Source organism: Haloferax sp. Q22, assembly GCF_001482285.1.
Classification (GTDB): Archaea; Halobacteriota; Halobacteria; order Halobacteriales; family Haloferacaceae; genus Haloferax.
The window spans coordinates 38,141-93,002 of the sequence record NZ_LOEP01000032.1 but is presented as its reverse complement, the minus strand read 5'-3'; the positions used below and the strand labels follow the sequence as shown (position 1 = coordinate 93,002).

Below are 54,862 nucleotides of genomic sequence, written 5' to 3'. Positions count from 1 at the left end.
CGCCGACCGCCGAGTGACTACGCGGCGAACGCGAAGTACGGAAGCACGAACAACGCGAGGAACATCGCAGTCAGGATGAGACCGTAGCCGCCGAGCGTCGCGGCCGCGGTCAGCCACGATTCGCGCCGGCCGGGGAGTTCGAGCGCGGACATGCTCGGTGGGTCGCGGTCGTGAATAATAAATCGTCGGTATTCGTGCGACCGAATCGGGAGTGTCAGCGGGAGCCGGGCGTGTTTGCGGGCGCGGAGTCGGTCGGGTCAACGGAACCGGTCTCCGGCGCGGCCCCCATCAGGTAGCCGCCGAACCCGATGAACCACAGGAGCACCGGGTAGGCGACGTAGCGCTCGAGACCACCCGCGCCGAGGAACGAAAGCGGGTGCGGGAGACCGAGGAGGCCAAACGCGAAGATACTCACCAAGAGGGCGAGGACGAACCCGCCCACCGCGACCGAGAGATATCGGAACGGGGTCTCGATGACCCGCGCGGCGACGACCGCGGAGACGCCGCCGGCGAAGAACGTCAGGAGCGCGAACAGCCCGTGCATCGGGGCTTCGCTCCCGTCGAAGATACCCACGCCGAGGATGCCTATGCCGAGCGCGGCGACGGCGGCGGTGACGACGCGGTCGCGGAACGCCCGGTGTGCGAAGTAGCTCGCGCCGAGGACTAACAGCCCCGAAAGTATCATCGTCGCGTTGAAAATCGTCGCCGACGGCTGGAGGATGACGCTGTTGGGTGGCCTCGTCGCACCGAGGTCGCTTATCTCCTGTACACCCGCGTTGTAGCCGGGATAGAACGCCTCGGCAGTGATGATTCCCATGAACGCGAGCAGGCCGAACGCGAACAGCAACGCGCCGGCGACGAACCGCTCGCGCCGGTGGTCGTGTGCCCCCGGCGTCTCGGAGATTCGTTCGGGTCGCGTCTCGGTCGGCGGACTGCCGTCCCGTCGGGACTCGGTGGTTGGTGTCATTGGTCTCACTCTCCGTTCGCCTAGACGACTGACGCGTCGATAACACCGAACGCTGGCTCTTAGACCGCGAGAATCCGGGTGGTCGGGAACCCGCACCCCTCGCCCCAACCCGAACGACTGAAACCGACCGGGTCGCACCCACAGGTATGGGCACGCCACTCGAAAGCCGCGAGGCGCAGGCCGAGGAGGTCCTCGACCGACTGTACGAGGAGTACCCCGACACCACCATCTCGCTTTCCTACTCGAACCGCCTCGAACTGCTCATCGCCGTCATGCTTTCGGCACAGTGTACCGACGAGCGCGTCAACAAGGTCACCGCGGAGCTGTTCGAGAAGTACGACGACGCCGCGGACTACGCCGCCGCCGACCAGGAGGAACTGGCCGACGACATCAGCTCCATCACCTACTACAACAACAAGGCGAAGTACATCCGCTCCGCGTGCGCGGACATCATCGAGAAGCACGACGGCGAGGTTCCGGACACCATGTCGGCGCTGACCGACCTCGCCGGCGTCGGCCGGAAGACCGCGAACGTCGTCCTCCAGCACGGCCACGACATCGTGGAGGGCATCGTCGTCGACACCCACGTCCAGCGGCTCTCGCGCCGACTCGGTCTGACAGAAGAGGAGTACCCCGAGCGAATCGAGGAGGACCTGATGCCGGTGGTCCCTGAACGCGACTGGCAACAGTTCACCCACCTGTTCATCAGCCACGGCCGGGCCGTCTGCGACGCGCGAAACCCGGACTGCGACGCCTGCGTGCTCGAAGACGTCTGCCCCTCGTCGAAGCTCGACCACAACGTCGACCTCGCCAGCGGCGAGGCGTGGTGAGCACTCAGACGAACACGTAGCCGCTCAGGTAGCGGTAGATACCGAGCAGCCACGCGAACACCCAGAAGATAACGTAGCCGAAAACGCCGACGCGGAGGCGGCCGCGCCACGCGCCCATGTTCTCGTGGAGGTCGTCGAGCGACACGTCCTGGTCCGGGTCGCGGTAGAGGTCGGCCTTCCACTTAGCCTGGAAGATGCGGACGATTCCCGTGAGCGCGAAGATGAGCATCGCGTACGCCTGCAGGCCGAGAATCGCGTGGAGGGCGCTGAGGCCGTTGAGTTGCTGAAAGAGCCGCGGGAGCATCCAGGTGACGACCGGGACCGTGTTCAACACGAGCCCGGGGAAGATGATTTTGAGGTGGTAGACGAGCACGTCCCACGACACCGTCTCGGCGTCAATCATTATCCACGCGCCGTAGAGGTAAAACGGGAAGCTGGCCGTGACGGTAATCGCGGCGAGCGTGGCGAGCGTGGTCTCGTCTGCCATCGCACGGCGTTAGAACCCGGTCGGCCTAAAGGGACCGATGCGCTGCGCCCCGTTCGAGCGCTAAACCACGGAGCGGGGGTCGAACGTCGGCCGCAACGACTTGGATTCGAGTTTCGAACCACAGTTTTCGAGCGCCGGACCAACTGGACGCCGGGTTTCAGAGCGTCGCGCGGCGAGTCGCCCGCGACGAACGCGCTCGGGGTCGGAACACGTTTACCGGCGTGGACCCTACTCCGGGGCGATGTCAGACTCGTCTTCCGCCCCGGCCGACGACGGCTCGTCACCGGACGCGGACGCCGACGCCGCGATGTCCGACGCGGAGCTCGCGGCCCTCCGCGAGGAGGTCGAAGCCAAGTACGACTTCGAGAACTTCGGCCCGGCCGACATGGCGAAGATGACCCCCGAAGAGTGGGACGCCGCGTTCGACCCCGATTCGTGGGTCGTCGGCGAGGAGTTGCTCGACCGCGTCGAACAGGAACTCCGCTACCGGGTCGCGATTCGCGAGGTGTTTGCCGTCCTCGAACGCGTGACCGAAAACGGCGAGCCCCGGATTCTCGCGTACTCAGACGAGGGTTACGCCGTCGTCTACCCGGACGGGAGCGTCGAGGGCGAGGGGACCGTCCTCCGCGACGTGAAACCGACCGTCGCGCTCTGTTCGATGGAGGACTTCGAGGTGAACGACGCGCCCGAGACCGTCAGGCTCCCCGAACCCGAAGAGGTCGCACAGGGGACCGGCGACTTCGGGAATCGGATGCTCCAAATCGTCGCGTTCGGCCAGTTGCTTGGCGGCTTCGCGCTCATCGGGGCGTGGCTCATCCTCCCCGACCTCGACTCGATTATCGCGCCGCTCGCCGGACTGGGCTTTCTCGTCATCGGCTTTTTCCTCTTCGTCGTCGTGGCGAACGCCCGGCTCTCGGATCGCTTCCGCGCCGAAGAGTACCGAGACAGGCTCCGCGTCATGGGTCTCGAAGGCGGGTCGCGCCCCGAGTTCGTCCCGACGTTCGACGGGGACGAAACCGCCGCGCCGTTGATCGAGCCCCCCGAGCGAGACGCCCCCAGTTCTGAGGGCTGAGCCCGACGCGAACCCGCCTCGGAAACACCCTCCGTGACGGCATAGTCGGTGGGTTTAAGCGCGTCCCATCCTGACGAACGACCGTATGAAAAGGCGGGAGTTTCTCCGAACGGCTGGCGGTGCGACAGCCGCCGCGACCGCTGCCGCCGGGACCGCTGCTGCGCAGGAAGGCGGCGGTGGAGCGCAGGTTCAACCCGACTTCGGTGGCTACCTCGACGGCATCGACGGAGGCTACGAAGACCTCCGCGGTCAGAGCGAAGTCACCATCGAGGTCGGCGCGTCCGGCAACGGAGGTAACCTTGCGTTCGCACCGGCTGGCATCTGGATCGACCCCGGCACGACCGTAACGTGGGAGTGGACCGGCGAAGGCGGCGGCCACAACGTCGTCGCGAGCGAGGGTGCGTCGCTCGACTCCGGCGCGTCCGTCTCCGAGGCTGGGAGCACCTACGAGTTCACGTTCGAGAACGGTGGCATCACCAAGTACCACTGCGTGCCGCACGAGGCGCTCGGCATGCTCGGCGCGGTCGCCGTCGGCGACGACGTGGCGACTATCAGCACCGGCGGTGGCGGCGAGAAGGAACTGCACGAACTCGGCGTCCCGATTCAGGCACACTGGGTCGGCTCGGCGACGATTCTCGGCATCCTCGTCACCATCATCTACACGTTCTTCATCTTGAAGTACGGCGAGTCCCCAAATACGGGTAACACCGGAGGTGGCGAATAATGTCTTCGACCGGCAGCACATACGGCGATATTCACCGATACGAACCGGCGCGAGAGAGCACCGCAGCGGCCATCGCAATCGTCCTCCTGACGATTATCGAGGTCGTGTTCGTGTTTCTCTTCACCTACGGCTTCGTCTCCGGGTGGGGACTGACGGACACGGGGAACATGTTCCTCGGCGGCGTCCTCGCCGTCATCTTCGTGGACCTCGCGTTCATCCTCGCGCTGTACCGCAAGGAGTTCCTCCCCGACGTGATGATCGTCAAAAAGCGGCGTCGCAAGTGGGAAGACCTCTACGTCCGCGAGGAGGACGTCGACGGTGTCACCTTCAGCAGCGATGACGCGTGGGAACAGGTCAAACGCGCGGTGTACCCCTACTACAAGCGATAAACCATGAGTCTCGAACGCAAAGACGACTACGACCACAAGGCCTGGATGAAAAAGAAGGACCTCACCCCGGTCGAGGCCACCTTCCTCACCACGCTCATCTGGCTGGATAAGCGACTCCGCATCGTCGATTATCTGGAACTTCTGGAGACGCTCTACTACCGAGTCAACCTCCAGATGCCGAAGAGCCACACCGAGCAGTACAACCTCGACAACAAGTTCTGGTACTGGTACCCCCTGTACACGCTCGGCTTGTTCTCGACGCTCGCGTACGTCGTCGCGGCGATCAGTGGTGCCCTTCTCGGGTTCTACTACTCCCCGGCGACGACCGGTGACCCCACGACGGCCTACAGCAGTATCGAATTCATCATGCGCGACCTGCAGTTCGGCTTCATGCTCCGCTCCGTCCACCGCTGGGCGGCGCAGGTCATGGTCGCGGCCGTGTTCTTGCACATGCTCCGTGTCTACTTCACGGGGTCGTACAAGGAACCCCGCGAGCTGAACTGGCTTCTCGGCATCGTCCTGATCAGCCTGACGATGGTGTTCGGGTACACCGGATACCTCCTCCCGTGGGACCAGCTAGCCTACTGGGCGGGGCAGATCGGCGTCGAGATGTCGCTGTCGGTCCCCCTCGCCGGTGAGTGGGTCGCACAGCTCCTGTTCGGCGGCTTCTCGCTGAGCCAGTCGACGCTACAGCGCATGTACATCATCCACGTGTTCCTGCTCCCGTTCGTCGTGACGACGCTCATCGCGATCCACATCGGCATCGTGTGGGTGCAGGGCATCGCGGAGCCGCACTGAGGTGACAATCATGAGCGACAACGAACCCGAAAACGAGGAGATTCGATCCGACGGCGCGGGCATCGTGGCCCCGGACGACGAGACGCCCACGTGGAGCGAGCGCAAGGCTCGCAAGACGGGGCTCTCCCGGCTCACCTACGAGTACTTCGAGCGCGCACGTCGTGAAGACCAGGACCTCCGCACGGAGTCCGACTACGTCGAACGCGACGTGCTGGCGTTCCCCACGTGGCCCCACGAGACCGTCCGTAACCTCTCGATTGCGTCGTTCTTCGTCGGGATGATTCTGTTCCTCTCGGCGACCATGCCGCCGCACATCGGCAACCCCGCGAATCCGTCGAGTACCCCGGCGATTATCCTGCCCGACTGGTATCTCTACTGGTCGTTCGGCCTGCTCAAGCTCAACCCGCTGAACCCCGAACTGGCCATCCTCGGCGGACAGAAGCTGATGGCCGACCGCACCTACGGCGTGCTGGCGAACGGCGTCGTCGTCGGCTTCATCGCTATCGTGCCCTTCCTCAACAAGGGCTCGGCCCGGCGACCCGTCGAGCAGCCGTTCTGGTCCGCAGTCGGCGTCTTCGGCGTGGTGTTCGCGATGACCATCTCGCTTCTGGCCATCAAGAACCTCATGCCGATGAACGTCGACCTGCTGTTCGACCTGACGTTCCTGCTCCCGTTCGTCTTCGGGACCATCACCTACGCGATACTGAAGACGATGCGCGAGGGGTACATGTACAACCTCAACCGCCGCTACTACCGGCTTCGCCCGCCGAAATAGAGCGGAACCACTACCAACCGTCCCTTCTTAGCGTCACTAATGACAGATAGCGACGCAACCGGTCGAACCGGCGACGCCGACGGGGCGCGGCGCGGACGCCGCGGCCGGCGCGACATCGTCGTCCCCATGCGGCTCTACAAGACGATTACCGTCTTCTCGACGCTCATCGCCGTCGTCAGCGTGGTCCTCGGCTTCGTCTTCCTCGACGCCGCGACGCTGCAGGTGAGCGCGCTCCGTGCGGTCATCGCGGGCGCGCTCGGCGCGCTCGGAATCGGCGTCGCCGACGGTCTGCTGAGCACGGCCCTCGCGGTCTTCGGACTCGGCATCATCGCGTTCGGCGCGGTCGTCTACACGCTCGGCACCCGATTTCGCGCCCAAGGAATGGGAAAGTCTCAAGAGGACTCCGGCGAAGACTCGAACAATGGCTGACGAATTCATCAAGGGTCTGGGTATCCTGACCGGGTCCGGACTCGCGTGGCTGGTGCTCGCGTCGTGGTACCGGACGAGCAGTTTCGAGAGCACACAACAGCTCATCGAGCCGCTGTCGTCCGGCGCGACCGAGGGACTGTTCAACATCATCGCCGTCACGCTGATGGACGTGTTCCTCTGGTTCGCGCTTCTCGGCGCGCTCACCTTCTGGGTGCTCATCCCGGCGGGTCACCAGATCATGTCCGCGCTCGAAGAGCGCCGCAACGCGCAGTAAGCTGACGCGGCGCGGGCCGTTCTCCTCTCATCTCGATTCGAATCGCCGAAACGTCCCTCACGATAGCGGGTGCACTCCCCGCCGCGTCCCGCGTCGGATTGGAAAAACTCTAATGAGTCTCGCTCCGACGGTCCTGTATGCACCCACTACAGTTCCTCGTTCCGCTCGACCAGTTGGCGGCGGTCGAACCGGTCGTCCCGCACGTGGCGCTCGTGCTCGTGCTTGCGAACTTCGCGACGCGCTTCCTCGGTCACCGGTCGCACGTCAAGCAGGCCGAGGAAGGCGGTGAGGAGGCCATCTCCCGGTACCTCCCGCACTCGATTAGTTCGGGCGCGCTCGTCCTGACCTCGTTCCTCTACCTGCTCGTCGAGCCGCACGGCGGCATGGTGCTGACCGTGCTGGTCGTCGGGATGTTCGTCACCGACTTCTTCGAGTTCGAAGCGCGCAAAGTCGAAGCCCGCACCGACAAGCCGCTCGAACGCCCGAACGGCTCGCTCGTCGCCGCGACGCTCGTGCTCCTGTACGCGGCGTTCCAGAGCCTCTTCTTCCTCGTCGCGGACTACTGGAACCTCATCGTCTAAGCTCGCGGCGCTTTCTTCTCCGCGTCGCCGCGTTCGCACTGCTCACGAGGAACACGTATTTTCGACGACGCCGAGCGCCACCGCTCGGGGTCCGAAATCACGGCCGAGCGAGGCGCTCACTCGACGAGAAGCGGAACGCTCCCGTCGCGGTCGATGACCACCGACTCCGACGGGTGGACTTCCCGGACGACCTCGTCGTCGGCGACGAGCGACACGGGCGCGTCGTCGCGTTCGACCGATAGCTGGACGGGCGGTTGAAGAACCCACGAGTCCGTCTGCGTCGCGTACGGCGAGACGGGAACGACGGCGAGCCCGGCGGCCGGGCCAACGACCGCGCCGCCCGCGGCGCGCGCGTAGCCGAAACTCCCGAGCGGCGTGGCGACGACGACCCCGTCGGCGCGGAACTCGTCGACCGGCGTCCAGCGCGCCGCCGCGCGCGACTCGTCGGTCGGTTCGGACGAGAAGGGGACCGCGGCCTCCGCGTGGGCGACGCCGTACTCGGAGATATGCGCCGGTTCGCTCGTGACGAGCATCGCGTCGAAGAGCGCGCGACCCGCCGCGTCGCCGTCGACGCGGAGCGAGAGCGTCGGGTGGTCGACGACCCGACCCTCGCCCGCGGCGACCGTGGACAGTCGCGCTTCGAGGTCGCGACGCGGGGTCGACCACGGTGCGCCGCAGTCGACGGGGACGACCGGGCACGACCACTCGGAGCCGAGTGCGACCGTCGAGAGCGCCGACTCGCCGACGGCGACGACGGCGTCCGCGTCGGCCGGCTCCGGTTCGACCGACGCACCGGCCGCTCTGACGGCGGTGGCGACCGAGTCGTCACCGACGATACCGAATCTCATCGTCGTCCACCTGCGGCGAGCCCCCGTAGCATCGTCCCGTGCTACGCCGCCGCGAATAAAAGCCCTCGTGGTTCGGTCCGGCGATGGGCGGCGCGGGCCGGGCGGGCCGGATGGGTACTGTGAGTCGCCGACGCCTCAGAACGGCCAGTCGCCGGTGACCTTCATGCCTTCCGCTTGGTCTTCGGCTTCGAGCGCCGCCGCGATGTCCGCCGGGTCGGCGTGGGGTATCTCGCGGTCTGCGTCGGCGAGTTCGACGGTCAGTTCCGTCAGGAGAATCGCTTGCTCGCGGAGCGTCCGCGACTCCAGTTTCTCGATGGTGTCGGCGTGGGTGTGGCCCCAGCCGCGGCCGCGGCCTTCCTGCTCGCTACCGACCATGTACGCCGGGACGCCGTGAGCGACGAACGGCCAGTGGTCGCTGTGGGGGAGCTGTTCGGGGAGCGTCGAAACGTCGTGGTCGAACCGCTCGGCAACCGTCTCGGCGGCGGTTTCGAGTTCGTCGAAGCCGTGAGTCGTGAGCTTGAGCGTCCGCCCGGCGACGACGCCGTCGTTGTTGACGATGGCTTTCACGTCGTTTCGGGCGTCGCCGAGGCGGTCGGCCTCGTACTCGGAGCCGACGAGGCCGACTTCCTCCGCGCCAAAGCAGACGAAACGGATGCGCGTGTCGAGTTCGTCCTCGCGGGCGGCAAGCGCGCGGGCGACCTCGACCACCATCGCGGTGCCCGCGCCGTTGTCCATCGCGCCCTCGGCGATGTCGTGGGCGTCGAGGTGGCTCGTGACGAGCACCTCCTCGTCGGTGTCGGGGCCGAGTTCGGCGTGGACGTTCCCGCTTTCGGCCGCGGGCGTCTCGCAGGTCACGTCGACGGTCACCTCGTCGCCGTCGAACCGGCGGCGGAGGCGCGCGCCGACCTCCTTGCTCACGCCGACCGCGGGGATGTCCCCGATAGGCGCTTCGGCGGTGCCGACGCTCCCCGTGGGCGGGAGTTGGCCGGGGACGTGGTTGGCGAAGACGAACGCGGCCGCGCCGGCCTCAACGGCGTAGTAGTACTTCTCGCGGCGGTGGATGAAGCGGTCGTAGTGGTCGGGTACCGTCGTGGAGACGACGACGACCTTCCCCGAGAGGTCGCGGTCGAAGTCCTCGGGCAGGCCGTAGCCGAGGTCGACCAGTTCGCCGCTCGCGGTGCCGGCGGGACTGCGCGGGAGCGCGATGCAGTCCTGCGTGGTGTCGGCGGCGTAGACGGCGCTGTCGCCGCGTTCCCAGCCCTGAATCTCGAAGGGGTCGATGCGAGCGTTGCGCGCGCCGACGCGTTCGAGGGCGTCTCGGGTCGCCTCCATCGCCTCGCGCTCGCCCGGCGAACCGGCCATTCGGTTGCCGATGTCGACGAGCGTCTCCAGGTGGTTCCAGCCGACCTCGCTGGTGAACGTGTCGCCTATCCAGTCACTCATAGTGGACCGTCTCGCGGGGCCGTGGTAACCGTTGCGATGAGTCGAAAACTCGGAGGAGATGTGGTGGTGGAATCGACCGACACCGGCGAGACACCCGCGTCGAGGCGTCGCGGCCGCGAGAGCGAGCGAACGGGTGCGAATCGTGGTTCGGTTCACAGACGAACGGCAGGTTCAAGGACCATCTATCACGTACGTTCATTCATGACTGACGTGCGAATCGCCGGGGTCGGACTGACGAAGTTCGGCAGTCACCCCGAGCGAACCGGCCGCGACCTGTTCGCGGAGGCCGCCCTCGCCGCCCGCGAGGACGCCGGCGTCTCCCGCGACGACTACGAGGAAATCTTCTACGGCAACTTCATGGGCGAACTCGCCGAGAAGCAGGGCCATCAGGGGCCGGTCATGGCCGAGGCCGCCGGCCTCGACTGCCCCGCGACCCGCTACGAGCAGGCCTGCGCCTCCGCGGGCGTCGCCTTCCGGCAGGCAGTCGCGACGATTCGGAGCGGCGCGGCCGACGTGGTCCTCGCCGGCGGCATGGAGCGCATGAACAACCTCGGGACCGCCGAGGTGACCCAGTCGCTCGCCATTGCCGCGGACGAACTGTTCGAGGTCCGCGCGGGGGTCACGTTCCCCGGCGCGTACGCGCTCATGGCTCGCGCGTACTTCGACGCCTTCGGCGGCGACAGCGAGGACCTCGCGCACATCGCGGTGAAGAACCACGCCAACGCGATGCAGAACGACTACGCGCAGTTCCACCGCGAAATCACGGTCGAAGACGCGCTCGAAAGCCCCGTCGTCGCCGACCCGCTCACTCTCTACGACGCCTGTCCCATCACCGACGGCGCGAGCGCGGTCGTCCTCGTCAGCGACGACTACGCCGAGCGCCACGGCCTCGACGCCCCCGTCACCGTCACCGGGTCGGGACAGGGCGGCGACAAGGCCGCGCTCCAAGACAGGCCGCACCTCGCGCGGACGCCCGCCGCGACGAAAGCCGCCGATGCCGCCTACGCGGACGCCGGAATCGCCCCCGACGACGTGGACGTGGCCGAGGTCCACGACTGCTTCACCATCGCCGAGGTGCTCGCGCTCGAATCGCTCGGCCTCTACGACCACGGCGAGGGAGTCGGCGCGGCCGCCCGCGGCGAGACGACCCGCGACGGCGACCTCCCGGTGAACCTCTCGGGCGGTCTCAAGGCGAAGGGTCACCCCGTGGGCGCGACGGGGACCGCCCAAATCGTCGAGATGACGAAACTCCTCCGCGGCGACCACGGCAACAGCGACGCCGTCCCCGACGCTCGGGTCGGCGTCACCCACAACGCGGGTGGGACCGTCGCCAGCGCGGTCGTCCACGTCTTGGAGGTGGACCGATGACCGACACCGGCTACGACGAGTGGCTGGCCGCAATCGCGGACGGGGAGGGCTACTACCTCGCGTGTCCCGACGGTCACGGCTCGCTCCCGCCGCGGCGCTCCTGCCCGCACTGCGGCGCGGCCGAGTTGACGGCGAAACCGCTCCCGGAGACGGGCGAGATACTCACGTTCACCGAGGTCCACGTCCCCGCGCCGAACTTCGCCGACGAAGCGCCCTACATGACGGCCATCGCGTCGTTCGGCCCCGTCAAACTCACGGGCGTCGTTCGCGACCTCCCCGCCGACGAGGTCGACCTCGGCACGACCGTCTCGGTCGGCGTGGGCGAGAACGCGACGACCGACGAGCAGTTGCTCGTGTTCCGGCCCGCGAGCGAGTAGCGCCGCGCGGTCAATTACTCGTCGCGCGCCTCGACGGCCTCCAGCGGCGAGCGCCAGCCGAAGACGTACGAACCGAGGAGCCACGCCCAGAATCCGACCGCGAGGAGCGCGATGGCTCCGTACAGGAACAACGAGAACAGCGACAGGGAGTCGAACATCGGTTCAGTTCGGGGGGTTGGGTCGGGTTGTGTCGGTTCGGCTCGTGGTCGCGGCCGCGGCGTAGGCCCCGTTCAGTCGAGGGCGTCGCGGACGGTGTCGACGAAGGCGTTCGGGAACTCGACGTGCGGGAGCAACATCGCGTCGTCGAAGACGACAAGCGTGCAGTCCGCCGCGTCCGCAAGGTCTCGACCCCGCTTCAGTGGTGTGATGTCGCTCTCGCGGCCCCAGACGAGCGTCGTCGGCACGTCGAGGTCTGACAGCGCCGCCGCGAGGTCGATGTCGGTGTTGAGGTAGCCGGAGATGAACGACGCCGGCGCGAAGCGCGCGCCCTCTTGGTGAGCGGTGCGCCACTCGTACTCCTGCCACTCCTCGCCCGCCTTCTCGGGGTCGTAGTAGCCGTGGTCGGCGTTGAAGTAGCGAATCGACGGTCGGGAGGCGATGACGTTGAACAGCGCCTCGCCGACGACCGGCGCGCGGACGAGTTCGCGGAGCCACTCCTTCGGGTCAGGACCGCCGCGCGACGTGGGACAGACGAGGACGAACCGCGAGACGGACACGTCGTCTCGCTCCGCGGCGGCGACGGCGTAGGCCGCGGTGAGCGACGAGGCGACGACCGCCGGGTCGTCGTATTCGGCGAGGAAGTCGCCGACGAAGTCCTCGTAGAGCGCGGGCGAGTAGTATAGCGCCGGCCGGTCCGAAAGCCCGAACCCGGGGAGGTCGGGCGCGACGACGTGGTAGTCCTCGGCGAGGGCCGAGAACACCTCGCGGAACTCGCCGGACGACCCCGCGGCGTTGATACCGTGGAAGAGGACGAGCGTCGGGTCGTCCTCGTCGCCGGCTTCGACGTACGACACGTCCATGCCGCGCCAGCGATACGTCCCGTGGTTTCCGGAGAGCGGCGGTTCGAGAGGGCCCACGCGTTTCGAGAGGGCGGCGTTGGTCGCGGCGGCGAGACCGACGCCCGCTGCGGCCAGTCCGATGGCTCGTCGGAGTTTCATGTCACGTAGATGGTGCGCGGTGGCCTTAATTCGCCCGCCCGTGGCGGGGTGACGGGCGGGACCTCCTCGCCCGCGCCCGGGGCGTCTCAGTCGTCTCGCCCGTCCAAACACTCCCGGAACGGTTCGAGCACGTCTTCGGCGACCGCGTAGGGGTCAGTCTCCTTTTCGACGACGGCCTCGGCGAACTCGTCGACTCCGCCGCGTCGGTCGAGTTCGGCTTCGAGGAGTCGGTTCACGTCGCTTCGGAGGAGCTGTCGAATCTCCTCTCCCGCGCGCTTGCGGGCCTTCTCCGCCAACTCGCCGGAGGCGTCGAGGTAGTCGCGGTGCTCGTCCAGCGTCTCGACCAACTCGTCGATTCCCTCGCCGGTCGTGGCGACGGTTTCGAGGACCTGCGGCGTCCAGACGAGGGGGTCGTCGGGAGCGTCCGACGCCTCGGCGTCTGCCGACTCGTCATCGAACGCGTCGGCCCCGTGGTGGCCCGTGTCGAGGTTCGCCCGCGGGTCGTCGCGGAGGTGAATCATCTCCTGCAGTTCGGCGACGGTGCGCGACGCGCCCTCCATGTCGGCCTTGTTGACGACGAACAGGTCACCGATTTCGAGGATGCCCGCCTTGAGCATCTGTACGTCGTCGCCGCTGCCGGGTTGGACGAGGACGACGACCGTGTCTGCGGTCTTCACCACGTCCACCTCGTTTTGCCCCGCGCCGACCGTCTCGATGATGATGCGGTCTTTCCCGAAGGCGTCGAGCGCCTTCACGGCGTCCGCGGTGGCGGTCGAGAGCCCGCCGAGCTGGCCGCGGGCGCTCATCGACCGGAAGAACACGTCCATGTCGCCGACGTTCGAGGCCATGCGGATGCGGTCGCCGAGGACGGCCCCGCCGGTGTACGGCGAGGAGGGGTCCACGGCGATGACGCCGACCGTCTCGCCCTGGTCGCGGTAGTACTTCGCCAGTTTGTCCACGAGCGTCGATTTGCCGGCCCCCGGGCTACCCGTGATGCCGACGACGGACGCGTCGCCCGTGTGCGCGTGGAGTTCCGAGACGATATCCCGGTAGCCCGGAGACTGCGACTCGATTTTCGTGATGGCGCGTGCGAGCGCCCGGTGCTCGCCGTCGAGGAGCCGCTCGACGAGGTCGGATTCGACCGCCCGGCTCATCGTCACGCTCGCTCGGGCGCGTTTTCCTTCACGAAGTCGATGGTCTCCTGCATCGGCGTGCCGGGGCCGAAGATGGCGTCGACGCCTTGTTCGAGGAGTTTCGGCCGGTCTTCTTCCGGAATGATGCCGCCGACGATGACGAGCGTGTCGTCGAGCGCGCCGTACTCTTCGAGGCCGGCCATCACCTTCGGGACGAGCGTGTTGTGCGCGCCGGAGAGGATGGAAATACCCAGCACGTCCACGTCCTCTTGGACCGTCGCCTGGATAATCTCGTCCGGGGCCCGGTGTAGCCCCGAGTAGATGACTTCGAATCCCGCGTCGCGGAAGGCGCGAGAGATGACGTGTGCACCGCGGTCGTGGCCGTCCAGTCCCACCTTGGCGATGAGACACCGGATCGTTCGCTGTTCGGAGTCCGCGCTCATAGACGGGGATTCGATGTCCCGCGCTTTGACTCTAACGGAAAATAAGGCAGGTCCGAGATCAGTCGTCCGCGGCGGGCGCGCTCCGGACGTACTCGTCGAGGAAGTCGGCTATCTGGGAGTACGCCTCGATTCGGTTCTCCAGTTTGGAAAAGCCGTGGCCCTCGTCGTCGAAGATGAGCTCCCGGACGTGGGCGTGTTCTCTTGCCTCCTCGACGAGCTGGTGGGCCTCGCTGACCGGCACCCGCGGGTCGTTCTCGCCATGAAGGACGAAAAGCGGCGCGCGAATCTTCTCGACGTTGTTGATGGGCGAGATGGATTCGAGGAACTCGCGGTCATCTTCGAGCGACCCGTACTCCGCCTCGCGGAGTTCGCGCCGCCAGTCGCCCGTGTTTTCGAGGAACGTCACGAAGTTCGCGATGCCGACGATGTCGACGCCGGCGGCCCACAGATCGGGGTACTCGGTCATCGCCGCGAGCACCATGAACCCACCGTACGAACCGCCCATGGCGACGATTTTGTCGGGGTCGACCGCCGGATGGTCGTGGAGCCACTCGACGGCGGCCTCGATATCGGCGACGGAGTCCATCCGCTTTTCCACGTCGTCGAGGTGGCCGTAGGCCTTCCCGTAGCCCGCGGAGCCGCGGACGTTCGGCTCGAAGTAGGCGTAACCCCGCGAGAGGAAGTACTGCTTGACCGACGAGAACGACGGCCGGCGCTGGGACTCCGGCCCGCCGTGGATGTCCACGATGACGGGCGTCTCGCCCTCGGGAGACTCCTCGGGAAGCGTGAAGAACGCCGGGATATCCCGGCCGTCGAACGTCGGGTACCGGACGAGTTCGGGCGGCACGAACGTATCGCGGGGGATACCCGCCGTCGCCGCGAGCGTCCACCGCTCGGCGTCGCCCGTGGCCAACTCGACCACGTAGACGTTGGCGGTGTCGGCGCTGGCGGTGACGGTGACCGCGGCGCGCTCGCCGTCCGGGGAGAACGAGACGCCGCCGGCGACGCCGTTCGGCAGGTCGGGTTGGGGGAGCACGTCGATGCGGTCGGGCGCGGTGAGTTCACCAAAGGTGAGTTCCGTGTACCCCTCGACGTTCCGCGAGTAGACGAGTCGCCGCGAGTCGTGGTCGATACTGATGCCCTCCAATTCGTGGTCGCCGCCGGTCTCGACGGTCGTGAACGCTCCGGAGGCGAGTTCGTAGCGGACGAGTTCCAGCGTGTCGCTCCCGCGGTCGGTCACCATGTAGACGTTCTCGCCGTCGGGACCCCACTCGGGGCTCTGGAAGCGGACCGTCCCCTGATGCGGCGTGAGGTGGGTCAACTCGCCTGTGGCGAGGTCGAGGACGGACACGTCCTGGTCGAAGTTCGAGTACGCCTCCTGGACGATAAGCTTCGAGTCGTCAGGTGAGAAGCCGCCGACGGTGAGCCAGCCGTCGCCCTCGTGGACGAGTTCGGCGTCGGTGCCGGTCCCGTTTCGGGCCTGCACGTACACGTCGAACACGGCGTTGTCGCGGCGGTTCGAGGTGAACGCGAATCGCTCGCCGTCGTGGCTCCAGCCGCCCCAGCGGTGCTTGGCGTCCAGGTGTTCGGTCAGGTTCTCGATGACGCCGGTGTCGGGTTCGAGCCGGAACAACTGCGCGCGCTCGTTGCCGCCTTTGTCCATGCCGAAGGCGAGTTCGGGGCGCTCGGGCGACCACGACGCGAAAGTGACGCGCTCCTCGTAGAACGTCCGCTGTTCGGGCCACGCGCCGGGCGAATCGACCGTCCAGACCTGCGGGACGCCCGTCGTGTCCATGAGGAACGACAGGCGCTCGCCGTCGGCCGAGAAGGACGCGCCGTAGGCGCTCCTTATGTTCAGGTAGCGCTCGATGTCGTACGTTCGCATACCTCGAATTGCCCCGGCGACGAGAAATCGGTTTGGGTGTCAGAAGTCCGAAAGCCGGGTGTCCTCGCGGTCGGTCCAGCCGCGCATCTTCGCGTAGGCCTCGGGGTTCGTCGGCACGCCCTCGGTGTTGAGCAGGCGCTCGGGGTACAGTTCGAAGGCGATGCCGATGAGTTGGTACTCCAGTTCTTCGAGGTACGGCCGCGTGTCGGGGTACGGCCCCTCCGTGCCGACCGCCCACGGCTCGACCAAGAAGTACACCGGCTCGCGGAGCCGCGGCGGATCGGTCGAAGCGAACAGCGCGTCCAGCCAGCGGTCGTACTTCCCCGGCCCGTCGTCGCGGAAGGCGGCCGACGAGAGGTCGCCGAAGTGGTAGTAGTTCCCGTAGCCCCAGCGCGCGAGTTTGCCGTCGTTGGTATCGACGTTCTTCAGGTTGCTGTTGAGGTCGGTGCCGGACGCGCCGAACTTCCCGCACTTGCCGAGGTATCGGGGGACGACCTCGTCGCCGTCGAGGGTGTACATCATGTAGACGAGGCCCTCGTAGCGGCCCTCGCGTCGGTCGTAGTCGGCGACGACGCGACACCCGGCCTCGCGGAGCCGACGCTCCATGCGCTCGCCGCGGCGGAGCGTCCGCCGGCCGGAGCGGCCGTACGCGATGGTTTCGACGGTCCCGTCGGCGTCGGTCTCGAAAAGTGAAATCGGGTCCGCGGCGTCGACGAAGCGGTCGACGAAACGGTCCCAGAGCGCGCGTTTCGTCTCGGTCACGCGACGACCGAACTCAGATCATGTCTTCGGCCTTGAGGCCGGCGATGATGTCGTCGACGAGGCTCTCGGGGTCCTCGTACGGGAAGTCCTGGTGCTTGCCGAGTTTGGCGGCCAGCTCCATCGCCGTGATGGTCACGTCGTCGGCCTTGAACTTCGTGCCCGGACCGTTCGGGAGCGCGGGGACGAGAGACATCTGGTTCTTCACGGGGAAGTCGGCGTTCGCGAAGGCGTCCATGAACTGCTCGCGGAGCTGAGATTCGGTGTCGGACATACCGTGTACCTACGTAGAGAGGTGGAAAAGGGTTCCGGAACAATAATGAATATATTTAGAGTTCTTTGCGAGACGGCGCGGCAACCCGTCGAGTGTCGGCACGGTCGCCCGGGACTGATGGACTTATCTACAACGGCAATTCATGCACTCGCATGGACTTCGACTTCGACCGCCTGAAGCAGCTCACGGAGACCAGCGGCGTCCCCGGCTACGAGGACCGAATCCGCGCGCTCGTCCGCGAGGACCTCGAGGAGACGACCGACACCGTCCGGGTCGACGCGATGGGCAACGTCGTCGGCACCATCGAGGGCGAGGGCGACTACGAGGTCGCCGTCGCCGCCCACATGGACGAAATCGGCTTCATGGTCCGCCACGTCAACGACGAGGGCTTCCTGCAGCTCGACGCCCTCGGCGGCTGGGACCCCCGCGTCCTGAAGGCCCAGCGCGTGACCGTCCACGCCGAAGACGAGGACTTCACCGGTGTCATCGGCTCGGTCCCGCCGCACACGCTGACTGAGGAACAGAAGAAGAAAGAGCCGAAGGTCGAGGACGTGTACGTCGACCTCGGCCTGCCCGCCGAGACCGTCGAGGAGACCGTCTCCGTCGGCGACCTCGTGACGATGGAACAGACGACCGTCCGCATGGGGAACCACGTGACGGGAAAGGCCATCGACGACCGCGTCTGCCTGTTCGCTATGCTGGAGGCCGCCCGGCGCATCGAGAACCCCGAGGTGACGATTCACTTCGCCGCCACGGTCCAAGAGGAAGTCGGCCTCCGCGGCGCGCAGGCGCTCGGCGTCGACCTCGACCCCGACCTCGCGCTCGGTCTCGACACCACCGTCGCCAACGACGTGCCCGGCTTCGACCCCGCCGACCACGTCACGAAACTCGGCGAGGGCGCGGGCATCAAGCTCAAGGACTCCAGCGCCATCGCCAACCCGAAGGTCCACCGCCGCCTCCGCAGCGTGGCCGAGGACAACGACATCGCCTACCAGCTGGAACTGCTCCCCGCGGGCGGCACCGACACCGGCGGCTTCCAGAACAGCTACGGCGCGAAGCCCGTCGGCGCGATTTCGATGCCGACGCGCTACCTCCACACCGTCACCGAGAGCGTCCACGAAGACGACGTGGTCGCCTACATCGATCTCCTGACGGCGTTCTTGGAGAGCGAGACGGGCGAGTTCGACTACACGCTGTAGGCGGCCCCGTGAGGCTGCCCCTGTAGGCGACCCCCGTCGGCGCGGCCGACATCGCGAGGACACCCCCTATATCGAGGCGCGGCACCCCCCGACCGGCGGACGAGAACCAAAGTATTCACTACAGGCCCACACCAAGCGGCGGACATGACCGACGGCAACGCGGATATGTCTCGGCGGGCGTTCCTCGGGGCGGCCGCTGGCGGCGCGGCGGTCGCCGCCACTTCCGGCACGGCCGCGGCGCAGACGGAAGAACCAGACTTCGGCGGCTACCTCGACGGCATCGACGGAGGCATCGAAGACCTCCGTGGCCAGAGCGAGGTCACCATCGAAGTGGGCGCGGAAGGTAACGGCGGCGCACTCGCGTTCTCGCCCGCCGGCGTCTGGATAGACACCGGAACGACCGTGACGTGGGAGTGGACCGGCGAGGGCGGCGGCCACAACGTCGTCGCGAGCGAGGGCGCGTCGCTCGACTCCGGCGCGGCCGTCTCCGAAGCCGGAAGCACCTACGAGTACACCTTCGAAGAGGGCGACGCGGGCATCACGAAGTACCACTGCGCGCCCCACGAGGCGCTCGGCATGCTCGGCGCGGTCGCCGTCGGCGGCGACGTGCCGACCGTCACCACCGGCGGTGGCGGTGGCCCGAGTCTCCCGCAGGTCCCCGACAGCGCGAAGTCCCTCGGCGTGGCCACCACGTTCGCCATGGTCGCGACGCTCGGCCTCGCGTACTTCTTCATGAAGTACGGCGGCGACTACGACGTCCAGGACTGACGCGGTCGTCGCGCCTCTCGATTTTTACCAGTCACGAGCGGCCGCGCTCGCCGTGTTTGCCCGGATTCGGTCGCCGCCGCGACAGCCGCGGGCGCGGCGGCCGACTCAGAAGAAGCCGTAGTCGTCGCGCTCGGTCTCGTAGACCGACTCGTACTGTTCGATGACACGCCGGTAGTCGTAGCTCGCGAAGTCGTCGTCGACCGTCTCGTGGTCGTACCTGCGGGCGGCGACGATTTCGTCCGCGAGTTCCTGCGGACTCGTGACGAGCGACCCGCGCTCGCGGCCCTCGACGAGTTCGTGGGCCGACGAGCGGGCCTGATACTCGACGATGGAGACACAGCCGCAGGCGAGCGCCCACAGCAGATTCGTCGCGAAGGGTTCGACTGTCGCCGTCTGCGCGAAGACGTGCGCGCCCTTCATGATGGGCACCGCCTCGTCCGCGGAGAGTTCGCCGAGGAACTCGACGCGGTCGTCGATGCGGAGGTCGCGGGCGGTCTGTTCGGCCGTCGAGCGCTCGGGGCCGTCGCCGATGACGGCGGCGGACCAGTCCTTGTCGCGGAGCTCCGCGAGCGCGAGGAGGAAGCTCTCGACGTTCGCGTGCTCGTCGAGGTCGCGGGCGTACACCACGTCCGCGCGCTCCTCGGCGTCGGCGCTCCGGACGAGGTCCATGCTGATGGGCTCGGGGACGAGGTGGGTCGCGTCGACCGATGTGCCGAGTTCGCGGACCTGCGTGCGGACCATTTCGGAGGGAACCAAGACGGCGTTCGGAGCCTTCGCCGCCCGCCGGTAGGCCCGCGAGCCGCCGCGGTCGTCGCGGGTCCACCAGTCGGCGACGACCGGCGTCCGGAGGAACCGCGCTGCGGTCCTGACCGCCGCGACGTGCGACGGCGGGTAGCTCGCGACCTGAATCACGTCGGGAGAAACCTCGCGGAGGGCGAAGGGAACGCGGGAGGCGAAGCCGCCGACGGAGGGCGCGTCGGTCACGCGGTGGTAGGTCACTCCGTCCTGTTTGAACTCGACGACGTCGCCGTCCCACCACTTCGCACAGAGCACCGTCACCTCGTGGTCGCGCTCGGCGAGGAGTTCCGCCGTCCGTCGGAGCCGTCTGGTCGCTCCCGTCTCCTCGTGGTGCGTCGTGTACATCGAGACGAGCGCGACTCGCATATTCGCCGCCACTACGCCGCGCAATAAAAATCCACAGTTTTCGAGGACGCGACCCGGGCGGCCGCCGGAGCGTCGAGAGAACGGAGCGCGGTCCGGCGACGCGATTCAGAGCCCGACGGCGGGGGCGACGAGCGCGCCCGCGGACTCGACGGCGGTGACCGTGTACTCCCAGCTGTAGATGTGGTTGAGAAGCAGGTACGTCACGACCCCGAGGGCGAGCGAGACGAGCCACGCGCCGGCCGCGATGCGGCCGACCTTCCGGTGGGGCGTCTCGGTCCGGAGTTCGCGCTCGGAGTGGGTTATCCCGAGGATGAGCGCGTAGAGGACGACCGGCACCGAGACGATAGAGAGGATGATGTGAATCGCCAGCATCGCCAGATACGGGTAGTACGCGAACGCGGGGCCGACGAACTCCTTGGTGCCGCCGCCGCCGATTTTCGCGAGGTACATCACGAGGAAGACGAGGATGAGGCCGAACGACGTGACCATCGCGGCCGCGTGCTTCTTGACCTCGTCGCGGCGAATCCAGCGCCAGCCCGCCGCGATGACGAGGACGTTCACCGTGTTCACGACGGCGATGGCGTCGGAGAGGACGTTCACCTGTGGGAGCGACAGGTCGGGAAAGACCCTGCCGGGGACGACGCCGAGGAAGGTCCCGATGACGAGGGCGTACCCGACGACCGAGAGGACGGCGGTCGCGGCCGCGGGGTGTTCCTTCAGGGGGTTGTCTGCGCTCGCAGTTGCCATGGCCGGGCGTTGGGAAGACGGCGTATTCCGTCTTCGGGTTCCGGACGGGCTTCGAGGGGTGGACCCTCCGCCCACGGTGCGACCGACCGGGTTAGATGACGCCGGTGATGGTCGCGGCCTCGATGGCCGCCTCCTCGCTCACGCCGTTGCCGAGAATCGTGTAGCGGTCGCGAATCTCGTGGGCGGTCGTGAGCGCCTCGATAATCGTCTCGTCGTCGATGCCGAGTTCGTCCGCGGTCGTCGGCGCGCCCATCGTCGAGAGGGCGTCGCGGATGTCGGTCCACTCGCCGCGCGCGCCGCTGTGGAAGTACTCGGTCATGATGGAACCGACGCCGACCTGATGGCCGTGGAGGGCGCTCCCAGGGGCGATGCGGTCGAGCCGGTGCGAAAAGAGATGCTCCGCGCCCGACGCGGGCCGCGAGGAGCCGGCGATGGACATGGCGACGCCCGAGGAGACGAGCGCCTTCGTCACTATCCAGGCGGACTCTTCGAGCCCCGGTTTGATCGAGTCGGCGCTGCCGACGAGCATCTCGGCGGTCATCTGCGAGAGCGCGCCCGCGTACTCGGAGTACTCGACGTTCTTCAGGCGGTGGGCCAGCTCCCAGTCTTTGACCGCGGTGTAGTTCGAGATGATGTCGGCGCAGCCGGCGGTCGTGAGCTCCCACGGGGCCTCCGCGAGCAGTTCCGTGTCGGCGACGACCGCGAGCGGCGGGTCGGCGGCGACCGAGTGACGGGTGTCGCCCTCGGGAATCGACGACCGGCCCGAGACGATGCCGTCGTGGCTCGCCGCCGTCGGGACCGAGATGAAGCCGCAGTCGAGGCGGTCGGAGGCCATCTTCGCCACGTCGATGGGCTTACCGCCGCCGAGGGCGATGAGGTAGCCCGCGTCGGCCTCGCGCGCCGCGTCGACGACGCGCTCGACCGACTCGAAGCTCGCGCGGTCCAAGGAGACGGACGAAATGTCGTCGAACTGCTCGCGGACCCGGTCGCCGGCGATGCGGTTCGGCGACGGACTCGTGACGAGAAACGGGTCGCCCGAGAGGTACAACTCGTCGACCGCGGCCGAGAGGTCGTCGAGCACGCCGTGGCCCTGAAGCACGCTCCGGGGCAGCTTTATCCACGTCGATTTGTCGAACATACGCGGAAATCGGCCACGGCGGTTCATAGTGTTTCTCGTCTCGGTGGCCCGAACCCCGCCGGCTCGGCCACCCCGTCCGCGAGACTGTCGCCCGGTTTCGGTCGCCTCGTGGGACAATATCTCAACGGACCGAACCGTAGTTTGATTTATCACGTTTCGCTTCGCACGAAAGACACCCGCAGACGAGCGGGTAGACAACCCATGGCACACAGACGGCAGTTCCTCGCGACGACAGCAGCAGCGCTCTCCGGACTCGCGGCCCTCGGAAGCGGCCCCGCGGCCGCCGCGTCGGTCCCCCACGTCTCGACGCGCGACCACTTCGACGACGACGGCTCGCTCGCGTCCGGTCACACCGCCCGCGGCTACGTCACCTCCGGCGACGTGCCCGGCGTCGACGCCGGGTGCGCCTCCGACCTGACCGTGTTCGTCCACGGCTGGGACAAAGACGGCGACGACCCCGAGGCGGCCGCCCTCGACAAGATAGCGACGGCCGACGCCGAACTCTCCGCCGCCGGCTACGGCGGCACGGTCGTCGGCTACACGTGGGACAACGACAAGGGCGGTGGCTGGGACTACGGCTGGGCCGAATCGCAGGACATCGCCCAGGCGAACGGCCGCAAACTCGCGCAGTTCGCCGTCGACCTCAAGGCGGCCTGCCCGGGCGCGACGCTCCGATTCGCCAGCCACTCGCTCGGCGCGCAGGTCGTCTTCAGCGCGCTCCGCACGCTCGACGGCCGGAGCGACTGGACTGACCCGGGCCACGAGGTGGCGACCGTCCACCCGTTCGGGGCCGCAACGGACAACGAAGTCCCCGGAAAAGAGGAGGGCCGGGCCACCTACGAGGCCATCCGCGACCGGACCGGCCACGTTCACAACTACTACAACGAGGCCGACGACGTGCTCCAGTGGGTGTACAACACCATCGAGTTCGACCAGGCCCTCGGCGAGACGGGCCTCGAAGACGGTGACACGCCGCCCGCGAACTACACCGACCACGACGTGGAGAGCCAGGTCGGCGACGACCACAGCAACTACCTGAACACGATTGCCGACGACATCGTCGGCGACATGTAGCGGCTCAGAAACTCATTTTTCCGCGCGTCAGAGCACGAGCGACTGCACCGCGTCCCAGATGAAGACGACGCCGAACCCGCCGAGAACGACGGCGCTGACGGCGGCGACGGCGGGCGCGAAGGAGTCGACGCGCTGTTCGGCCGCGACGAGCGCCGCGGGGAAGCCGGTAACCCAGACCGCGATACCGCCGAAGAAGCCGAGGACGAGCGCCGGGCTCCCCGTCTCCACGACGAGGAGGTTCGACAGCGACGCGCCGAGATAGGGCGTGTGAGCGAGCACATCCACGGTGCCGGTCTCCAGCAGGCCGACGCCGATGGTGAGCCAGAACAGAATCTGGTAGGGGTTCGTCAGCGCCAGCACGAACGCCTTCGTGAAGCCCGCGCTGTCCTCGTCGGGGTCGGCGGCCTCGCGGAACGTGGTGTCCATCTCCTGTGCCGCGCCGTAGGCGAAGTAGAGCATGAGGACGCCGCCGGCACCGACCATGACGGCCTGCGCCGTCGGGAACTGCTCGACGAACGCGACCAGCCCGAGCGCCGCGAGGACGAAAAACAGCGCGTCGGCACTCATCGCACCGAGGCCGGCGCGAGCGCCCGCGGTCCACCCGCGGACGACGCTCTCCTCGGCGATGACGGCGTTCATCGGACCGGGCGGTGCGGCGAGCGCCAGCCCGAACACCAACCCGGCACCCAAGGACGGAAGGAGGGTAGACATGGCTCTCTCTTGGGCGCGATGCCGTGAAAAATGGCGCGGAAGCGACGGCGTAGGGGTTCAGCCCCTCGAACAGAGAGTCTGTCGCCCGGTCAGACCAGCGCGAGGACCGCGTCGCTGACGGTGCCGACGAGCGTCTCCCAGATGGAGAAGCCGGTGGCGATGGCGAGCAAGGTATCGATGGCGAAAAAGCCGAACAGGGCGGCCGCGCCGAGGTACGCCTTGCGCGTGTCGAACCGGTGGGAGAACCGGTGGAAGAAGTACGCGTTGGCGATGCTCACGGGGATGATGGCGAGCATCTCGCCCACCCAGATGGCAGAGGTTGCGCCGTACTGCACGGCCAACCCGATGGTGATGAACTGGGTCTTGTCGCCGAACTCGCCCGCGGCCATCATGGCGAAGATGGGCAGAAAGCCGCCGAAGCCTTGCGTCGACAGTTCGCGGCCGAACACCGTCGGCGCGTCGTCGAACCCGGAGACGCCGCCGTCGGTGGTCGCGACCTCGCTCCCCGCGGACGCATCGGGCGCAGCGCGATAGAGCAACACCGCGAACGTGGCGAACAGGACGGCGGTGATGGCGTCGAGCATGGCCGGCGGGAGCGCGCTCTTGAGCGCCTGCCCGAGCATGATTTCGAGCGCCGTCCAGATGGCGAACGCCGACCCCGCGGCCGCGACGACGACCTTCGGGTCGAAGCGGGTCGAGAGGCCCGCGATGATGAACTGTCCCTTCTCGCCCGGCAGGACCGCAAGTTGGGAGACGAGGGCGATAACGAGAATCTCCCACCAGCCGGTCACGCCGGCGACACCTCCTCGCTACTCGGTTCGTCGGGCGGGCGGACGCGAATCGTTCGGGCCACGGACTCCGGGAGGCTCTGCTCGCGACCGTCGTCACCGACGCGCACCGTCACCATCCCGAAGGGGGCGATGTCGGTCACTTCGATGGTCGTCCCGGGCGTGACACCGGCCTCGGAGAGGTACTCCAACTCCGCGGGGTCGCGGTCGCTGACGCGGGCGACCACAAGGCGGTCGCCGACCCCGCACTCGGAAAGCGCCGACAGGCCCGAGGAGTCCGGCGGCGTGAGGTCGGCGCTCGGGATGGGGTCGCCGTGGGGGTCGACCTCGGGCTCGCCGAGGGCGGCTGCGACCCGCTTTTCGAACTCCTCGCTGATGTGGTGTTCGAGCGCGTCGGCCTCGTCGTGGACCTCGCTCCACGAGTAGTCGAGGTGCTCCGTGAGATACGCCTCCAAGAGGCGGTGGTGGCGGAGGACTTCGAGCGCGACGGTCTCGCCTTCCGTGGTCAGTTCGACGCCTTTGTACTTCTCGCGGTCGACCAGCCCGCGGTCTTCGAGCTTGCCGACCATGCTCGTCACGGTCGGCGGCGTCTTCCCGAGGTACTCCGCGATGTCGGAGGTCGAAACCGGCGGTCCCTGCTCCATCTGGAGCGTGTAGATAGCCTTCAGATAGTCCTCCATCACGTCGCTCAACATACCACGGATTAGATGTGTCTAAAGTAAAAGTCTGGTGGAGGCAACGAGGACGTTCGAGCAGGGGACCAGCCGGTTGTGTGACTCTCAGACGCCCTGTCCCATCAGGTGACTGCGGAGGATATCGGCGTTCTTCGTTCCGGACTCGGTGTTGACGACGACGACCGTGTCGTCCTCGTCGAACTCGTCCGCGAGTTCCCACGCGCCGGCGAGCGCGACGCCGCCCGCGGGGCCGACTTCGACGCCGGCGGTCTGGGCGGCGGTGACGGCGGATTCGAGCGCGTCGTCGTCGCTGACGGCGACAGCCGCGCCGCCGGACTCGCGGACGGCGCGGAGCGCGAGCGACCCGCCCGCGGGATCCGGAATCTCCAGTTCGCCGACGATGGTGTCCGGCTGGTTCCACGTCTCGTGGTCGTCGCTGTCGGCCTCCCACGCGGTGGTGACAGGCGAGCACCCGACCGACTGCGCGGCGACGAGTTTAGGGACCGACTCGACCAGTCCGAGTTCGACGAGGTCGGAAAAGCCCTTGTAGACGCCGTAGGCGAGTTCGCCGGTCGAGACGGGGACGACGACCCAGTCGGGTACCGCCCAGTCGAGGCGTTCTACGACCTCGTAGGCGATGGTCTTCGTGCCGTCGTGACGGTAGGGGTTGTCGAACTCCTGCAGGGAGTACCAGTCGCTCTTGAGCTGTTCGTGGAGCGCGGAGAGCGCCGCGGGATAGCGCCCGCCGACGACCTTCATCTGGCCGCCGTGGACGTTCACCATGGCCTTGTTCGGGAACGGCGTCCGCGAGGGGACGAAGCCGTAGGAGCGAGCGTCCACGAGGCCAGCGTAGGAGGCCGCCGACTGCGCGCCGTTGCCGGGCGAGGCGTGCGCGACGACCTCGGCGTCGGCCTCGCGCGCGGCGGTGACGGCGAGCGAGAAGCCGCGGTCGAGGAACGTCCCGGTCGGATTGCGGCCCTCGTCCTTGATGAGGAAGGAGCCGACGCCGGCCTCCTCGCCGAGCGCGTCGGCCGCGACGAGGGGTGTCGCGCCCTCGTTGGCCGTCACCGGCTCCGCGAAGGGGAGCAGTTCGCGGTAGCGCCACATCGTGTCGAAGGGGCGCTCGGCGAGCGTCTCGGCGTCCCACTCGACCGCGTCGAGGTCGTAGGTGGGGTCAAGCGGCGCGTCGGCGTCGCTCGCGCCGGTCGCGTCCGCGTCGTACTCGTCGCCGGTCTCCGTGCACACCAGCCCGGAGAAGGTGTCGGACGTCTGCATGGGCGGGGCTTACGGGGGGAGGGACTAAGCCCTTCCCGTCGGCCGATGGCCGCCACCCGTAGCGGCTTTGTGTCGCCCGTCCGAGAGACGAGATATGGACGATAGCCACATCGCGGTGGTCGGCGCGGGCCTCGCGGGCCTCGTCGCCGCGCGACACCTCGCCGCCGACGGGGCCGACGTGACCGTCGTAGAGCGGCGCGACGACGTCGGCGGGCGGGTCCGGACCCGGACGAAAGACGGCTTCACGCTCGACCGCGGGTTTCAGGTCCTCTTCACCGACTACCCCGCGGTCCGGCGGGAACTCGACCTCGACGCCCTCGACCTCCGGCGGTTCACGCCCGGCGCGACCATCTGCCGACCGAGCAGACGCGCGGTCCTCTCGGACCCCTTCCGCGACATCGGGAGCCTGTTCGAGTCCGTCCGCAACCCCGAGGTGACGACGAGCGACAAGCTCCGGACGCTGGCGCTCAGACAGGACGTGAGCACCCGCGACGAGGAGGGAATCTTCGCCTCGACGGACCGGAGCATCCGGTCGTACCTCCGCGACTGGGGCTTCTCCGAGGACTACATCGAGCACTTCGTCGCGCCCTTCTACGGCGGCATCACGCTCGACCGCTCGCTCTCGTCGTCGAAGCGGGTGTTCGAGTACACGTTCAAGATGCTCTCGACGGGGAGCACCGCGGTCCCCGCGGCGGGGATGGGGGCGGTTCCCGAGCAACTCGCCGCCGCCGCCCGCGACGAGGGCGCGACCGTCCGCCTCGGCGAGCGCGTCGAGTCGGTCCAGTCCGACGGCGACGGCGCGGTCGTCACCACGGGACGCGAGTCGCTCGAAGCCGACGCGGTCGTCGTCGCCACCGACCCCAAGGAGGCACGCCGACTGACCGGCGTCGGATCGATTCCGACCGAGGCACACGGCTGCGTCACCCAGTACTACACGCTTCCGAGCGGGGGCGGCCTCGACGCGGGCAAGCGTATCATGCTCAACGCGCCGAGTCCCGACCCCAACACGGTCGTTCCCCTCTCGACCGTCGCGCCGGAGTACGCCCCGCCGGGCATGGAACTCCTGAACGCGACGTTCCTCGGCGCGGCCGCGCAGGACGAGTCCGAGGAGGAACTGTTCGAGAAGACCCGCCGGACGCTCGAAGCGTGGTACCCCGAGCGCTACTTCGACGACCTCGAACTGCTCCACACCGACTACATTTCCTTCGCGCAGTTCGCCCAGCCACCGGGGGTCCACGAGTCGCTCCCGGACGCCCGCGACGCCCCCGGCCGCGCGTACCTCGCCGGCGACTACACCGCGTGGTCGTCGATTCAGGGCGCGATGCGGAGCGGGAAGGAGGCTGCCGACGCCGTCCGCGACGACCTCTCGTAATCGCGCGCTCGCCGTCGTTTTTCCATTCACCGCCTACTTCGACAGTCAGAGCAAGCGTCGTAGCTTCCCCAGCGGCGGGAACGTGAGCGTCTCGTCCGTCTCCGCGTCGCGGACGAGCGGCCTGAAGTCGTCGGCGTCGGTGAGGAGCGGCGACTGGAAGTCGGACGCGCGCATCCGGTTGACTTCGACCCCGGCCGCGAAGCGGGTGAACGCCGGGAGCATCAGCACGTCGCCGCCGCGGTAGGCGTCGGGGGCGTAGAGGACGCAGGGGCGCCGTCGACCCTCGATGGAGAGCGTCGGATGGTCGTGGCCGACGACGTAGCGCTCGGCGTCGCCGTCGGGTTCGCGGTGGCCATGACAGACGAGCGTCCCGTCCGCGAGGCGGTACTCGTCGTGCACGTCGCCCGACCAGACCTCCGCGAGCATCGTGTCGTGGTTACCGGCGACGAACACCGGGTCGGCACCGGCGTCGTCGCACGTCTCCGCGAGGGTTTCGAGCGCTGCGACGTGGCGCTCCGAGACGCGGTCGAACCGGTGGAGCACGTCGCCGGCGAAAACGACCTCGTCGGGATCGAACTCGGCACAGTAGGCTCGCAGGCGCTCCGCGAGGTCGGTTCCCTCGCCAAGTGGGAAGTCGACCGCCGAGGCGTCCGCTCGGCCGACGTGGAGGTCCGCGAGGACGAGCGTGTCGGCGTCGGGGAAAAAGACGGCGCGATCACGGACGGAGACGCGTGTCACGACCGACTGGAAGGGCGTCGGAGACAAATCTCCACCGGAGGGCGCGCGCCGCGCCGAGGGCCGACGAGAGGGCGGCGAGAGGGCGGCGGAACTGGGGCCGGTGCCGCCGTCGGAGCAGGGGCCTTTTTAATCGGTGCGTCCCACGTTCGGCACATGAGCGGCGCACTGGAGGACAAGCGCACCGCGACCCGCTTTCGCATCCTCGCCGAGATAGCCGACCGGCAGCCGGCGGTGAGTCAGGGCGAAATCGCCGAGGCGGTCGGGGTGACGAGTCAGGCAGTCTCCGAGTACATCCGCGACCTCGTCGAAGACGGGCTCGTCGAAAAGCAGGGCCGGTCGCGCTACCGCGTGACGAAAGAGGGGGTCGACTGGCTGTTTCAGGAGGCGCGCGCCCTCCAGCGGTTCGCCGAACACGTCACCGACGACGTGCTGGAGAGCGTCAACGAGGACGCCGCAATCGTCACCGACGACGTGGCGGCCGGCGACACCGTGACGCTCTCGCTCCGCGACGGCCTGCTCCACGCCACGCCCGGCGACGACGGGCCGGCCATCGGTGTCGCCACCACCGACGCCGAGGCGGGCGACGCGGCCAGCGTCACCGGCTTCGAGGGCGTCATCGAGATGGAACCCGGCTCGGTCCGCGTGCTGCAGGTGCCGCCCGCGCGACTCTCCGAGTCCGACGCGGTCGATGCGGACGCGCTCGCGGTGGCGTGCGACGAGGCCGACATCGTCGTCGCCGCGGGCGTCGAGGCCGTTGTCGCATGCCGCGACGCGGAGGTCGACGTGCGGACGTGGTTCGCGCCGGGCGAGGTCGCCGCTGACGCCGCGGCCCGCGGACTCGACGCCGCGGTCGTCGCCAGCACCGACACCGCCGGGCGCGTGACCGACGCGCTCCGCGACGCGGGCGTGCTGTTCGAAGTGACGGAGCCGTAGCTCCGCGCTGGTTTCGGTTTTTCAACTCAGGTCGCCGTTAGCTCTCGGCGTGTTCTCGGGCCATCGTGTACGCCTCCCGTAGCTCGCGGAACCGCTCTCGGTCGCCGCCGTGGTCGGGATGCACGTCTTTCACCCGCGCTCGATAGGCGTCTCTGACGGCGTCCGAGGAGGCGTTCGCGGGGAGGTCGAGCCGGTCGAACGCGGCCGACACGGGGTCGTCGAGGTCGGCCAGCTTGGGCTCGATGTCCGGCACGTCGAAGGGGAGCCGTCGTCCGAGTTGGCCGCCGGGCATCTCGTGTTCGCAGAGGACGGCGTAGACGCCGGCGCGTTCGAGGCGGAAGAACGCCTGCGCGTCGAAGGTGATGGCGACGCCGCGTTCGGGGAGGAAGAACGCCACCGTCTCGCCGCGGACCGGGCGGTCCTCGACGAACCGCTCGTCGATGGCGGTAAGGTAGTCGCGGATTTCGTGGCGGCGGCGGCCCGTCCCGTCGACGCGGGGGCCGCGGGAGACCCGCCGCTCCGGGAAGACACGACCACCGACGACGAAGACGCCGGCGACGACGACGGAGGCGACCGCGCCCGCAGCGAGGCCGACGATGAGCCACGGCGGGAGCAGAAAGACCCACTCCGGAAGCACGCTAGAAATCACGGGACGAGCGATTATGAACCCCTCGCTGCCCGTACCGATTTGCCGCCGGCGACCCAAGCGTCGGTATGCGACCGATTCGCTTCGAGGAGGCCGACAGCGCGGAGCGCACGCAAATCGGCGAGGGACTGACGCGACCGGCCGTCGCCGCCGGGCGACTGGAGACGGGCCGCGCGGAAGGGAAGTACTTCCTCCGGCACGACGACGGCTGTGCGGTCTGCGGGAAGCCGGTCGAAGCCGGGTCGCCGTTCTATCTCGACCCCGACACCGGCGAAATCCTCTGCGAGGAACACGGGCGGGCGCGGCGAGAGTCCTGAGAACGACTGTTCCCGGGTCGGCGCTGCAATTTCATACTCGCCTTCGAGTGAGTTTTCATTCATACTTGTTTCGTTCGCAAACTTCTTTATCGGGGTGCGGGACCATACGAACATCACATGGCTGTAGTCTGGCTGGACGACGTACGGGCTGACGACCTCGACCTGGTCGGCGGGAAAGGCGCGTCGCTGGGCGAACTAACCGGTGCGGGGCTTCCCGTCCCGCCGGGATTCGTCGTGACGGCGAGCACGTACCGCGCGTTCATCGAGGACGCGGGCATCGACGACGAGCTGTTCGCCGCGGTCGAGGTCGACCACGAGGACTCCGAGGCGTTGCAGGCGGCCCACGAGACGGCGCACGACCTCATCATGGAGACGCCGATGCCGGACGACGTTCGAGAGGAAATCCTCGACGCCTACCGGAGCGTCGGCGAGGGCGACGCCTTCGTCGCCGTCCGGTCGTCCGCGACGGCCGAGGACCTGCCGGACGCCTCCTTCGCGGGCCAACAGGAGACGTTCCTCAACATCACCGAGGAGGACCTCCTCGACCGCGTCAAGGAGTGCTGGGCCTCGCTGTTCTCCGAGCGCGCCATCTACTACCGCAACCGCAAGGGCTTCCCCCACGACAAGGTCGACATCGCGGTGGTCGTCCAGCAGATGGTCGACGCCGAGAAGTCCGGCGTGATGTTCACCCGTCACCCCTCGACCGGCAAAAAGGAGATTATCATCGAGGCCGCGTGGGGCCTCGGCGAGGCCGTCGTCTCCGGCACCGTCTCGCCCGACAACTACGTCATCAGCCGCGAGACCGGCGAGGTCGAGACGGCGACCATCGCGGACAAGAAGACGATGTGCGTCCGCGACGAGGAAACCGGCGAGACCGTCATGCGCGACGTGCCGAACGACCACCGCCACGAGCGCGTCCTCACCGACGACGAGGTGTCCCGCCTGCTCGAACTCGGCGAACTGGTCGAAGACCACTACGAGACGCCGCAGGACGTGGAGTGGGCCGTCTACGACGGCGAGGTGTACATGCTCCAGTCGCGCCCGATTACGACCATCGCGGAGGGCGACGACGGCGAGGAAGACGAGAGCGACAGCGGACGTTCGCGGGCGGCCGCAACGGGCGACGACGTGCTCATCCGCGGCCTCGGTGCGAGCCCCGGCATCGCCTCCGGCCGCGCCCGCATCGTCACCAAGCTCGACCACCTCGACCAAGTGGCCGAGGGCGACATCATCGTCACCGAGATGACCATGCCGGACATGGTGCCCGCGATGAAGCGCGCCGCCGGCATCGTCACCGACGAGGGCGGTATGACCTCCCACGCGGCCATCGTCTCCCGCGAACTCGGCGTGCCCGCGGTCGTCGGCACCGGTGACGGGACAAAAACCCTCGAAGACGGCGAGGTCGTCACCATCGACGGCGACAAGGGAACTGTCCGCGAGGGCGAAGAGCCCGAGGAGAAACAGCGCCAGCCCGTCGAGGAGGCCCGCCCCAAGACGCCCGTCAAGCCGATGACCGCGACCGAGGTCAAGGTCAACGTCTCCATCCCTGAGGCGGCCGAGCGCGCGGCCGCAACGGGCGCTGACGGCGTCGGCCTGCTCCGCATCGAGCACATGGTTCTGACGCTCGGCAAGACCCCCGAGCGGTTCATCGAGCAGAACGGCGAGCGCGCCTACGTGGACGAAATCGTTTCGGGCGTCCGCGAGGCCGCAGAGGAGTTCTACCCGCGGCCGGTCCGTGTCCGCACCCTCGACGCGCCGACCGACGAGTTCCGACAGCTCGAAGGCGGCGAGAACGAGCCGCGAGAGCACAACCCGATGCTCGGCTACCGCGGCATCCGTCGCGGCCTCGACAACCCGAGCGTCTTCCGCCTCGAACTGCAGGCGTTCCGCCGCCTGTTCGACATGGGCTACGACAACCTCGAAGTCATGTTCCCGCTCGTCAACGACGCGGAGGACGTGCTGCGAGCGAAAGAGCACATGCGCGAGGCCGGCATCGACCCCGAAAAGCGCGAGTGGGGCGTCATGATAGAGACGCCGGCCGCGGCGCTCTGCATCGAAGAGCTCGCCGACGCCGGCATCGACTTCGCGTCGTTCGGCACGAACGACCTGACGCAGTACACCCTCGCGGTGGACCGCAACAACGAGCACGTCGCCGACATCTACGACGAACTGCACCCGGCGGTGCTCAAACTCATCGGCGACACCATCGAGACGTGCCGTGAAGTCGGCGTGAAGACGAGCATCTGCGGGCAGGCCGGCTCGAAGCCCAAAATGGTCCAGTTCCTCGTCGACAAGGGCGTCAGCTCCATCTCGGCCAACATCGACGCCGTCCGCGACGTGCAACACGAGGTCAAGCGCGTCGAACAGCGGCTCCTCCTCGACTCGGTTCGCTGACCCCGGCGAACGTCGAGGGCCGACTACCCGCGTTCCGTCTTTTCTCGACCCCGTAGCGGTGGCCGTCGGGTGGGCGACGCGGCGCAACGGAGCGGAACCGATATACTGGGTGTGGTTATAGTGGGATGCATGCAGCGCGCGGCACCGCAGGAGTTCGACCGCGTCCTCTCTTCGATGTGCACCCGACCGCACCCGGCCGCCCGGAAGGCCGCAGAGCGGTTCTTTGCCACCAACCCCGGCGATCCGGCGACCTATCAGGCCGTCGCCGCCCTCGAAGAAGACGCACTCTCGTACCTCGGCGATATCACCGGCCTCTCGGCCCCCCACGGCTACGTGACAAGCGGCGGGACCGAGGCCAACATCCAGGCCATCCGCGCCGCGCGCAACCACGCCCGCGACGACGACCCGAACGTCGTCGCCCCCGAGAGCATCCACTTCAGCTTCCAGAAGGCCGCCGACGTGCTCGACGTGGAGCTCCGCATCGTGCCCGTCGACGACGACTACCGCGCGAACGTCGCGGCCGTCCGCGAGGCCGTCGACGACCACACCGTCCTCGTCGCCGGCGTCGCCGGCACGACCGAGTTCGGCCGCGTCGACCCGATTCCCGAGATGACGGCGGTCGCCCACGACGCCGGCGCGCTGATGCACGTCGACGCCGCGTGGGGCGGGTTCATCCTCCCCTTCACCGACCACGAGTGGTCGTTCGCCCACGCGCCAATCGACTCGATGACCATCGACCCCCACAAGTACGGGCAGGCAGTCGTCCCCGCCGGTGGCCTGTTGTTCCGCGACAAGTCGGTCGTGGACTCGCTGGCGGTCGACACGCCGTATCTCGAATCCGCGTCGCAGGCGAGCCTCACCGGAACGCGAAGCGGCGCGGGCGTCGCCTCCGCGGCCGCCGCGATGCGCGAACTCTGGCCCGACGGCTACCGCGACGCCTACGAGCGCCAGCAGGCGAACGCCGAGTGGTTCTACGACGAACTCCGCTCTCGGGGCTACGACGCGGTCGAACCGGACCTCCCGCTCGTCGCCGCAAGCGTCCCCGACGGGCAGTTCGAGTCGCTCCGGGACCTCGGCTGGCGCATCTCGCGGACCGCGAGCGGCGAACTCCGCATCGTCTGCATGCCGCACGTCTCCCGCGAGTCGCTCCGGGCGTTCCTCTCGGACCTCGACGACCTCCGGTCGACCCCGTCGCGCAACTGAGCCGGTCCGAACCTGAAAACTTACAACCGACTGGCTTCGACCCTCTCGTGTGTCTCTCACCGCGTTCGCATCGCTCGCAGACCTGACGCTCAGTCTGTACCCCGACTTCTCGTGGCTCTCGTCGCTGGTCGAGACGGCCACCGGCTGGGTCGGGCTAGTCATCATCTTCGCGTACTCGTTTCTCATCGCCTTCGCCCTCCCGGGCGTGAGCGAAATCGTCCTCGCCGCGCCGCTCGACCTCGGGCTTCCCTACAGCGCGAAACTGGCGGTCATCATCCTCGTCAGCGGCGCGGGCAAGGCCGCCGGGAGCGTCTTCGCGTTCCACATCGGCCGCCAGACGAAGGAGTCGGGCTACGTCGAGCGGGCGCTCGAACGGCTTCCCGTCGACGTGATGGGCTGGACCGAGCGCAAGGCCGTCCAAATCGCACAGAACTGGGGCTTCGCCGGACTCGCGGCCGCGCTCTGCGTGCCGGGCTTCCCCGACACGCTCTCGATTTACGCGTTTGCGGTCCTCGAAGACGACTACCTCAAGTTCGCCGCCGCGACGTTCGTCGGCTCCTGCGGCCGACTCGTCGTGACGGTCATCGGCATCGAGGCCGCGCTGGCGTTCCTCTGAGCGGGGCGCAATCGCGGGTCAGCCGCTCGTTTCTGAGCCCGTCGCTGTCTCCGAAGTCGCTTCGAACGACTCGACGGACGCGTAGTTGACGACGACGAACGCGGCGAACAGAACGACCGCGAGCGCCGCGAACGACAGCGACAACGTCCGACACGTGGCCGCGGACAGCCCGAGGCGTCGGCCGACCGATTCGATTGCGAAGACCCCGGCGAGCGCGAGCGAGACGCCGATAGCGAGAATCCAGCCGCCGCCGAGCGGCGACTGCGGGACGAGAAGGAGGCCGTAGCCGGAGACGAACAGACCGAGGAGAACGGCGAACACGGCGGCGAAGCCGACGCTCCGGGAGGGTTGGGAGGCGGTGGTCGTAGTCACGCAGAACAGGGCGTCAGCCGACAAGATAGCAATTCCGTGACTCGTGTTGGCGCGTCGCCGACGCGGGCTCCAACAGTCGGTCGAGTGCGGCGGTCTCGAGCGGTCCCGATGATTTATACGCCCGCTCGGCTTCAGTACCGGTGTGACCGCGACGGGTCTCCCCGACAACATGCGTATGCGCGCTCCCTTTTAGCCGCGGGTGGACCCGCCTCCGGCCGTCGCCTCGGTAACGTGAGACGACGGTCGGGTCCGGCGAACCTCGGGGCAGCATCGCACCGCCAGACAGACGCATCCGAAGCGGCGGGCTTTAGGCCCGCTTCCGAGATACACGACACATATGAGTCACGAGGACTTCCCCACGGAGAACCCAGCGGTGGTGACGTGTGGACTGCCGTACGCCAACGGCGACCTCCACATCGGCCACCTCAGAACGTACGTCGGCGGCGACATCTACAGTCGCTCGCTGCGAACACTCGGCCAGCAGACGGCCTTCGTCAGCGGGTCGGACATGCACGGCACGCCCGTCGCCGTCAACGCCGAGAAGGAGGGCGTCACGCCCGAGGAGTTCGCGCTCCGCCACCACGAGAAGTACGAGGCGACGTTCCCCCGCTTCAACATCGAGTTCGACAACTACGGCCACACCCACGACGAGACGAACACCGAACTGACCCAGGAAATCGTCCGCACGCTCGAAGCCGAGGGCTACGTCTACGAGAAGGAGATTCCGGTCGCCTACGACCCCGACGCGGACCAGTGGCTCCCCGACCGCTTCGTCGAGGGCGCGTGTCCGTACTGCGGCGCGCACGCCCGCGGCGACGAGTGCGACGAGGGCTGCGGCCGCCACCTCGAACCCGGCGAAATCGAAAACCCGACCTCGACGCTCACCGGCAACGCCGCGGAGTACCGCGAGCGCGAGCACAAGTTCTTCGCGGTCTCCGACCTCCAAGACTACCTTCAGGAGTTCATCGACCGCCTCGAAGGCACCTCGAACGCCCAGAACCAGCCCCGCGAGTGGATCGAGGGCGAACTGCAGGACTGGTGTATCACCCGCGACATGGACTGGGGCATCGACTACCCGGGCGTCTCCGAATCCGCCGAGGATTCGGAGGCAGACCAGACGGAGTCTGGGCGTGACGAGGGCGACGAGTCGGACGGCAGTTCGTCGCCGTCCGACACCTCCGACCTCGTGCTGTACGTCTGGGTCGACGCGCCAATCGAGTACATCTCCTCGACGAAGCAGTACACAGAGCGCGTCGGCGCCGACACGTTCGACTGGGAGGCCGCGTGGAAGGACGCCGGCGTCTCCGAATCCGACGCGGGTTCGGAGGCTCGCCGGACGGAGTCCGGCGGTGACATCGTCCACATCATCGGCCGCGACATCATCCAGCACCACACCGTCTTCTGGCCGGCGATGCTCCGCGGCGCGGGCTACGTCGAACCGCGCGCGGTCATGGCCTCCGGCTTCATCACGCTCAACGGCAAGGGCTTTTCCACCTCGCGCAACCGCGCCGTCTGGGCCGACGAGTACCTCGACGAGGGCTTCCATCCCGACCTGCTGCGGTACTACCTCGCCACCAACGGCGGGTTCCAACAGGACGTGGACTTCTCGTGGTCGAAGTTCAAAGACCGCGTGAACAGCGAACTCGTCGGCACGGTCGGCAACTTCCTCTACCGGTCGATGCTCTTCGCGTACCGCAACTTCGAGGGGACGCCGGACGCGGAGGTGTCCGAGGAAGTCGAAGCCCGCATTCAGGAGGCTATCGACGAGTTCGAAGCCGGCATCAACGATTACTCGGTCCGGAAGTCCGGTAACGCCGCCGTCCGCCTCGCGCAGTTCGGCAACGAGTACATTCAGCGCAACGAGCCGTGGAAGCTCACCGACGAGGACCCCGAGGCCGCGGCGCAGGTCATCCGCGACTGCGTCCAGATTGCGAAGGCCATCGCCGTGCTGTTCTTCCCTGTCGCGCCGGGCAAGATGCAGGCGCTCTGGGAACAGCTCGGCGAGGACGGCTCGGTGGCCGACACCCGCGTCGACGCCGCCTTCGAGGCTCCGCCGGCGTCCTTCGGCGAGCCCGAAGCGCTGTTCGAGAAAATCGAAGACGAGCGCGTCGAGGAGCTCAACGAGAAGCTCGAAGCGCGCGTGGCCGAGACGGAATCCGAAAGCGACGAGTCCGACGAGGACGCGGAGAAGGATATGGACGCTGACACCGACGCCGACATCGACTTCGAACCCATCGCCGACGACCGCATCAGCTTCGAGGACTTCCAGGAACTCGACATTCGCGTGGGCGAAATCGTCGCCGCCGAGGGCATCGACGGCGCGGACAAACTCGCCAAGCTCACCGTCGACATCGGCGTCGAAGAGCGCCAAATCGTCGCCGGCATCAAACAGCTTCACGACCTCGACTCGCTTTCCGGGTCGAAGGTCATCATCGTCGCCAACCTCGAGAAGGCCGAACTGTTCGGCGTGGAGTCCAACGGGATGCTGTTGGCCGCGGGCGACGAGGCCGACATCCTGACGACCCACGGCGACGCCGTCCCCGGCACGAAAGTCCAGTAAGCGACTGCCTGCGGCCCCATAAGCGACCGCCTGCGACCCGATTTTTTCGACGCGCTGTTCTCCCCTCACGCCGCCCCGTGCCAGACGCGGACCACAGCGCCTAACTGCGCCGACTCCCGAGCGTCGCCCATGCGAATCGGAAGACGGGAGGCGGTTGGCATCGTCGTCGCGCTCGCGGTGTTCGCTGGCGTCGTCACCGCGGTCACGGGCGGTGGCGCGGGCACCCTGACTGTCGAACGCGTGGACGAACTCCCGCAGGGACAGGGCGCGGTCGCCTTCGGCAACCTCGACCCCGACCAGCGCGAGACGTTCGAGGAGGCAGTGTCGACCGGCGAACCGACGGCGATACCGAACGTGGCCGCGAGAAACGAGTTCGTCGACCCCGGCTACGTCCGGTACGACGGCGACATCTACCGGACGACCGTCTCCGACTGAACCGGCGTTCGACGCTCGAATCCCGCGCCGCAATCGGAGCCGATTTGAGCGATGACGCTGGAGCGCCGCCCATGCGAGTCAGCGTGCTACTCGCCGCGGCGCTCGTCGTCTCGACGGGCTGTCTCGGTGGCGGAAGCGGGATGGCGAAACTGAGCGTCACCCGAGTCGACGACCTCCCGCAGGGCGAGGGGGCCGTCTCGTACCAGAACCTCGCGCCGGCCCAGCAGTCGGCGTTTCGGGAGGCGCTCGGGGGCGAGCCCGTGACGCTCCGGGAGGGAACGGACAGAAACGAGTTCCGTGACCCCGGCTACGTCCGGTACGACGGAGAAATTTACCGAACGACCATTATAGTTCCGTGAGGGCGACCGACCGGTCAGTTCGACGGACGAACTATAGAGAGTACGTATGCGAACCCCTTACTCGACACCGAGTTCATCATCGGGCTTTTTTATCAGTCACTCGTAGGCGACGCCATGAGAAACGCAAAAATCGTCTGCACCCTCGGTCCCGCGTCCTTCGACCGAGAGACGATTCGCGGGCTCGCCGACGCCGGCATGAGCGTCGCCCGGATGAACGCGAGCCACGGCAACGTCGAACACCGGTCCGACGTCATCGACAGCATCCGCGCCGTCGACGACGCGACTGACGAACCGCTCGCGGCCATGCTCGACCTGCAGGGCCCCGAGGTACGAACCGCCGACATCGACGAGGACATCTACCTCGAAACCGGCAGTGAGGTCCGCTTCTACGAGGGCGACGACGCCACGCCCGAGGCGGTCGGCCTGTCGTACTCCATTACCGCCGCGGAGTCCGGCGACACCATCCTCCTCGACGACGGCCGCATCGAGGCCACCGTCGAGCGCGTCGAGGACGATTCAGTCCACGCGACCATCGTCTCCGGCGGGAAACTCAGTTCGCGCAAGGGCGTGAACGTCCCCGGCGTCGACCTCGACATCGACCTCATCACCGACTCCGACTACGAGAACCTGAAGCTCGCCGCGAAGAAGGAAGTCGACTACGTCGCCGCCTCGTTCATCCGCGACGCGGAGGACGTCTACACCATCAGCGACACCCTCGAAAACCTCGGCGCGGAGATTCCCATCATCGCCAAAATCGAGCGCGCCGGCGCGGTCGAGAATCTCGACGAAATCATCCAGGCGGCCCACGGCGTGATGGTCGCCCGCGGCGACCTCGGCGTCGAGTGCCCCCTCGAAGAAGTTCCCATCATCCAGAAGCGCACCATCCGCAAAGCGCAGGCCGCGGGCGCGCCGGTCATCACCGCGACCGAGATGCTCGACTCGATGGTCCGCTCGCGCCGCCCGACCCGCGCGGAGGCGTCCGACGTGGCCAACGCCGTCCTCGACGGCACCGACGCCGTGATGCTCTCCGGCGAGACCGCCGTCGGCGACCACCCCGTTCGCGTCGTCGATACGATGTCCCGCATCGTCGAGGAAGTCGAGGAAAGCCCCGAGTACGACGAGAGCCAAGAACAGCGCGTCCCGACCGCCGACGAGGGCTCCCGCACGGAGGCGCTGGCCCGCTCGGCGCGCTACCTCGCCCGCGACGTGAACGCCGCGGCCGTCGTCGCCGTCTCCGAGTCCGGCTACACCGCCCGGAAGACCGCGAAGTTCCGCCCCGGCGTCCCCGTCGTCGCCGTCACGCCGAACGACCGGACGCGCCGCCAGCTCGCCGTCTCGTGGGGTGTTTCGGCGCAGTACGCCGACTACAGCCCGAGCGTTGAGGGCGTCATGGACGACGCCGTCACCGCCGCGCTCGACGCCGGCGTCGCGGAGTCCGGCGACACCATCGTCGTCCTCTCCGGCATGATGACGGAGCTCGAAGGGACGAACACGACGAACATGCTCAAGGTCCACGTCGCCGCCGAGCCCGTCGCCACGGGCCGGAAAATCGTCAGCGGCCGCGTCGCCGGTCCCCTCTACCGCACCGAGGACGGCGACCTCACGGACGTCCCCGAGGGCGCAATCCTCGCGCTGTCGGCCGAGTTCGACGGCGAGTTCAACGGCGACGCCGACAAGCTCGCCGGCATCGTCGACGCCCGCGCGGGCATGACCGGCTACCCGGCGCTCGTCGCGCGCGAACTCGACATCCCGATGGTGTCGGGCGCGCCGCTCCCGAAGACCATCGCGGAGGGCGCGACCGTCACGCTTCACGCCGAGCGCGGCATCGTCTACGAGGGCGACGTCATCAGCCACGACCGCGGCAACCGGAAGTAGTGCGGTAGCCCTTTCCCGCCACGACGCTTACACACGATTCGATGTCCCGCGCACCCTCACCCGAGGCCGAAGACGACCGCGATGGTGACGGCGACGGCGAGTGGCGCTTCGGCGTCGACGACGTCGGCCCCGACGGCATCATCGACGACGAACCCGAGATCGAACAGCTCCCCATCGAGCCCGGGTCACCGCGGGCCGAAAACGTCGCGTTCGTTTTCCTCGGCGTCCTCCTCGCGGTCGGGCTTATCGTCATCACCGTGTTCCCGGGCGCGGTCTGACCGCCCCGCGGCGCGCCGACCGCGACCCGTCGCGAGGACCGGCTTCGACCCATCCGACTTTCCGTTTTGATAATCGGGACTGTTGATTTATGTGACCCCGAGGGGAACCACCGTCAACCCCCCGACCGGGACACACCAAATGAGTTACGCAGTCCGCGCACCCTCCGTGTTGGTCGCCGCGTTGATTCTCCTCGCGGCACTCTGGGTTCCGACGCCCGCAGTCGCCGCCGACGAGCCGACCGCGTCGTTCGGCGAGGACGTTACCACCGTCACCCGCGGTGACGTCGTCGAGATACGTGTCCGGCACTCCCAGCCGGGGACGCTCAACATCGGCGGCGACGGCTACGGCTACCACCTGAGCGTCGCCCTCGTCGGGTCGGGGACGACCACCCTCACCATCGACACCTACAACTCGACCGGCGCGCCCGAGACGTACGTCTCCGGCGGCGGCAACAAGACGCTCCACACCGGCCAACTCAGCGAGCCGATCGAGCCGACGACGTACGTGATGAACGTCACCATCGACGGCGTCGAGCGCGCTATCGGGCAACTCGACATCGCGGAGCGCGGGAACACGTCGGCGACGACCAACGTCGCGCCCGCGAGCCTGAACGACTCGGACACCGCGATGTCGACCGAGCGTATCCGGGGCGAGATTACCGAGCGAACGACCGTGGCCAAAGGCGACCTCGCGGTCGTCAGACTCGACGAGAGCGGGCTGGAGTCGGCGCTGAACCCGGGGGACGTGACCGGGGGCGCGAACGCCAACGGTATCGAAATCACGCTGAACCAACTCGAAGTCCGGCCGAACCGGGAACAGCAGACGTTCCTCGCGACGCCCGAAAACGGAACGACCGTCGTCACCGATTTCGAAACCGACGAGGTGTTCGTCATCTGGGACACCTCGGACCTCCCGTTGGAAGGCGACGCCGAGGACTACGAACTGCAGGTGACGCTCCGCGGTGACCACAGCGACTTCGTCGACGAGGACACGATCACGGCGCGCTCGCGGGTGCGACTCGTCGAGCCGACCGTCTCAATCGAGGTGCGAAACGAGACGGTGTACCCGTGGGAGTCCCCGCAGGTGACCGTCACCGGCGAGACGACGCTTGCACCGAACAGCGTCGTCGAACTCAGAGCGCGCGCGCCCGGCCAGCCGTTTTTGAAGCTCGTGCCGATGACGGTCACAGCGAACCGGACCGTGACGCAGAACCTCACGTTCGCGCCCGAAGACCGCGGGCTCACGTTCCCGCTTTGGGTGCGCGACTACCGCGACCAGACCGAACACACGATGCGTATCCTCGACTCCGAGGCGAGCCTCCGATTCGTCGACCAAGAGACCGACGGAACGTTCGTCACCGTCAGCCGGGTGAACCTCTCCGTCGGCGGCTTCGTCGCGGTCGAGACCGCCGACGAGGAGCCGATGGGAACGAGCGCGTATCTCCCGCCGGGGACGCACCGGAACGTCGTCGTGGAGTTCGACCGCCGGCAGTTGGTCGACGCGGAACTGCTCGCAATCGCGTACGCGGACCGCGACCGCGACGGGAACTTCTCCGCCGCCGTCGACGCGCCGTACCGGACCGGCGGCGACGAAACGGAGAGCGGTGCGACCGACGACGACGTGGCCGGGGACAGCGACGAATCCGCCGACGACGACGCGGCCGCTGACGACGACCGGGTCACCGGCACCATCGTCGCCGACGACGCGATGGTCCGACTCGAACCCGGCGCGAAGACGCCGACGACGACGGCCACGACGACCGCGAGCGAGACGGAATCGACCCCGGCGATGACGACGACGCCCTTCCCGGTCGTCGAGCGGACACCGCTGGAACCGGCCGCCGCCGGAACGAACACTGGAATTCCGTTCTCGCCGGGACTGACGGTCGTCGCGCTCGTCCTCACCGGACTGGCCGCGCGGCGACTGCGACGCTGACGAACACCGAGGCGACAAGATGACACACGACCGACGCGGACACGACCGACGACCCGCCCCCGACGGCCCGGAGGGACGCGAACAGTGACGAGACTCGTCGAACTCGAACCGGCGAAGTTCGTTCACTTCCTCTCGGACCTCTGGACCCAACGGAACTGGCAGACGAACGCCCAGCCCCGAGGCGAAGGTCGGTACCTCGTACAGGGACAGCGCGGCGACGGCACGAAAGGGCTCATACTCGTGCTCCCGTCCGTCGAGGTGACGGTCGGGAAAGGGCACGTCAAAGGCTTCGTCGCACACGCGAAAAAGCGCGGCATCGACACCGTCGTCGTCGCCACGCAGGGCGAGTTCGACGACGCGGTTCGCGGGTTCGCCACGAACCACGACGTGACGCTGCTCGACCGCGACGAACTCGGCGAGACCGTCGCCGACGAGGGCCTCGAACAGACGGTCAAGCAGTACACCGACGGCGACGTGTTCGAGACGGCAGAGGTCGAGTTCGGCCTGCCGTTTGACCTGCCCGAGCCGGTCGAAGAGGCGTTGGCGTCGCTCCCGATAGCCGCCGTGCGCGAACGGCTCGCCGGACTTACTGGCGGCGACGGCGATGGTGGCGGCGACTCCTCGAGAGGCTCGCTCCGCGACAGACTGCCGTCGTCGGTCGACGACCTGAAATCGGGGTCGCCGCCGAGCGTCCGCGTGGTCGTCGTCGCCGTCCTGTTGCTCGTCCTCGCACTCGGCTCCGTCGCCGTGCTCGGGCCGATGGTAGACGGACTCGGTGGGTCGGGCGGCGGGGGAAGCGGGGTCGCCGTCTCCGCACTCTCGGGCGCGAGCGCCGACTCGGCCGACGTGGTCGCTCGGTGGAACGCGCGGACGACCGAGTCGCTTCAGGTGGGCAATCAGACGTACGCCGCGCCGGAGGGAGAGCGGTTCGTCGTCGTCGCGCTCAACGCGACGGCCGCGGACGCCGCGCCGGGCGCGCTCTCCCAGTCGGCGCTCGTGTTCGAATCCGACGGCGTCAGGTACGGCCACCAACCGCTGTCGAACGCGACCGGCTTCGACAACGGCGGGCTGTTCGCCCCCGGCGAGAGCGCGCGCGTCTGGACCGTCTTCGCCGTGCCGAGGAACGCGACCACCGGGACTCTCCTCGTCCAGCCGACCAACGAGGACACCGTGGCGTTCGTCCACGACGACGCAGTCTCGACCGACCCGAACCGCAACGACTGAGCGCGGGCGACTCCGCCCCGCCACGGAAATCACGCACCGACCGCGGCCCTCGCGCCGCGTTCAACCCTCAATCCTTAATCGGGCGACGGCCCTAGACCCGGTATGGCACACCCGCCGTTCCCGTTACAGACCGGTCTCATCACCCCCGAGACGCTCCCGCTGTTGCTCGTGCTCGCGGGGCTCGGCCTGTCGCTCGCGGAGGCTATCGCCCCCGGCGCGCACTTCGTCGTCCTCGGCGTCGCCCTCCTCGCGGCGGGACTGGTCGGCCTCTTTATCCCGGCGCTCGCAGGCCCGATCGTGCTCGGCCTGCTCGTCTTCGTCTTCGGCGCGCTCGCGCTCTACGGCTACCGAGAACTCGACATCTACGGCGGGAAGGGGGAAGGAAAGACGAGCGACTCGGACGCGCTGACGGGCAAGATGGGGCGCGTCACGGAGCGCGTCACGCCGACCAGCGGCGAGGTCAAACTCGACGAGGGCGGCTTCAACCCCTACTACGCCGCCCGGTCGGTCCACGGTGAACTGGAAGAGGGAACCGAAGTCATCGTCGTCGACCCCGGCGGCGGCAACGTCGTGACCGTCGAGGGCGTCGGCCCCGGCGAGGACGAGATCGACCGCGAACTCGCCCGAGAACGGGCGCGGCAGCGACGCGAGGAGTCCGCGGAGCGGGAAGAAGAACTCGAACGAGAGGGGAAAGAGGGAGTCTGACCGGCGGCCATCGTGCGCGGTCGACGCCCGGTTCGGGTCGACTACGCCCTCGTCGCCGTCGAAACCGTCCGACGTGACGGCCGCACCACACGAATACTTATCATTCGTCCAACCCAACACGGGCGTATGGACTTACTTGCCCTCCAGGCGGGACTGGGCATCGGAGGCGTCGTCGTCGGCCTCCTCGTGCTCGTCCTCGCCATCGTGACGGTGTACCAGATGGTCGAAATCGTGGACGCCTACGAGAAGAAGGCACTCACGGTGTTCGGGGAGTACCGACGCCTCCTCGAACCGGGTATCAACTTCATCCCGCCGTTCGTCTCTCGGACCTACGCGTTCGACATGCGGACCCAGACGCTCGACGTGCCCCGGCAGGAAGCCATCACCCGCGACAACTCGCCGGTGACCGCCGACGCCGTCGTCTACATCAAGGTGATGGACGCCAAGAAGGCATTCCTCGAGGTCGACAACTACAAGCGCGCCGTCTCCAACCTCGCCCAGACGACCCTCAGGGCCGTCCTCGGCGACATGGAACTCGACGACACGCTCAACAAGCGTCAGGAGATTAACGCGCGAATCCGCAAGGAACTCGACGAGCCGACCGACGAGTGGGGCGTCCGCGTCGAGTCCGTCGAGGTCCGCGAGGTCAACCCCAGCGCCGACGTGCAGCAGGCGATGGAGCAGCAGACCTCCGCCGAGCGCCGCCGCCGCGCCATGATTCTCGAAGCGCAGGGTGAGCGTCGCTCCGCCGTCGAGACCGCGGAGGGTGAAAAGCAGTCGAACATCATCCGCGCGCAGGGTGAAAAGCAGTCGCAGATTCTCGAAGCGCAGGGTGACGCAATCTCGACCGTCCTCCGTGCGAAGTCCGCCGAGTCGATGGGCGAGCGCGCCATCATCGACAAAGGCATGGAGACGCTCGAACGCATCGGACAGGGCGAATCCACGACGTTCGTCCTCCCGCAGGAACTCACCTCGCTCGTGGGCCGCTACGGCAAACAGCTCACCGGCTCCGACGTACAGGACATGGAAGGCCTCTCCAGCAAGCAGTTCGACGAGGAGACGCGCGAACTCATCGGGCTCGACGACATCGAGGAGATTCTCGGCCAGATAGACCAGGCCGCCGAGATGGACGTCGAACAGCTCGAACAGGAGGCCGAAGCCATCAAAGCGGGTGCGGAGGTCAACGACATCAAGTCGCCCGACGAGGTCATCGCCGAGGCCGACGAGGAAGAAGAACCCATCAAGTCGTCCGACGAGGTCGTCGCCGAAAGCGAGAACGCCGAGGGCGCGGCCGCAGCCGACAGCTCCGCGGACGCGGAAGCCGCGAGCAACGGGCAACCCGACGCCGACGGTGACGGCGACGAGGAAGACGAGATGTCCTTCGAGAAGGACCTCGAATAGTCGCGTCGGCGGACCGTCCCGGATTCCGACGGGTGTAAATGCCGAAGCCCTTTTCTTCGCGCCGTCTCGTATGTGGGAGTAGATGTCGAACCGCCGGGTAGACGAAGACAAGCGCGCGACCCTCCGTCGGTTCGCCGCGCTCGGGGCCGCCACGCCGCTCGTGGGCCTCGGGGGCGGCGACGACGGTGAGGACGACTCGTCCGGGTCGAGCGACGCGCGGGACGCCATCGTCGGCTACGTCGCGTCCACGCCCGGCGCGCACTTCTCGAAGGTCCGCGACGACCTCCAGTTAGGGACCGGCGAGACGCAGTACCACCTCCGGAACCTCGTCGACGACGACACGCTCGAAGTGCGCCGCGACGGCGACTACAAGCGGTTTTTCCCCGCGAGTCGGTTCTCCGAGTTCGAGCAGGTCGCGCTCGGCTACCTCCGTCGCGACACGCCGCGCGGGATGCTCGTCCACCTGCTTCGCGACCCCGACGCGACGGGGAGCGAACTCGCCGACCGTCTGGGAGTCTCCCGGGCGACGGTGAGCACCTACGCGAAGAAACTCGACGCCGTGGGCCTCCTCTCGCGCGAGGACGGCTACGCGGTCCGCAACCCCGAGACGGTCATCACGCTCCTGATTCGCTACGCCGACTCCTTCGGCTCCGACGCCGCGGCGTTCGCCGATGACGCGGCTGAACTCATCCGGTTCGACCCCTGACGGGACCGGACGAGTCGAGGTAGCGGTCGAGACGGGCGACTGACGCTGTACCGTGTGACGGTTCGATGTTTATTCCGATTCGTAGCGGCGGCGCTGGGACGCGAGAAAACCCGAAAAAGTGGGGATGGAACGACGTGGGGTGGGAGACGACGGCGTTCCGGGTGGAGTGGCGCGAGGGAGGACGCGCCGGGGTGCACGCCGGAGACGGCGTGCGGCGGGGCCGGAGTGAAGCGTCAGCGGGGGCTCAGACGGTCACCTTCCACGTGGTTCCCGAGGAGTAGCCCCACTTCTCGACGCTCACGTCGAAATCGCCGTCGAGGATGGGGCGCATGTTCGCGCCGACCTCCTTCGCGGAGAGGTCGAGGTCGTCGGCGATGAGGCGGGACTTGAAGTACGTCTTCGCCCCGGCGTTGGAGCGGAGGTAGTCGAGGATGCGGCGCTGTTTCTCCGAGAGGCTGCGGTTGGCGTCGAGGACCTCGCCCTCGACTGCGGTCGCGGAGGCGGTCGTGCTCATACCTACACAGAGAGACGAGACGCCTATCAGGGGTTTGGTACAGGAGCTTAACACGTCGCCGTCTTTCGATTTTAACCGAAAACGGGCCGTCGGGGCGGCCCCACTGAGCCGTCGCAGGTACAGTCGCCTAACACCCACGCGACGCGGACACACCAACGAGGGAACAGGCTGGACGCGTCAGGGCCGTCAGGACGCGTCAGGGCCGTCAGGACACGTCAGGGCCGTCAAGGCCGTCAGGACACGTCGGGACGCGCCGGAGCGCAACGGGGCGGCCGCCAAACACCCGAACGTTCCGAACTGTCCGTCTCACGGACCGTAGTTGTTCCAAGACAGAAAATTCATACGCGGATAGCGGCCATACGACGACAATGGGTCGCCCGACAGAACGACGCCCGGCCGCCGCGACCGCGGCCGGCGTCGAAGTGAGCGTCGTCCTCCCCGCCTACAACGAGGCGCTGACCATCGAGAACACGGTCCGCGTCACCGTCGAGACGCTCGAATCGTTCCTCCCCACCGACGCCTTCGAAGTCATCGTGGCCGAAGACGGCTGCGACGACGAGACGCCGGAGATAGCTGACCGGTTGGCCGCCGAGGACGACCGGATTCGACACTACCACAGCGACGCCCGCCTCGGTCGCGGCGGCGCGCTCGAACGCGCCTTCGAGGCCGCCGACGGCGACACGCTCGTCTACTTCGACACGGACCTCGCGACGGACATGCGCCACCTCGAAGAGTTGGTCGAGCGCGTCCGCTCCGGCGAGTACGACGCCGCGACCGGGTCGCGCTGGATGCCCGACCGGGTCGCCGACCGCCCGCGGAAACGCGGCGTGCCGAGCCGGGCCTACAACGGCCTCGTCCGCCTGTTCCTCCGCTCGGACCTCCGCGACCACCAGTGCGGCTTCAAGGCCTTCAGCCGCGAGGCGTTCGAGGCGCTCCGCGACGACGTGGAGGACAACCACTGGTTTTGGGACACGGAGATGCTCGTCCGCGCCCAGCGCGCCGGCTTCCGCGTCGCCGAGTTCCCCGTCGACTGGGAGCCGAAAGGCGACACGAAAGTCGACCTCGTCCGCGACATCCTCGGGATGGGAAGCCAGATTCTCCGGACGTGGTGGCAACTCACGGTCCGGCCGCGCATCACCCGCCGGGTGACCATCGTCGCCGGCCTGCTTTTGACCGTCTTCGCGCTCGCGTTGATGACGCTCTACATCGATCCCTCGGAGGTCATCACGGTCCTCGGCGAGGCCGACCCCGCGCTCGTCGCGGCCGCCGCGGTAATCTACGTCGTCTCGTGGCCGCTCCGGGGGATTCGCTACCGCGACATCCTCGCCGAACTCGGCTACCGCGAGAAGGCGAGCTTCCTCACGGGGGCGATATTCATCAGTCAGACCGGGAACCTCGTGTTCCCCGCTCGTGCGGGCGACGCCGTGCGCGCCTACGTCGTGAAGGCGCGCCGGAACATCCCGTACCCCTCGGGCTTCGCGTCGCTCGCGGTCGAGCGGGTCTTCGACCTGCTCACCATCGCGGGGCTCGCGGGTGTCGTCCTCGTCGGCCTCGCGGCGACCGGCGGCCTCGACGACATCGCCACGGTGCTGGCGACCGGCGTGAGCGGCGGCTCGGTCGACGTGTCCGCCGACGACGTGCGCACCGTCGCCTACGTCGCCACCGGCGTCGGCGTCGTCGCCATCCTCGGCGTCCTCGGCATCGCGCTGTCGGCCCGCGCGGACCGGAACGTCGTCCGGGCGTTCGTCGGCCGGTTCTCGTCGGACTCCTACGTCGAACTCGTCGCGGGCGTCATCGAGCAGTTCGTCTCCGACCTGCAGGCGGTCGCCGGCAACCGCGCCGCCTTCGGCCGCGTCGGCCTGACGAGCCTCGCCATCTGGACCGTCGACGTGGTGACGGCCGTCGTCGTCCTGCTCGCGCTCGGCGTCGACATCGACCCCGTCGTGCTCGTCGGCGTCTCGTTTTTCGCCGTGAGCGTCGGGAACCTCGCGAAGGTGCTCCCGCTCTCGCCCGGCGGCGTCGGCCTCTACGAAATCGCCTTCACCGTGTTCATGGCCGCCCTCGCGCCGATCACCCCCGCCGCCGCGCTCGCCGCGGCGGTCCTCGACCACGCGGTGAAAAACGCCGTCACCATCGTCGGCGGCGTCGCGTCGATGCTATCGCTCAACGTCTCGTTGACGACCGCGGTCGAAGAGAGCGCGGACGTGCGCGACCGCGACCACGAACTCGCCGAGTCAGAGTGACGGAGCGGGTCAGTACCCTTCAGAATCCGCGACTCAGTACAACTCACACCGGAAGGGCGCGAACGCGCCCGTCACGGCCGATTCGAGCGCGTCGGTTCGGGTGAGCCGGCCGCCGGTGAACACGCCGGCCGCGCCCTCGTTTTTCGCGATGTCGTCGGTGCCGAGCACGTCGTCCATCACCGGCCCGAGTTCCTCGCCCGCATCGATGCGGTCCGCGATGCGGGCGGGAAGGGGGAGGCTCGGCCCCGCCGCGCGACCGACGCGCTCGCCGTCGGTCACGGCAGCCCACATCACCAGATACAGGTCCCTCCCGTCGGTGCCGTCGCCGGCGGGGAACGACGCGACGCCGCCCTCGATGCCGACGCCGAAGTCGTAGTCGCCCGCGTCGAGCGCCCGCTCCGCGCGGGTGACCGCGCCCGCGATGGTCTCGTCGTTCCCCGTCGGCTGTTCGGAGACGCCGGAGTCGACGGCGACCGCCGCCACGGAGGCGTCGGGACAGGTTCGTTCGACCGCGCGCCGCTTCACCGGGTTGCCGCTTCCGACCGCGATGTCCATGTCGGAAGCGCGTCGCCCGGTTATTTCCCTTCGTCGGATTCGGTCGCAGTCGCGGGTTCCCACGGCTCGGGGAGGCCGGCGTCGGGATGCAGCAGTCGCGCGAGGCGGTCGACGCCCGAGACGACGGCGGGGCTCGGCTGGTTGAGAAGCGAGTCGTCGACGGCGTGGACCGCGGCGTCGAGGTTCCATCCGCGGGCCTCGAACGCCTCGGGGTCGCCGCGCTCGCCCTTCCCGCAGGGGTGGAGAATCACGTGGTCAGGGTCGGCGGCAGCGACGGTCTCGGGGTCGACTTCGGCGGACCGCTCGCCGGGCGCGACGAACGGGGCGGACCCGCCGGCGGCGCGGACGAGGTCGGGAACCCAGTTGCCGGCGGCCATCGGCGGGTCGGCCCACTCCTCGCAGTAGACGGTCGGGCGGTCGCGACCCGCGACCACGTCGGCGATGCGGGCGAGGTGGTCGCGGCAGTCCTCGGCGAGCGTCGCGCCGGCGCTGGCGTCGCCCGCGGCGTCGCAGACGACGGGAAACGAGTCGAACACCTCGGCGAGCGTCGCGGGCGCGACGTGGAACACGTCGTAGCCGCGGTCGCGGGCCGCCGCCGCGACGTCCGACTGGAGGTCGTCGCAGGTGCAGACGGCGTCGGCGTCGAGTTCGTCGACCCGGTCGAAGTCGGGGTTCAGCCAGCCGCCGACGACCGGCTTGTCGGTCGGCGAGTGAACGGTCGCCCCGACGACGTGAGCGTCGAGACCGGCGGCATCGAGGATAGCCGTCGCGCTCGGCGCGAGCGAGACGACGCGGGGGTGGGCGGCCATGCGTAGTCGTGGTAACGCCCCTTCGAGAAAAGTATGTATCGCGTCACGGCCGACGGGAAGCCGCCGCTGACCGGTGAATCGCCGAATCCCTCACGAACCTCAATTATCCGTGTGACCGTCTCACACGTACAAACGACGCCGCTGGCCGAAAGCGATACCAAACCATTTATGCGGTCGTCTGCGGTTGCTGGTGTTACGGACAGCATCCGGGTTCTAGCCGCCTCTAACCACCCCATCCCGGAGCACCCGCCGTCGTATCCATGAGTGAACGAATCTGGACCCGAAACCCCGGCGCACAGGAGCAGGAACGAAACACGCAGAACGGCCGACAGGAGGCCGAAACCGAACAGGAAGACACGAAGGGCGATACGCTGCAGTGTCCCGAGTGCGGCGGTCACGTCGTCACCGACGACGAACACGGCGAGACCGTCTGTAACGACTGCGGCCTCGTCGTGACCGCAGACTCCGTCGACCGCGGCCCCGAGTGGCGCGCGTTCGACGCCCGCGAGAAAGACGAGAAGTCCCGCGTCGGCGCGCCGACGACCAACACGATGCACGACAAGGGTCTGTCGACGAACATCGACTGGCGCGACCGCGACGCGTACGGGAACTCCCTCGGCGCGCGCCAGCGCCAGAAGATGCAGCGCCTCCGCAAGTGGAACGAGCGGTTCCGCACCCGCGACTCCAAGGAGCGCAATCTCAAGCAGGCGCTCGGCGAAATCGACCGTATGGCCTCCGCGCTCGGCCTGCCCGAGAACGTCCGCGAGACCGCCTCGGTCATCTACCGCCGCGCGCTCGACGACGACCTGCTCCCCGGCCGCTCCATCGAGGGTGTCGCCACGTCGTGTACCTACGCCGCCGCCCGCATGGCCGGCGTCCCGCGCTCGCTCGACGAAATCGCGGAGGTCTCGCGCGTCGAGAAGAGCGAGGTCGCCCGCACCTACCGCTACATCGCGCGCGAACTCTCGCTTGAGGTCAAACCCGCCGACCCCGAGCAGTACGTCCCGCGGTTCGCCAGCGAACTCGGCCTCTCCGACGAGTCGAAGATGCGCGCGCGCCAGCTCCTGAAGAACGCCAAGGAGAAGGGCGTCCACTCCGGCAAGTCGCCGGTCGGCCTCGCCGCCGCCGCCGTCTACGCCGCCGCTCTCCTCACCAACGAGAAGACGACGCAGGCCGCCGTCAGCGACGTGGCCGACATCTCCGAGGTCACCATCCGCAACCGCTACCACGAGCTCCTCGAAGCCGAGGAGAACCTCGGCCTCGTCTGAGGACCGATTCGGACGCCCGCGCCGCCCGCGCCGGACGACGGTTCGAGCCGGACGAAGCGACTCAGTTTTCGGTTATTTGCCCGTCAGCGGCGGCGCTCGCCGCGGCAAGCGGCCGGCCTGAGCGTCGAGCCGCGCGGACCGCGACGCGGGGTCGACCGGCTCCGCACCGAGGCGAAGGGTTTTGTTTCGGGGGAAACACGTCCGTACGATGCGCACGACTCACGCCCTCACGGTGGGCGACGCCGCCGACACCGGACTCGCCGACGAGAGCGTGAACCTCGTCGTCACGTCGCCGCCGTACCCCATGATAGAGATGTGGGACGACCTGTTTTCGGCGCGCGACGACGCCGTCGCGGCGGCGCTCGATTCGGGCGACGGCGACACCGCGTTCGAGGCGATGCACGAGCAGCTCGACGCCGTCTGGGACGAGGTGGCCCGCGTGCTCGCCCCCGGCGGGGTCGCCTGCGTGAACGTCGGCGACGCGACCCGGAGCCTCGACGGGTCGTTTCGCCAGTACCCCAACCACGCCCGCGTGCTCACCGCGCTCGGAGAGCGCGGGCTAACGCCGCTTCCCGACGCCATCTGGCGGAAGCCGACGAACCGCCTGACGAAGTTCATGGGGTCGGGAACGCTCCCGACGAACGCCTACGTCACGCTCGAACACGAGTACGTGCTGGTGGTCCGCAAGGGCGACCCGCGGTCGTTCCCGCCGGGCGACGACCGGCGCTACGAGAGCGCCTTCTTCTGGGAGGAGCGAAACCGCTGGTTTTCCGACCTCTGGGAGTTCGGCGGGACCGGCCAGGGCCTCGATTCGGGCGACAGAGAACGCTCGGCGGCGTTTCCCGTCGAACTTCCGCTGCGCCTGATTCGGATGTACTCCGTCTACGGCGACACCGTCTTCGACCCCTTCGTCGGCACCGGAACCACGACGCTCGCGGCCATGCTTGCGGGGCGGAACTCGGTCGGCTACGACCTCGACGCCGACCTCGTCTCCGGGTTCGAAACACGGCTCGACGACCTCCCGGAACGCTCGCGCGCGGAGGTCGAACGTCGACTCGACGACCACCGGGAGTTCGTCGCCGACCGCGACGAGCGGCCCGGCCACGACGCCGAACACTACGACTTCCCGGTCGTGACGAAACAGGAGCGCCGCATCCGCCTGTACCGCGTGTCGTCGGTCGAGGCGTCGGCCGACGGCGCGGACCGCGAGTTCGTCGTCGAACACGAACCGCACGATGAGGGCGGGGCCGCCAGCGCCGCGGGGACGCCGCCGACTTCGGAAGACGCGCAGACGACTGACTAACCTCGAAACGGTGGAATCCGGGGCGTTCGAACGCGTACTGTCAGGCTTCGTACCGCTTGACAGACTGTCCGACAATCCAGACGTTTAAGAGCGCGGACGACGACGCCAACGAACGATGCCCGATGCTCGTCGTCGCGCGTTCGTCGCTGTCCTCGTCGGCGTGGTTGGTGCCTCGCTCGGAATCGCCGGGGCGGGCCACGTCTACCTCCGCGAGTGGCGACGTGCGATTGCGTGGTTCACCTTCGTCGTCGGCGCGGGGCTGGTGTTGCTCTCGACGTTCGCCGACCCGGCGACCGTGACCGTGGACTCGGTTCCGAGAGAGGTGCTGATTCCCGTCCTCGGACTGCTGTTCCTGAGCGCGCTTGACGCCTACCGCGTCGGGATTCGCCCCCGCGGCCGCAACGCGAACGGCGAGCCGACCTGCCCGATCTGTGGCGGCGAACTCGACCGGAACCTCGACTTCTGTCCGTGGTGTGCGACGGAACTCGAATGGTACACGGTCGAAGATTGACATCCTCCCGCGCCTGAAGACGCGGGAATCCCACGGCACCGCACCGCTGAGTTGGGATATTACGGTTCGCGGTTAGCAACCTGTTCTCGTGGGGCGAAAACACCCTCACTACGGTCGAACAGGTGAACCGCTGGCTGTGCCAACCAGCCGTTATCCCTATCACCGCCATCCGTGGCGAGACTCGGGAGTACCTTTTGTCGAATATTCTCCGCACCATTCACGTCCGCGTTCGCCACCGTCTCGCACTCCTCACACACGTACAGTCCACGTTCAACGCGCTGATTCTTGTCTGTGTGACCACACACTGAACATGACTTCGACGTATCGCGTTCCGACACCAACTCCACGTCGATGCCTTCCGCTTCCGCCTTGTAGTCGAGAAGCGTTGTGAAGCGGTCGAACGCCCACCCGTGTAAGTCGAGGTTGCCGTGGTCGCCCCAATTCCGAGAGTCGCCCGTCTCGTCATCCTCTCGAATGCCGCCGAGGTCACCAACGACAAGCGTCCCGACATCTCGTTCGACACACTGTTCCACGATTGCTTTCGAGAGGGAGTGTAAGAAGTGTGTCCGGCGACCAGTCCGATTCCGGTCAAGACGAGTCGCCTCACGGGACGAGGAATCGTCGCACTTGGCCTTCTTTTTCGTGAAGTAGTATTCGTCCTCTTTGAGTGCGCCACCGGGATACAACACCGACTCGCCACCGAACGAGACGGCGGCAAAGTTGCAAACCCCAAGGTCAACACCGGCCACCCCGTCACCCGGCGGTTCCGGGTCGATAGTGGTGCGACAGACGAATTGCAGTCGCCATTTGTCGCGTTTGTGGACGGCGCGAACCTGTTGAATATCCCACTCGGTTAGGTCAACATCCGGGCGAGTCTGATACTCACAGAGTATGAAGTCTGAACGGTGTTCTTTGAGGTTGCGACCTTTTGAGAGGCGAACGCGGGTGAACTGTGCGTCGTGCTTGAAGCCAGCCGCTTTGAACGACACGGTTGAACGTGGGTGGGAGTCTCCGTTTTTGCGGTAGCCGGGCGGTCGG

The 54,862-nt window shown here is 67.9% G+C and carries 60 protein-coding genes; 34 read left to right on the top strand and 26 right to left on the bottom strand.

The genetic code is table 11. The features are described from left to right. Positions 1 to 17: 17 nt before the first annotated feature. Together AM590_RS21290 and AM590_RS14300 are read right to left on the bottom strand one after the other, a co-directional pair. Positions 18 to 152, bottom strand: a complete 135-nt coding sequence (locus AM590_RS21290) for a hypothetical protein (RefSeq protein WP_256364947.1) — start codon at positions 150 to 152, stop codon at positions 18 to 20. A gap of 62 nt (positions 153 to 214) precedes the next feature. Next, positions 215 to 967, bottom strand: a complete 753-nt coding sequence (locus AM590_RS14300) for a DUF998 domain-containing protein (RefSeq protein WP_082677747.1) — start codon at positions 965 to 967, stop codon at positions 215 to 217. 146 nt (positions 968 to 1,113) lie between these two features. Between AM590_RS14300 and nth the strand changes: the two genes are divergently transcribed. Next, positions 1,114 to 1,797, top strand: a complete 684-nt coding sequence (gene nth / locus AM590_RS14295) for an endonuclease III (RefSeq protein ID WP_058828062.1) — start codon at positions 1,114 to 1,116, stop codon at positions 1,795 to 1,797. 4 nt (positions 1,798 to 1,801) lie between these two features. On the opposite strand, the gene AM590_RS14290 is transcribed toward nth, so the two are convergent. Beyond that, positions 1,802 to 2,284 carry a hypothetical protein gene (locus AM590_RS14290; RefSeq protein WP_058828061.1) on the bottom strand — a complete coding sequence of 161 codons (483 nt, stop codon included), beginning with the start codon at positions 2,282 to 2,284 and terminating at the stop codon, positions 1,802 to 1,804. A 241-nt stretch (positions 2,285 to 2,525) separates the two neighbouring features. Between AM590_RS14290 and AM590_RS14285 the strand changes: the two genes are divergently transcribed. From AM590_RS14285 to AM590_RS14250, 8 genes are all read left to right on the top strand, one after another. Continuing rightward, positions 2,526 to 3,356, top strand: a complete 831-nt coding sequence (locus AM590_RS14285) for a hypothetical protein (RefSeq protein ID WP_058828060.1) — start codon at positions 2,526 to 2,528, stop codon at positions 3,354 to 3,356. An 85-nt stretch (positions 3,357 to 3,441) separates the two neighbouring features. Further along, entirely contained in the window at positions 3,442 to 4,080 is a 639-nt protein-coding gene (locus AM590_RS14280; RefSeq protein WP_006600548.1) for a halocyanin domain-containing protein, read from the top strand. Beyond that, positions 4,080 to 4,469, top strand: a complete 390-nt coding sequence (locus tag AM590_RS14275) for a hypothetical protein (RefSeq protein ID WP_004971171.1) — start codon at positions 4,080 to 4,082, stop codon at positions 4,467 to 4,469. Before AM590_RS14280 ends, AM590_RS14275 begins: the two co-directional genes overlap by 1 nt. A gap of 3 nt (positions 4,470 to 4,472) precedes the next feature. After that, positions 4,473 to 5,267 (top strand): cytochrome bc complex cytochrome b subunit, encoded by a 795-nt coding sequence (locus AM590_RS14270; RefSeq protein WP_004972586.1) that lies wholly within the window; start codon positions 4,473 to 4,475, stop codon positions 5,265 to 5,267. A gap of 10 nt (positions 5,268 to 5,277) precedes the next feature. Next, on the top strand, positions 5,278 to 6,042 hold the full coding sequence (locus tag AM590_RS14265) for a cytochrome bc complex cytochrome b subunit (RefSeq protein WP_058828059.1): 765 nt from the start codon (positions 5,278 to 5,280) through the stop codon (positions 6,040 to 6,042). 39 nt (positions 6,043 to 6,081) lie between these two features. Further along, complete coding sequence (locus AM590_RS14260) at positions 6,082 to 6,471, top strand: hypothetical protein (protein ID WP_058828058.1); 390 nt, start codon at positions 6,082 to 6,084, stop codon at positions 6,469 to 6,471. Further along, complete coding sequence (locus AM590_RS14255; RefSeq protein WP_004972591.1) at positions 6,464 to 6,745, top strand: hypothetical protein; 282 nt, start codon at positions 6,464 to 6,466, stop codon at positions 6,743 to 6,745. The genes AM590_RS14260 and AM590_RS14255 overlap by 8 nt, the downstream gene beginning before the upstream one ends. A gap of 137 nt (positions 6,746 to 6,882) precedes the next feature. Further along, positions 6,883 to 7,326, top strand: coding sequence for a hypothetical protein (locus AM590_RS14250; protein ID WP_058828057.1), 444 nt, complete (start codon positions 6,883 to 6,885; stop codon positions 7,324 to 7,326). 116 nt (positions 7,327 to 7,442) lie between these two features. Here AM590_RS14250 and AM590_RS14245 read toward each other — a convergent pair whose 3' ends face one another. Together AM590_RS14245 and AM590_RS14240 are read right to left on the bottom strand one after the other, a co-directional pair. Beyond that, entirely contained in the window at positions 7,443 to 8,174 is a 732-nt protein-coding gene (locus tag AM590_RS14245; RefSeq protein ID WP_058828056.1) for an NAD(+)/NADH kinase, read from the bottom strand. Between the two features lie 135 nt (positions 8,175 to 8,309). Then, positions 8,310 to 9,617, bottom strand: a complete 1,308-nt coding sequence (locus AM590_RS14240; RefSeq protein WP_058828055.1) for a M28 family peptidase — start codon at positions 9,615 to 9,617, stop codon at positions 8,310 to 8,312. A gap of 201 nt (positions 9,618 to 9,818) precedes the next feature. Here AM590_RS14240 and AM590_RS14235 point away from each other — a divergent pair, with 201 nt between their 5' ends. Beyond that, the gene (locus AM590_RS14235; RefSeq protein WP_058828054.1) at positions 9,819 to 10,985 is read left to right on the top strand and encodes a thiolase domain-containing protein; all 1,167 of its coding nucleotides are present in this window, start codon (positions 9,819 to 9,821) and stop codon (positions 10,983 to 10,985) included. Continuing rightward, positions 10,982 to 11,362, top strand: coding sequence for a Zn-ribbon domain-containing OB-fold protein (locus AM590_RS14230; protein WP_058828053.1), 381 nt, complete (start codon positions 10,982 to 10,984; stop codon positions 11,360 to 11,362). Before AM590_RS14235 ends, AM590_RS14230 begins: the two co-directional genes overlap by 4 nt. Before the next feature lie 14 nt (positions 11,363 to 11,376). Here AM590_RS14230 and AM590_RS20935 read toward each other — a convergent pair whose 3' ends face one another. The 7 genes from AM590_RS20935 to AM590_RS14200 all read right to left on the bottom strand — a co-directional run bounded on the left by AM590_RS20935 (position 11,377) and on the right by AM590_RS14200 (position 17,013). Beyond that, on the bottom strand, positions 11,377 to 11,520 hold the full coding sequence (locus tag AM590_RS20935; RefSeq protein WP_172795812.1) for a hypothetical protein: 144 nt from the start codon (positions 11,518 to 11,520) through the stop codon (positions 11,377 to 11,379). A gap of 72 nt (positions 11,521 to 11,592) precedes the next feature. Further along, entirely contained in the window at positions 11,593 to 12,519 is a 927-nt protein-coding gene (locus AM590_RS14225; RefSeq protein ID WP_058828052.1) for an alpha/beta fold hydrolase, read from the bottom strand. Positions 12,520 to 12,605: 86 nt separating this feature from the next. Next, positions 12,606 to 13,673 carry a methylmalonyl Co-A mutase-associated GTPase MeaB gene (gene meaB, locus AM590_RS14220; protein ID WP_058828051.1) on the bottom strand — a complete coding sequence of 356 codons (1,068 nt, stop codon included), beginning with the start codon at positions 13,671 to 13,673 and terminating at the stop codon, positions 12,606 to 12,608. Between the two features lie 2 nt (positions 13,674 to 13,675). After that, entirely contained in the window at positions 13,676 to 14,095 is a 420-nt protein-coding gene (locus tag AM590_RS14215; RefSeq protein WP_058828050.1) for a cobalamin B12-binding domain-containing protein, read from the bottom strand. Positions 14,096 to 14,153: 58 nt separating this feature from the next. Next, a complete protein-coding gene (locus tag AM590_RS14210) occupies positions 14,154 to 15,980 on the bottom strand; it encodes a S9 family peptidase (RefSeq protein WP_058828049.1) in 1,827 nt (608 codons plus the stop codon). Between the two features lie 39 nt (positions 15,981 to 16,019). Next, entirely contained in the window at positions 16,020 to 16,742 is a 723-nt protein-coding gene (locus AM590_RS14205) for a hypothetical protein (RefSeq protein WP_058828048.1), read from the bottom strand. 13 nt (positions 16,743 to 16,755) lie between these two features. Then, positions 16,756 to 17,013 carry an MTH865 family protein gene (locus AM590_RS14200; RefSeq protein WP_058565845.1) on the bottom strand — a complete coding sequence of 86 codons (258 nt, stop codon included), beginning with the start codon at positions 17,011 to 17,013 and terminating at the stop codon, positions 16,756 to 16,758. Positions 17,014 to 17,165: 152 nt separating this feature from the next. On the opposite strand from AM590_RS14200, the gene AM590_RS14195 reads away from it, so the two are divergent. Continuing rightward, positions 17,166 to 18,212 (top strand): M42 family metallopeptidase, encoded by a 1,047-nt coding sequence (locus tag AM590_RS14195; protein WP_058828047.1) that lies wholly within the window; start codon positions 17,166 to 17,168, stop codon positions 18,210 to 18,212. Positions 18,213 to 18,356: 144 nt separating this feature from the next. Then, positions 18,357 to 18,980 (top strand): halocyanin domain-containing protein, encoded by a 624-nt coding sequence (locus AM590_RS14190; protein WP_058828046.1) that lies wholly within the window; start codon positions 18,357 to 18,359, stop codon positions 18,978 to 18,980. A 105-nt stretch (positions 18,981 to 19,085) separates the two neighbouring features. Here AM590_RS14190 and AM590_RS14185 read toward each other — a convergent pair whose 3' ends face one another. The 3 genes from AM590_RS14185 to AM590_RS14175 form a co-directional block, all read right to left on the bottom strand. Continuing rightward, a complete protein-coding gene (locus tag AM590_RS14185) occupies positions 19,086 to 20,144 on the bottom strand; it encodes a glycosyltransferase family 4 protein (RefSeq protein WP_058828045.1) in 1,059 nt (352 codons plus the stop codon). Between the two features lie 105 nt (positions 20,145 to 20,249). Next, complete coding sequence (locus AM590_RS14180) at positions 20,250 to 20,891, bottom strand: DUF420 domain-containing protein (RefSeq protein ID WP_058828044.1); 642 nt, start codon at positions 20,889 to 20,891, stop codon at positions 20,250 to 20,252. Positions 20,892 to 20,982: 91 nt separating this feature from the next. Next, positions 20,983 to 22,029: an NAD(P)-dependent glycerol-1-phosphate dehydrogenase gene (locus AM590_RS14175; protein WP_058828043.1), complete on the bottom strand. Its 1,047-nt coding sequence runs from the start codon at positions 22,027 to 22,029 to the stop codon at positions 20,983 to 20,985. 201 nt (positions 22,030 to 22,230) lie between these two features. On the opposite strand from AM590_RS14175, the gene AM590_RS14170 reads away from it, so the two are divergent. Then, entirely contained in the window at positions 22,231 to 23,103 is an 873-nt protein-coding gene (locus AM590_RS14170) for an alpha/beta hydrolase (protein WP_058828042.1), read from the top strand. Between the two features lie 27 nt (positions 23,104 to 23,130). Here the strand turns inward: AM590_RS14170 and AM590_RS14165 are convergent, their stop codons facing one another. From AM590_RS14165 to AM590_RS14150, 4 genes are all read right to left on the bottom strand, one after another. Next, positions 23,131 to 23,778, bottom strand: coding sequence for a LysE family translocator (locus tag AM590_RS14165; protein ID WP_058828218.1), 648 nt, complete (start codon positions 23,776 to 23,778; stop codon positions 23,131 to 23,133). A 125-nt stretch (positions 23,779 to 23,903) separates the two neighbouring features. After that, on the bottom strand, positions 23,904 to 24,605 hold the full coding sequence (locus AM590_RS14160; protein WP_058828041.1) for a TMEM165/GDT1 family protein: 702 nt from the start codon (positions 24,603 to 24,605) through the stop codon (positions 23,904 to 23,906). Next, the gene (locus AM590_RS14155) at positions 24,602 to 25,297 is read right to left on the bottom strand and encodes a metal-dependent transcriptional regulator (protein WP_058828040.1); all 696 of its coding nucleotides are present in this window, start codon (positions 25,295 to 25,297) and stop codon (positions 24,602 to 24,604) included. Before AM590_RS14155 ends, AM590_RS14160 begins: the two co-directional genes overlap by 4 nt. A gap of 84 nt (positions 25,298 to 25,381) precedes the next feature. Beyond that, complete coding sequence (locus tag AM590_RS14150) at positions 25,382 to 26,551, bottom strand: threonine synthase (RefSeq protein ID WP_058828039.1); 1,170 nt, start codon at positions 26,549 to 26,551, stop codon at positions 25,382 to 25,384. A 94-nt stretch (positions 26,552 to 26,645) separates the two neighbouring features. On the opposite strand from AM590_RS14150, the gene AM590_RS14145 reads away from it, so the two are divergent. Continuing rightward, positions 26,646 to 27,923, top strand: a complete 1,278-nt coding sequence (locus AM590_RS14145) for an NAD(P)/FAD-dependent oxidoreductase (RefSeq protein WP_058828038.1) — start codon at positions 26,646 to 26,648, stop codon at positions 27,921 to 27,923. Between the two features lie 45 nt (positions 27,924 to 27,968). Here the strand turns inward: AM590_RS14145 and AM590_RS14140 are convergent, their stop codons facing one another. Next, the gene (locus AM590_RS14140) at positions 27,969 to 28,661 is read right to left on the bottom strand and encodes a metallophosphoesterase (protein ID WP_058828037.1); all 693 of its coding nucleotides are present in this window, start codon (positions 28,659 to 28,661) and stop codon (positions 27,969 to 27,971) included. A gap of 153 nt (positions 28,662 to 28,814) precedes the next feature. Here AM590_RS14140 and AM590_RS14135 point away from each other — a divergent pair, with 153 nt between their 5' ends. Next, the gene (locus AM590_RS14135; protein ID WP_058828036.1) at positions 28,815 to 29,594 is read left to right on the top strand and encodes a MarR family transcriptional regulator; all 780 of its coding nucleotides are present in this window, start codon (positions 28,815 to 28,817) and stop codon (positions 29,592 to 29,594) included. 37 nt (positions 29,595 to 29,631) lie between these two features. Here the strand turns inward: AM590_RS14135 and AM590_RS14130 are convergent, their stop codons facing one another. Then, positions 29,632 to 30,231 carry a J domain-containing protein gene (locus AM590_RS14130; RefSeq protein ID WP_058828035.1) on the bottom strand — a complete coding sequence of 200 codons (600 nt, stop codon included), beginning with the start codon at positions 30,229 to 30,231 and terminating at the stop codon, positions 29,632 to 29,634. A 77-nt stretch (positions 30,232 to 30,308) separates the two neighbouring features. Here AM590_RS14130 and AM590_RS14125 point away from each other — a divergent pair, with 77 nt between their 5' ends. The 4 genes from AM590_RS14125 (at position 30,309) to AM590_RS14110 (ending at position 34,770) form a co-directional block, all read left to right on the top strand. Further along, a complete protein-coding gene (locus AM590_RS14125; RefSeq protein ID WP_058828034.1) occupies positions 30,309 to 30,557 on the top strand; it encodes a hypothetical protein in 249 nt (82 codons plus the stop codon). 117 nt (positions 30,558 to 30,674) lie between these two features. Then, complete coding sequence (gene ppsA, locus AM590_RS14120; protein ID WP_058828033.1) at positions 30,675 to 32,951, top strand: phosphoenolpyruvate synthase; 2,277 nt, start codon at positions 30,675 to 30,677, stop codon at positions 32,949 to 32,951. A 129-nt stretch (positions 32,952 to 33,080) separates the two neighbouring features. Then, positions 33,081 to 34,154: a tyrosine decarboxylase MfnA gene (gene mfnA / locus AM590_RS14115; RefSeq protein WP_058828032.1), complete on the top strand. Its 1,074-nt coding sequence runs from the start codon at positions 33,081 to 33,083 to the stop codon at positions 34,152 to 34,154. A 49-nt stretch (positions 34,155 to 34,203) separates the two neighbouring features. Beyond that, positions 34,204 to 34,770, top strand: a complete 567-nt coding sequence (locus tag AM590_RS14110) for a YqaA family protein (RefSeq protein ID WP_058828031.1) — start codon at positions 34,204 to 34,206, stop codon at positions 34,768 to 34,770. A gap of 18 nt (positions 34,771 to 34,788) precedes the next feature. Here the strand turns inward: AM590_RS14110 and AM590_RS14105 are convergent, their stop codons facing one another. Continuing rightward, on the bottom strand, positions 34,789 to 35,142 hold the full coding sequence (locus tag AM590_RS14105) for a hypothetical protein (protein ID WP_058828030.1): 354 nt from the start codon (positions 35,140 to 35,142) through the stop codon (positions 34,789 to 34,791). Positions 35,143 to 35,479: 337 nt separating this feature from the next. Here AM590_RS14105 and metG point away from each other — a divergent pair, with 337 nt between their 5' ends. The 10 genes from metG (at position 35,480) to AM590_RS14055 (ending at position 46,621) form a co-directional block, all read left to right on the top strand. Further along, entirely contained in the window at positions 35,480 to 37,702 is a 2,223-nt protein-coding gene (metG, locus tag AM590_RS14100; protein ID WP_058828029.1) for a methionine--tRNA ligase, read from the top strand. A gap of 129 nt (positions 37,703 to 37,831) precedes the next feature. After that, a complete protein-coding gene (locus AM590_RS14095) occupies positions 37,832 to 38,137 on the top strand; it encodes a hypothetical protein (protein ID WP_058828028.1) in 306 nt (101 codons plus the stop codon). Between the two features lie 71 nt (positions 38,138 to 38,208). Continuing rightward, entirely contained in the window at positions 38,209 to 38,496 is a 288-nt protein-coding gene (locus tag AM590_RS14090; RefSeq protein ID WP_058828027.1) for a hypothetical protein, read from the top strand. A gap of 114 nt (positions 38,497 to 38,610) precedes the next feature. Beyond that, the gene (gene pyk, locus AM590_RS14085) at positions 38,611 to 40,371 is read left to right on the top strand and encodes a pyruvate kinase (protein ID WP_058828026.1); all 1,761 of its coding nucleotides are present in this window, start codon (positions 38,611 to 38,613) and stop codon (positions 40,369 to 40,371) included. Positions 40,372 to 40,412: 41 nt separating this feature from the next. After that, complete coding sequence (locus AM590_RS14080) at positions 40,413 to 40,649, top strand: hypothetical protein (protein WP_058828025.1); 237 nt, start codon at positions 40,413 to 40,415, stop codon at positions 40,647 to 40,649. Positions 40,650 to 40,788: 139 nt separating this feature from the next. Then, a complete protein-coding gene (locus AM590_RS20555; RefSeq protein WP_058828024.1) occupies positions 40,789 to 42,585 on the top strand; it encodes a hypothetical protein in 1,797 nt (598 codons plus the stop codon). Between the two features lie 84 nt (positions 42,586 to 42,669). Beyond that, positions 42,670 to 43,809 (top strand): restriction endonuclease, encoded by a 1,140-nt coding sequence (locus AM590_RS14070; RefSeq protein ID WP_058828023.1) that lies wholly within the window; start codon positions 42,670 to 42,672, stop codon positions 43,807 to 43,809. Positions 43,810 to 43,911: 102 nt separating this feature from the next. Continuing rightward, positions 43,912 to 44,514 (top strand): NfeD family protein, encoded by a 603-nt coding sequence (locus tag AM590_RS14065; protein ID WP_058828022.1) that lies wholly within the window; start codon positions 43,912 to 43,914, stop codon positions 44,512 to 44,514. A gap of 126 nt (positions 44,515 to 44,640) precedes the next feature. Continuing rightward, complete coding sequence (locus AM590_RS14060; RefSeq protein ID WP_058828021.1) at positions 44,641 to 45,915, top strand: SPFH domain-containing protein; 1,275 nt, start codon at positions 44,641 to 44,643, stop codon at positions 45,913 to 45,915. A gap of 82 nt (positions 45,916 to 45,997) precedes the next feature. Next, positions 45,998 to 46,621, top strand: a complete 624-nt coding sequence (locus AM590_RS14055) for a MarR family transcriptional regulator (protein ID WP_058828020.1) — start codon at positions 45,998 to 46,000, stop codon at positions 46,619 to 46,621. 244 nt (positions 46,622 to 46,865) lie between these two features. Here AM590_RS14055 and AM590_RS14050 read toward each other — a convergent pair whose 3' ends face one another. Next, positions 46,866 to 47,135: a hypothetical protein gene (locus tag AM590_RS14050; protein ID WP_004972643.1), complete on the bottom strand. Its 270-nt coding sequence runs from the start codon at positions 47,133 to 47,135 to the stop codon at positions 46,866 to 46,868. A 368-nt stretch (positions 47,136 to 47,503) separates the two neighbouring features. Here AM590_RS14050 and aglD point away from each other — a divergent pair, with 368 nt between their 5' ends. Then, positions 47,504 to 49,378, top strand: coding sequence for a flippase domain-containing glycosyltransferase AglD (gene aglD, locus AM590_RS14045; RefSeq protein ID WP_058828019.1), 1,875 nt, complete (start codon positions 47,504 to 47,506; stop codon positions 49,376 to 49,378). Positions 49,379 to 49,411: 33 nt separating this feature from the next. Here aglD and yjjX read toward each other — a convergent pair whose 3' ends face one another. Further along, entirely contained in the window at positions 49,412 to 49,933 is a 522-nt protein-coding gene (gene yjjX, locus AM590_RS14040) for an inosine/xanthosine triphosphatase (protein ID WP_058828018.1), read from the bottom strand. Between the two features lie 20 nt (positions 49,934 to 49,953). Beyond that, the gene (locus tag AM590_RS14035) at positions 49,954 to 50,742 is read right to left on the bottom strand and encodes a helical backbone metal receptor (protein WP_058828017.1); all 789 of its coding nucleotides are present in this window, start codon (positions 50,740 to 50,742) and stop codon (positions 49,954 to 49,956) included. 260 nt (positions 50,743 to 51,002) lie between these two features. Here AM590_RS14035 and AM590_RS14030 point away from each other — a divergent pair, with 260 nt between their 5' ends. The 3 genes from AM590_RS14030 to AM590_RS14020 all read left to right on the top strand — a co-directional run bounded on the left by AM590_RS14030 (position 51,003) and on the right by AM590_RS14020 (position 53,824). Further along, positions 51,003 to 52,010, top strand: a complete 1,008-nt coding sequence (locus tag AM590_RS14030) for a transcription initiation factor IIB family protein (RefSeq protein WP_004971221.1) — start codon at positions 51,003 to 51,005, stop codon at positions 52,008 to 52,010. A 208-nt stretch (positions 52,011 to 52,218) separates the two neighbouring features. After that, a complete protein-coding gene (locus AM590_RS14025; RefSeq protein ID WP_058828016.1) occupies positions 52,219 to 53,313 on the top strand; it encodes a site-specific DNA-methyltransferase in 1,095 nt (364 codons plus the stop codon). Between the two features lie 115 nt (positions 53,314 to 53,428). Continuing rightward, on the top strand, positions 53,429 to 53,824 hold the full coding sequence (locus AM590_RS14020; RefSeq protein ID WP_058828015.1) for a hypothetical protein: 396 nt from the start codon (positions 53,429 to 53,431) through the stop codon (positions 53,822 to 53,824). 59 nt (positions 53,825 to 53,883) lie between these two features. Here AM590_RS14020 and AM590_RS14015 read toward each other — a convergent pair. Further along, a partial coding sequence (locus AM590_RS14015) for a transposase (RefSeq protein ID WP_253805948.1) occupies positions 53,884 to 54,862 on the bottom strand: 979 nt, incomplete at its 5' end.

Excerpts from the sequence above, each read along its gene's own strand:
- aglD (WP_058828019.1), top strand. The coding sequence starts at position 47,504 with ATGGGTCGCCCGACAGAACGACGCCCGGCCGCCGCGACCGCGGCCGGC.
- meaB (WP_058828051.1), bottom strand. The coding sequence starts at position 13,673 with ATGAGCCGGGCGGTCGAATCCGACCTCGTCGAGCGGCTCCTCGACGGC.
- AM590_RS14060 (WP_058828021.1), top strand. The coding sequence starts at position 44,641 with ATGGACTTACTTGCCCTCCAGGCGGGACTGGGCATCGGAGGCGTCGTC.
- AM590_RS14260 (WP_058828058.1), top strand. The coding sequence starts at position 6,082 with ATGACAGATAGCGACGCAACCGGTCGAACCGGCGACGCCGACGGGGCG.
- AM590_RS14265 (WP_058828059.1), top strand. The coding sequence starts at position 5,278 with ATGAGCGACAACGAACCCGAAAACGAGGAGATTCGATCCGACGGCGCG.
- AM590_RS14270 (WP_004972586.1), top strand. The coding sequence starts at position 4,473 with ATGAGTCTCGAACGCAAAGACGACTACGACCACAAGGCCTGGATGAAA.
- pyk (WP_058828026.1), top strand. The coding sequence starts at position 38,611 with ATGAGAAACGCAAAAATCGTCTGCACCCTCGGTCCCGCGTCCTTCGAC.
- AM590_RS14280 (WP_006600548.1), top strand. The coding sequence starts at position 3,442 with ATGAAAAGGCGGGAGTTTCTCCGAACGGCTGGCGGTGCGACAGCCGCC.
- AM590_RS14290 (WP_058828061.1), bottom strand. The coding sequence starts at position 2,284 with ATGGCAGACGAGACCACGCTCGCCACGCTCGCCGCGATTACCGTCACG.
- AM590_RS14225 (WP_058828052.1), bottom strand. The coding sequence starts at position 12,519 with ATGAAACTCCGACGAGCCATCGGACTGGCCGCAGCGGGCGTCGGTCTC.
- AM590_RS20935 (WP_172795812.1), bottom strand. The coding sequence starts at position 11,520 with ATGTTCGACTCCCTGTCGCTGTTCTCGTTGTTCCTGTACGGAGCCATC.
- AM590_RS14170 (WP_058828042.1), top strand. The coding sequence starts at position 22,231 with ATGGCACACAGACGGCAGTTCCTCGCGACGACAGCAGCAGCGCTCTCC.
- AM590_RS14090 (WP_058828027.1), top strand. The coding sequence starts at position 38,209 with ATGCGAGTCAGCGTGCTACTCGCCGCGGCGCTCGTCGTCTCGACGGGC.
- metG (WP_058828029.1), top strand. The coding sequence starts at position 35,480 with ATGAGTCACGAGGACTTCCCCACGGAGAACCCAGCGGTGGTGACGTGT.
- AM590_RS14025 (WP_058828016.1), top strand. The coding sequence starts at position 52,219 with ATGCGCACGACTCACGCCCTCACGGTGGGCGACGCCGCCGACACCGGA.
- AM590_RS14235 (WP_058828054.1), top strand. The coding sequence starts at position 9,819 with ATGACTGACGTGCGAATCGCCGGGGTCGGACTGACGAAGTTCGGCAGT.
- AM590_RS14030 (WP_004971221.1), top strand. The coding sequence starts at position 51,003 with ATGAGTGAACGAATCTGGACCCGAAACCCCGGCGCACAGGAGCAGGAA.
- AM590_RS14245 (WP_058828056.1), bottom strand. The coding sequence starts at position 8,174 with ATGAGATTCGGTATCGTCGGTGACGACTCGGTCGCCACCGCCGTCAGA.
- AM590_RS14255 (WP_004972591.1), top strand. The coding sequence starts at position 6,464 with ATGGCTGACGAATTCATCAAGGGTCTGGGTATCCTGACCGGGTCCGGA.
- yjjX (WP_058828018.1), bottom strand. The coding sequence starts at position 49,933 with ATGGACATCGCGGTCGGAAGCGGCAACCCGGTGAAGCGGCGCGCGGTC.
- AM590_RS14175 (WP_058828043.1), bottom strand. The coding sequence starts at position 22,029 with ATGTTCGACAAATCGACGTGGATAAAGCTGCCCCGGAGCGTGCTTCAG.
- AM590_RS14035 (WP_058828017.1), bottom strand. The coding sequence starts at position 50,742 with ATGGCCGCCCACCCCCGCGTCGTCTCGCTCGCGCCGAGCGCGACGGCT.
- AM590_RS14125 (WP_058828034.1), top strand. The coding sequence starts at position 30,309 with ATGCGACCGATTCGCTTCGAGGAGGCCGACAGCGCGGAGCGCACGCAA.
- AM590_RS14190 (WP_058828046.1), top strand. The coding sequence starts at position 18,357 with ATGACCGACGGCAACGCGGATATGTCTCGGCGGGCGTTCCTCGGGGCG.
- AM590_RS14180 (WP_058828044.1), bottom strand. The coding sequence starts at position 20,891 with ATGGCAACTGCGAGCGCAGACAACCCCCTGAAGGAACACCCCGCGGCC.
- mfnA (WP_058828032.1), top strand. The coding sequence starts at position 33,081 with ATGCAGCGCGCGGCACCGCAGGAGTTCGACCGCGTCCTCTCTTCGATG.
- ppsA (WP_058828033.1), top strand. The coding sequence starts at position 30,675 with ATGGCTGTAGTCTGGCTGGACGACGTACGGGCTGACGACCTCGACCTG.
- AM590_RS14185 (WP_058828045.1), bottom strand. The coding sequence starts at position 20,144 with ATGCGAGTCGCGCTCGTCTCGATGTACACGACGCACCACGAGGAGACG.
- AM590_RS14200 (WP_058565845.1), bottom strand. The coding sequence starts at position 17,013 with ATGTCCGACACCGAATCTCAGCTCCGCGAGCAGTTCATGGACGCCTTC.
- nth (WP_058828062.1), top strand. The coding sequence starts at position 1,114 with ATGGGCACGCCACTCGAAAGCCGCGAGGCGCAGGCCGAGGAGGTCCTC.
- AM590_RS14020 (WP_058828015.1), top strand. The coding sequence starts at position 53,429 with ATGCCCGATGCTCGTCGTCGCGCGTTCGTCGCTGTCCTCGTCGGCGTG.
- AM590_RS14285 (WP_058828060.1), top strand. The coding sequence starts at position 2,526 with ATGTCAGACTCGTCTTCCGCCCCGGCCGACGACGGCTCGTCACCGGAC.
- AM590_RS14155 (WP_058828040.1), bottom strand. The coding sequence starts at position 25,297 with ATGTTGAGCGACGTGATGGAGGACTATCTGAAGGCTATCTACACGCTC.
- AM590_RS14145 (WP_058828038.1), top strand. The coding sequence starts at position 26,646 with ATGGACGATAGCCACATCGCGGTGGTCGGCGCGGGCCTCGCGGGCCTC.
- AM590_RS14050 (WP_004972643.1), bottom strand. The coding sequence starts at position 47,135 with ATGAGCACGACCGCCTCCGCGACCGCAGTCGAGGGCGAGGTCCTCGAC.
- AM590_RS14135 (WP_058828036.1), top strand. The coding sequence starts at position 28,815 with ATGAGCGGCGCACTGGAGGACAAGCGCACCGCGACCCGCTTTCGCATC.
- AM590_RS14210 (WP_058828049.1), bottom strand. The coding sequence starts at position 15,980 with ATGCGAACGTACGACATCGAGCGCTACCTGAACATAAGGAGCGCCTAC.
- AM590_RS14150 (WP_058828039.1), bottom strand. The coding sequence starts at position 26,551 with ATGCAGACGTCCGACACCTTCTCCGGGCTGGTGTGCACGGAGACCGGC.
- AM590_RS14230 (WP_058828053.1), top strand. The coding sequence starts at position 10,982 with ATGACCGACACCGGCTACGACGAGTGGCTGGCCGCAATCGCGGACGGG.
- AM590_RS20555 (WP_058828024.1), top strand. The coding sequence starts at position 40,789 with ATGAGTTACGCAGTCCGCGCACCCTCCGTGTTGGTCGCCGCGTTGATT.
- AM590_RS14055 (WP_058828020.1), top strand. The coding sequence starts at position 45,998 with ATGTCGAACCGCCGGGTAGACGAAGACAAGCGCGCGACCCTCCGTCGG.
- AM590_RS14275 (WP_004971171.1), top strand. The coding sequence starts at position 4,080 with ATGTCTTCGACCGGCAGCACATACGGCGATATTCACCGATACGAACCG.
- AM590_RS14065 (WP_058828022.1), top strand. The coding sequence starts at position 43,912 with ATGGCACACCCGCCGTTCCCGTTACAGACCGGTCTCATCACCCCCGAG.
- AM590_RS14240 (WP_058828055.1), bottom strand. The coding sequence starts at position 9,617 with ATGAGTGACTGGATAGGCGACACGTTCACCAGCGAGGTCGGCTGGAAC.
- AM590_RS14080 (WP_058828025.1), top strand. The coding sequence starts at position 40,413 with ATGTCCCGCGCACCCTCACCCGAGGCCGAAGACGACCGCGATGGTGAC.
- AM590_RS14095 (WP_058828028.1), top strand. The coding sequence starts at position 37,832 with ATGCGAATCGGAAGACGGGAGGCGGTTGGCATCGTCGTCGCGCTCGCG.
- AM590_RS14250 (WP_058828057.1), top strand. The coding sequence starts at position 6,883 with ATGCACCCACTACAGTTCCTCGTTCCGCTCGACCAGTTGGCGGCGGTC.
- AM590_RS21290 (WP_256364947.1), bottom strand. The coding sequence starts at position 152 with ATGTCCGCGCTCGAACTCCCCGGCCGGCGCGAATCGTGGCTGACCGCG.
- AM590_RS14195 (WP_058828047.1), top strand. The coding sequence starts at position 17,166 with ATGGACTTCGACTTCGACCGCCTGAAGCAGCTCACGGAGACCAGCGGC.
- AM590_RS14215 (WP_058828050.1), bottom strand. The coding sequence starts at position 14,095 with ATGAGCGCGGACTCCGAACAGCGAACGATCCGGTGTCTCATCGCCAAG.
- AM590_RS14300 (WP_082677747.1), bottom strand. The coding sequence starts at position 967 with ATGACACCAACCACCGAGTCCCGACGGGACGGCAGTCCGCCGACCGAG.